The 55,719-nt window shown below is 74.3% G+C and carries 54 protein-coding genes, 1 pseudogene and 1 riboswitch (2 of these 56 running past the window's edge); of the genes and pseudogenes, 20 read left to right on the forward strand and 35 right to left on the reverse strand.

Annotated elements, in window-relative coordinates:
• From ACLQ2U_RS11425 to ACLQ2U_RS11455, 7 genes are all read right to left on the reverse strand, one after another.
• Positions 1-177, reverse strand: partial view of a hypothetical protein gene (locus ACLQ2U_RS11425; protein WP_425750842.1) — the start only. The gene continues 1,938 nt to the left of window position 1, outside the view; only the first 177 of its 2,115 coding nucleotides appear in the window; its start codon is at positions 175-177; its stop codon lies off the left edge, out of view.
• Between the two features lie 23 nt (positions 178-200).
• Entirely contained in the window at positions 201-1,313 is a 1,113-nt protein-coding gene (locus ACLQ2U_RS11430) for a VWA domain-containing protein (protein ID WP_425750563.1), read from the reverse strand.
• Entirely contained in the window at positions 1,310-3,676 is a 2,367-nt protein-coding gene (locus ACLQ2U_RS11435) for a DUF5682 family protein (protein WP_425750564.1), read from the reverse strand. Before ACLQ2U_RS11435 ends, ACLQ2U_RS11430 begins: the two co-directional genes overlap by 4 nt.
• Positions 3,677-3,690: 14 nt before the next feature.
• Complete coding sequence (locus ACLQ2U_RS11440) at positions 3,691-4,794, reverse strand: ATP-binding protein (protein WP_425750565.1); 1,104 nt, start codon at positions 4,792-4,794, stop codon at positions 3,691-3,693.
• A complete protein-coding gene (locus ACLQ2U_RS11445; protein ID WP_425750566.1) occupies positions 4,791-8,477 on the reverse strand; it encodes a WGR and DUF4132 domain-containing protein in 3,687 nt (1,228 codons plus the stop codon). The genes ACLQ2U_RS11440 and ACLQ2U_RS11445 overlap by 4 nt, the downstream gene beginning before the upstream one ends.
• A 67-nt stretch (positions 8,478-8,544) precedes the next feature.
• The gene (locus ACLQ2U_RS11450; RefSeq protein WP_425750567.1) at positions 8,545-8,871 is read right to left on the reverse strand and encodes a hypothetical protein; all 327 of its coding nucleotides are present in this window, start codon (positions 8,869-8,871) and stop codon (positions 8,545-8,547) included.
• A gap of 162 nt (positions 8,872-9,033) precedes the next feature.
• Complete coding sequence (locus ACLQ2U_RS11455; protein ID WP_425750843.1) at positions 9,034-9,264, reverse strand: hypothetical protein; 231 nt, start codon at positions 9,262-9,264, stop codon at positions 9,034-9,036.
• Between the two features lie 164 nt (positions 9,265-9,428).
• Between ACLQ2U_RS11455 and ACLQ2U_RS11460 the strand changes: the two genes are divergently transcribed.
• The 4 genes from ACLQ2U_RS11460 (at position 9,429) to ACLQ2U_RS11475 (ending at position 13,259) form a co-directional block, all read left to right on the forward strand.
• Positions 9,429-10,160, forward strand: a complete 732-nt coding sequence (locus tag ACLQ2U_RS11460) for a histidine phosphatase family protein (RefSeq protein WP_425750568.1) — start codon at positions 9,429-9,431, stop codon at positions 10,158-10,160.
• Positions 10,144-11,013, forward strand: coding sequence for an NAD(P)H-hydrate dehydratase (locus ACLQ2U_RS11465; protein WP_425750569.1), 870 nt, complete (start codon positions 10,144-10,146; stop codon positions 11,011-11,013). Before ACLQ2U_RS11460 ends, ACLQ2U_RS11465 begins: the two co-directional genes overlap by 17 nt.
• A 146-nt stretch (positions 11,014-11,159) precedes the next feature.
• A complete protein-coding gene (locus tag ACLQ2U_RS11470) occupies positions 11,160-12,647 on the forward strand; it encodes a S8 family peptidase (protein ID WP_425750570.1) in 1,488 nt (495 codons plus the stop codon).
• A gap of 111 nt (positions 12,648-12,758) precedes the next feature.
• A complete protein-coding gene (locus ACLQ2U_RS11475; protein WP_425750571.1) occupies positions 12,759-13,259 on the forward strand; it encodes a hemerythrin domain-containing protein in 501 nt (166 codons plus the stop codon).
• A 49-nt stretch (positions 13,260-13,308) separates the two neighbouring features.
• Here the strand turns inward: ACLQ2U_RS11475 and ACLQ2U_RS11480 are convergent, their stop codons facing one another.
• Positions 13,309-14,175 carry a metallophosphoesterase family protein gene (locus ACLQ2U_RS11480; RefSeq protein ID WP_425750572.1) on the reverse strand — a complete coding sequence of 289 codons (867 nt, stop codon included), beginning with the start codon at positions 14,173-14,175 and terminating at the stop codon, positions 13,309-13,311.
• Between the two features lie 101 nt (positions 14,176-14,276).
• A riboswitch (ZMP/ZTP riboswitch) is annotated at positions 14,277-14,366 on the forward strand.
• A gap of 18 nt (positions 14,367-14,384) precedes the next feature.
• Here ACLQ2U_RS11480 and ACLQ2U_RS11485 point away from each other — a divergent pair.
• Complete coding sequence (locus ACLQ2U_RS11485; RefSeq protein WP_425750573.1) at positions 14,385-15,821, forward strand: glycine hydroxymethyltransferase; 1,437 nt, start codon at positions 14,385-14,387, stop codon at positions 15,819-15,821.
• A 104-nt stretch (positions 15,822-15,925) separates the two neighbouring features.
• On the opposite strand, the gene ACLQ2U_RS11490 is transcribed toward ACLQ2U_RS11485, so the two are convergent.
• From ACLQ2U_RS11490 to ACLQ2U_RS11515, 6 genes and pseudogenes are all read right to left on the reverse strand, one after another.
• A complete protein-coding gene (locus ACLQ2U_RS11490; protein WP_425750574.1) occupies positions 15,926-16,210 on the reverse strand; it encodes a hypothetical protein in 285 nt (94 codons plus the stop codon).
• A 22-nt stretch (positions 16,211-16,232) separates the two neighbouring features.
• Positions 16,233-16,484: an FGGY-family carbohydrate kinase gene (locus tag ACLQ2U_RS11495; protein WP_425750575.1), complete on the reverse strand. Its 252-nt coding sequence runs from the start codon at positions 16,482-16,484 to the stop codon at positions 16,233-16,235.
• Positions 16,485-16,672: 188 nt separating this feature from the next.
• Positions 16,673-16,933, reverse strand: coding sequence for a hypothetical protein (locus ACLQ2U_RS11500; RefSeq protein WP_425750576.1), 261 nt, complete (start codon positions 16,931-16,933; stop codon positions 16,673-16,675).
• Between the two features lie 359 nt (positions 16,934-17,292).
• Positions 17,293-18,387, reverse strand: a complete 1,095-nt coding sequence (locus ACLQ2U_RS11505; protein ID WP_425750577.1) for an alpha-hydroxy acid oxidase — start codon at positions 18,385-18,387, stop codon at positions 17,293-17,295.
• Positions 18,380-18,499 (reverse strand): annotated as a pseudogene (locus tag ACLQ2U_RS11510) (alpha/beta hydrolase); the annotation flags it as partial. The gene ACLQ2U_RS11505 and the pseudogene ACLQ2U_RS11510, both read right to left, overlap by 8 nt.
• Before the next feature lie 137 nt (positions 18,500-18,636).
• The gene (locus tag ACLQ2U_RS11515; protein WP_425750578.1) at positions 18,637-19,161 is read right to left on the reverse strand and encodes a hypothetical protein; all 525 of its coding nucleotides are present in this window, start codon (positions 19,159-19,161) and stop codon (positions 18,637-18,639) included.
• 172 nt (positions 19,162-19,333) lie between these two features.
• On the opposite strand from ACLQ2U_RS11515, the gene ACLQ2U_RS11520 reads away from it, so the two are divergent.
• Positions 19,334-20,689, forward strand: a complete 1,356-nt coding sequence (locus ACLQ2U_RS11520) for a BTAD domain-containing putative transcriptional regulator (protein WP_425750579.1) — start codon at positions 19,334-19,336, stop codon at positions 20,687-20,689.
• Between the two features lie 3 nt (positions 20,690-20,692).
• On the opposite strand, the gene ACLQ2U_RS11525 is transcribed toward ACLQ2U_RS11520, so the two are convergent.
• Positions 20,693-21,250: a dihydrofolate reductase family protein gene (locus ACLQ2U_RS11525; protein ID WP_425750580.1), complete on the reverse strand. Its 558-nt coding sequence runs from the start codon at positions 21,248-21,250 to the stop codon at positions 20,693-20,695.
• Between the two features lie 47 nt (positions 21,251-21,297).
• On the opposite strand from ACLQ2U_RS11525, the gene ACLQ2U_RS11530 reads away from it, so the two are divergent.
• Positions 21,298-21,771 carry a nucleotidyltransferase domain-containing protein gene (locus tag ACLQ2U_RS11530; protein ID WP_425750581.1) on the forward strand — a complete coding sequence of 158 codons (474 nt, stop codon included), beginning with the start codon at positions 21,298-21,300 and terminating at the stop codon, positions 21,769-21,771.
• A gap of 21 nt (positions 21,772-21,792) precedes the next feature.
• On the opposite strand, the gene ACLQ2U_RS11535 is transcribed toward ACLQ2U_RS11530, so the two are convergent.
• Together ACLQ2U_RS11535 and ACLQ2U_RS11540 are read right to left on the reverse strand one after the other, a co-directional pair.
• Complete coding sequence (locus tag ACLQ2U_RS11535) at positions 21,793-22,302, reverse strand: dethiobiotin synthetase (RefSeq protein WP_425750582.1); 510 nt, start codon at positions 22,300-22,302, stop codon at positions 21,793-21,795.
• A 66-nt stretch (positions 22,303-22,368) separates the two neighbouring features.
• Complete coding sequence (locus ACLQ2U_RS11540) at positions 22,369-23,367, reverse strand: S1 family peptidase (protein ID WP_425750583.1); 999 nt, start codon at positions 23,365-23,367, stop codon at positions 22,369-22,371.
• A 229-nt stretch (positions 23,368-23,596) separates the two neighbouring features.
• Here ACLQ2U_RS11540 and ACLQ2U_RS11545 point away from each other — a divergent pair, with 229 nt between their 5' ends.
• Complete coding sequence (locus ACLQ2U_RS11545) at positions 23,597-24,556, forward strand: exo-alpha-sialidase (RefSeq protein ID WP_425750584.1); 960 nt, start codon at positions 23,597-23,599, stop codon at positions 24,554-24,556.
• Between the two features lie 245 nt (positions 24,557-24,801).
• Here the strand turns inward: ACLQ2U_RS11545 and ACLQ2U_RS11550 are convergent, their stop codons facing one another.
• Positions 24,802-25,161, reverse strand: a complete 360-nt coding sequence (locus ACLQ2U_RS11550) for a hypothetical protein (protein WP_425750585.1) — start codon at positions 25,159-25,161, stop codon at positions 24,802-24,804.
• A 53-nt stretch (positions 25,162-25,214) separates the two neighbouring features.
• Positions 25,215-25,457 carry a hypothetical protein gene (locus tag ACLQ2U_RS11555; protein ID WP_425750586.1) on the reverse strand — a complete coding sequence of 81 codons (243 nt, stop codon included), beginning with the start codon at positions 25,455-25,457 and terminating at the stop codon, positions 25,215-25,217.
• 340 nt (positions 25,458-25,797) lie between these two features.
• On the opposite strand from ACLQ2U_RS11555, the gene ACLQ2U_RS11560 reads away from it, so the two are divergent.
• A complete protein-coding gene (locus ACLQ2U_RS11560; protein ID WP_425750587.1) occupies positions 25,798-26,658 on the forward strand; it encodes a helix-hairpin-helix domain-containing protein in 861 nt (286 codons plus the stop codon).
• Positions 26,659-26,729: 71 nt separating this feature from the next.
• Here ACLQ2U_RS11560 and ACLQ2U_RS11565 read toward each other — a convergent pair whose 3' ends face one another.
• Together ACLQ2U_RS11565 and ACLQ2U_RS11570 are read right to left on the reverse strand one after the other, a co-directional pair.
• Positions 26,730-27,833, reverse strand: a complete 1,104-nt coding sequence (locus ACLQ2U_RS11565; protein ID WP_425750588.1) for an aminoglycoside phosphotransferase family protein — start codon at positions 27,831-27,833, stop codon at positions 26,730-26,732.
• Between the two features lie 18 nt (positions 27,834-27,851).
• Entirely contained in the window at positions 27,852-28,088 is a 237-nt protein-coding gene (locus tag ACLQ2U_RS11570) for a hypothetical protein (RefSeq protein ID WP_425750589.1), read from the reverse strand.
• 131 nt (positions 28,089-28,219) lie between these two features.
• Here ACLQ2U_RS11570 and ACLQ2U_RS11575 point away from each other — a divergent pair, with 131 nt between their 5' ends.
• Positions 28,220-28,426 carry a hypothetical protein gene (locus ACLQ2U_RS11575; RefSeq protein ID WP_425750590.1) on the forward strand — a complete coding sequence of 69 codons (207 nt, stop codon included), beginning with the start codon at positions 28,220-28,222 and terminating at the stop codon, positions 28,424-28,426.
• A 92-nt stretch (positions 28,427-28,518) separates the two neighbouring features.
• On the opposite strand, the gene ACLQ2U_RS11580 is transcribed toward ACLQ2U_RS11575, so the two are convergent.
• The 5 genes from ACLQ2U_RS11580 to ACLQ2U_RS11600 form a co-directional block, all read right to left on the reverse strand.
• Positions 28,519-30,621: an amino acid transporter gene (locus ACLQ2U_RS11580; RefSeq protein WP_425750591.1), complete on the reverse strand. Its 2,103-nt coding sequence runs from the start codon at positions 30,619-30,621 to the stop codon at positions 28,519-28,521.
• Positions 30,622-30,740: 119 nt separating this feature from the next.
• Positions 30,741-31,136 (reverse strand): hypothetical protein, encoded by a 396-nt coding sequence (locus ACLQ2U_RS11585; protein WP_425750592.1) that lies wholly within the window; start codon positions 31,134-31,136, stop codon positions 30,741-30,743.
• Between the two features lie 38 nt (positions 31,137-31,174).
• Positions 31,175-31,924, reverse strand: coding sequence for a phosphotransferase (locus tag ACLQ2U_RS11590; protein ID WP_425750593.1), 750 nt, complete (start codon positions 31,922-31,924; stop codon positions 31,175-31,177).
• Positions 31,925-31,995: 71 nt separating this feature from the next.
• Complete coding sequence (locus tag ACLQ2U_RS11595; protein ID WP_425750594.1) at positions 31,996-32,766, reverse strand: DUF5995 family protein; 771 nt, start codon at positions 32,764-32,766, stop codon at positions 31,996-31,998.
• Between the two features lie 118 nt (positions 32,767-32,884).
• Positions 32,885-35,806, reverse strand: a complete 2,922-nt coding sequence (locus ACLQ2U_RS11600) for a helix-turn-helix transcriptional regulator (protein WP_425750595.1) — start codon at positions 35,804-35,806, stop codon at positions 32,885-32,887.
• A gap of 189 nt (positions 35,807-35,995) precedes the next feature.
• Here ACLQ2U_RS11600 and ACLQ2U_RS11605 point away from each other — a divergent pair, with 189 nt between their 5' ends.
• Positions 35,996-38,605 (forward strand): AAA family ATPase, encoded by a 2,610-nt coding sequence (locus ACLQ2U_RS11605; protein WP_425750596.1) that lies wholly within the window; start codon positions 35,996-35,998, stop codon positions 38,603-38,605.
• 45 nt (positions 38,606-38,650) lie between these two features.
• On the opposite strand, the gene ACLQ2U_RS11610 is transcribed toward ACLQ2U_RS11605, so the two are convergent.
• The 4 genes from ACLQ2U_RS11610 to ACLQ2U_RS11625 all read right to left on the reverse strand — a co-directional run bounded on the left by ACLQ2U_RS11610 (position 38,651) and on the right by ACLQ2U_RS11625 (position 41,791).
• Positions 38,651-39,238, reverse strand: a complete 588-nt coding sequence (locus ACLQ2U_RS11610; RefSeq protein WP_425750597.1) for a dienelactone hydrolase family protein — start codon at positions 39,236-39,238, stop codon at positions 38,651-38,653.
• 47 nt (positions 39,239-39,285) lie between these two features.
• Positions 39,286-39,666: a hydroxyphenylacetyl-CoA thioesterase PaaI gene (gene paaI / locus ACLQ2U_RS11615; protein WP_425750844.1), complete on the reverse strand. Its 381-nt coding sequence runs from the start codon at positions 39,664-39,666 to the stop codon at positions 39,286-39,288.
• 49 nt (positions 39,667-39,715) lie between these two features.
• Positions 39,716-41,023, reverse strand: a complete 1,308-nt coding sequence (gene paaK, locus ACLQ2U_RS11620; RefSeq protein WP_425750598.1) for a phenylacetate--CoA ligase PaaK — start codon at positions 41,021-41,023, stop codon at positions 39,716-39,718.
• Positions 41,024-41,113: 90 nt separating this feature from the next.
• Positions 41,114-41,791, reverse strand: a complete 678-nt coding sequence (locus tag ACLQ2U_RS11625) for an IclR family transcriptional regulator (RefSeq protein ID WP_425750599.1) — start codon at positions 41,789-41,791, stop codon at positions 41,114-41,116.
• 193 nt (positions 41,792-41,984) lie between these two features.
• On the opposite strand from ACLQ2U_RS11625, the gene ACLQ2U_RS11630 reads away from it, so the two are divergent.
• The 9 genes from ACLQ2U_RS11630 (at position 41,985) to crcB (ending at position 50,700) form a co-directional block, all read left to right on the forward strand.
• On the forward strand, positions 41,985-43,127 hold the full coding sequence (locus tag ACLQ2U_RS11630) for an ABC transporter substrate-binding protein (RefSeq protein ID WP_425750600.1): 1,143 nt from the start codon (positions 41,985-41,987) through the stop codon (positions 43,125-43,127).
• Positions 43,128-43,137: 10 nt separating this feature from the next.
• Positions 43,138-44,007, forward strand: a complete 870-nt coding sequence (locus ACLQ2U_RS11635; RefSeq protein ID WP_425750601.1) for a branched-chain amino acid ABC transporter permease — start codon at positions 43,138-43,140, stop codon at positions 44,005-44,007.
• Positions 44,007-45,965 carry an ABC transporter permease subunit gene (locus ACLQ2U_RS11640; RefSeq protein ID WP_425750602.1) on the forward strand — a complete coding sequence of 653 codons (1,959 nt, stop codon included), beginning with the start codon at positions 44,007-44,009 and terminating at the stop codon, positions 45,963-45,965. The genes ACLQ2U_RS11635 and ACLQ2U_RS11640 overlap by 1 nt, the downstream gene beginning before the upstream one ends.
• Complete coding sequence (locus ACLQ2U_RS11645; protein ID WP_425750603.1) at positions 45,965-46,693, forward strand: ABC transporter ATP-binding protein; 729 nt, start codon at positions 45,965-45,967, stop codon at positions 46,691-46,693. The genes ACLQ2U_RS11640 and ACLQ2U_RS11645 overlap by 1 nt, the downstream gene beginning before the upstream one ends.
• 25 nt (positions 46,694-46,718) lie before the next feature.
• Positions 46,719-47,687 carry an MBL fold metallo-hydrolase gene (locus ACLQ2U_RS11650; RefSeq protein WP_425750604.1) on the forward strand — a complete coding sequence of 323 codons (969 nt, stop codon included), beginning with the start codon at positions 46,719-46,721 and terminating at the stop codon, positions 47,685-47,687.
• The gene (locus ACLQ2U_RS11655; RefSeq protein WP_425750605.1) at positions 47,684-49,366 is read left to right on the forward strand and encodes an FAD-dependent monooxygenase; all 1,683 of its coding nucleotides are present in this window, start codon (positions 47,684-47,686) and stop codon (positions 49,364-49,366) included. The genes ACLQ2U_RS11650 and ACLQ2U_RS11655 overlap by 4 nt, the downstream gene beginning before the upstream one ends.
• 233 nt (positions 49,367-49,599) lie before the next feature.
• Positions 49,600-49,728: a hypothetical protein gene (locus ACLQ2U_RS11660; RefSeq protein WP_425750606.1), complete on the forward strand. Its 129-nt coding sequence runs from the start codon at positions 49,600-49,602 to the stop codon at positions 49,726-49,728.
• A gap of 136 nt (positions 49,729-49,864) precedes the next feature.
• Entirely contained in the window at positions 49,865-50,341 is a 477-nt protein-coding gene (locus ACLQ2U_RS11665) for a FluC/FEX family fluoride channel (RefSeq protein ID WP_425750607.1), read from the forward strand.
• Positions 50,338-50,700 carry a fluoride efflux transporter CrcB gene (crcB, locus tag ACLQ2U_RS11670; RefSeq protein ID WP_425750608.1) on the forward strand — a complete coding sequence of 121 codons (363 nt, stop codon included), beginning with the start codon at positions 50,338-50,340 and terminating at the stop codon, positions 50,698-50,700. The genes ACLQ2U_RS11665 and crcB overlap by 4 nt, the downstream gene beginning before the upstream one ends.
• A gap of 228 nt (positions 50,701-50,928) precedes the next feature.
• Here the strand turns inward: crcB and ACLQ2U_RS11675 are convergent, their stop codons facing one another.
• The 5 genes from ACLQ2U_RS11675 to ACLQ2U_RS11695 form a co-directional block, all read right to left on the reverse strand.
• The gene (locus ACLQ2U_RS11675; RefSeq protein ID WP_425750609.1) at positions 50,929-51,264 is read right to left on the reverse strand and encodes a hypothetical protein; all 336 of its coding nucleotides are present in this window, start codon (positions 51,262-51,264) and stop codon (positions 50,929-50,931) included.
• Between the two features lie 92 nt (positions 51,265-51,356).
• The gene (locus ACLQ2U_RS11680; protein ID WP_425750610.1) at positions 51,357-52,253 is read right to left on the reverse strand and encodes an aldo/keto reductase; all 897 of its coding nucleotides are present in this window, start codon (positions 52,251-52,253) and stop codon (positions 51,357-51,359) included.
• An 80-nt stretch (positions 52,254-52,333) separates the two neighbouring features.
• The gene (locus ACLQ2U_RS11685) at positions 52,334-53,548 is read right to left on the reverse strand and encodes an MFS transporter (RefSeq protein WP_425750611.1); all 1,215 of its coding nucleotides are present in this window, start codon (positions 53,546-53,548) and stop codon (positions 52,334-52,336) included.
• A gap of 96 nt (positions 53,549-53,644) precedes the next feature.
• A complete protein-coding gene (locus ACLQ2U_RS11690) occupies positions 53,645-54,769 on the reverse strand; it encodes an FUSC family protein (RefSeq protein ID WP_425750612.1) in 1,125 nt (374 codons plus the stop codon).
• A gap of 52 nt (positions 54,770-54,821) precedes the next feature.
• Positions 54,822-55,719, reverse strand: the 3' portion of a protein-coding gene (locus ACLQ2U_RS11695) for an RNA-guided endonuclease InsQ/TnpB family protein (protein WP_425750613.1). It continues 335 nt past the right edge of the window; the window shows 898 of its 1,233 coding nt (coding positions 336-1,233); its start codon lies off the right edge, out of view — the gene reads right to left on this strand; the stop codon is at positions 54,822-54,824.

Consider the following 55,719-nt stretch of genomic DNA (forward strand, 5'->3'; position numbering starts at 1 on the left):
CGGCAGGCTGCTGTGGACGCCGTCGGGGTGGTCGGCGTGGACGGTGCCGTCGTCGTCGGTGCGCAGCGCGGGCGCCTCGCCCCCGTCCACCGCCCTGCCGGCCCGCTTCACCAGGCCCCGGTTGGTCAGCGTGGCGAGCACCTCCGGGGTGAGCGCCAGCAGGTCGGCACGGACCACCGTCGCCCCCTCGGCCCGCCCGGTCACCGGCCCACCCGCTCGGCGACGAAGGCGGCCAGCTCGCCCGGGGTCATCGCGCCGACCCCGGCCCCGACGTCGGCCAGCCGCTGTGCCATCGCCCGGTCGTACGCCGGGTTGGCCTCCTCGTCGAGCGCGGCCAGGCCGAGCACGTGGGTGCCCTGCTCGACCAGCTGCTTCACGGTTCGTACCAGCTGCGCCTCGCTGCCGCCCTCGTAGAAGTCGGTGATCAGCGCGACGATGGCCCGGCGCGGGTTCTCGATCAGCTGCGCCCCGTACGTCACCGCGCGGGCGATGTCGGTGCCGCCGCCGAGCTGCACCTTCAGCAGCAGCTCGACCGGGTCGTCCACGTCGGCGGTGAGGTCGACGACCTCGGTGTCGAAGGCGACCAGGTGGGTACGGACGCCGGGCAGCCCCCACAGGCAGGCGGCGGTGACCGCGGCGTGGATCACCGAGCCGACCATCGACCCGGACTGGTCGACCAGCAGGATCACCTGCCACCGGTCCAGGTGCCGGCGGGTGCGGGAGAAGAAGTGCGGGGTACGCACGTGCAGCCGTCGCTCGTCCGGGCGCCAGTGCGCCAGGTTGGCCCGGATGGTACGCCGCACGTCGAAGTTGCGGGCCTGCCGGAACCGGCTGGGCCGGCGGGCCCGGGCGCCGGAGAAGGACTGCCGTACGTCGGTGGCCATCCGCTCCATCAGCTGCCGGACCACGGTCTCGACGATCCGCCGGGCCAGCCGCAGCACCTCCGGGTTCATCAGGTGCTTCGTCCGCAGCACCGCCCGCAGCAGGGTGGCGCTGGGTTCCACCCGGGCCAGCACCTGCGGATCGGTCACCACGTCGTGGATCTCGTAGCGCTCGACGGCGTCGCGTTCCAGCCGTTCCACGGTCTCCCGGGGGAAGAGCCGAGTGATCTCGTTTAGCCAGTCCACCGTGGTCAGCAGCGACGGTCCGCTGCCGCCGCGGCGCACGTCACGCCGGTCGAGCTCCTCGTCGCGCCCGTAGAGCCAGTCGAGCGCGGCGTCCCGGCCCGCCGCGGCCTCGCCGAGCGCGCCGAGGCTGGACCGGGCGGGCTCGCCGAGCACCAGCCGCCACCGTTCCAGGGCGGGGTCGGTCATCGCGGGGCTCCTTTCGGATCGGGCCCGGCGGAGAGCAAGCCCTCCCGGGCGAGCAGGGCGTCGACCCGGGCGTCCAGCGCCCGGGCCCGGGCGACGAGCAGCGGGTCGGCGTCGAGGCGCAGCAGCGTACGGGCCGACGCCGCCGCCCCGCGCAGGTCCAGCACGTGCCGGGCGATGGCCTCCCGCTCGCGGGGCGGGAACCAGCCGAACGCCTGCCGCAGCGCGGGCAGCGCCACCAGGAAGTCGTGCGGGGACATCGCGGCGAGCAGGCCGTCGACCACCGCCAGCAGCGCCCGATCGCCGTCGACGACCTCCTCGCGGGCCAGCGCGAACAGGCCGGCCAGCCAGTCGCCGAGCACCGTCGGGGCGGCGACCGCCCGGACCGCCCGGGCCGGGTCGCCGCCGGCGCCGAGCGACCAGCGCAGGCCGAGGGCGGCGCCGCGCAGGTCCGGCGGGGCGCTCGGGTCGGCCGCGATCCGGGCGGCCACGGCCAGCGCCGGCGCGGCGTCCTTGCCGAGCGTGGGTCCGGCGTACCGCAGCGCGTCGCGGACCGCGACCAGCGCCGCCAGCCGGCCGGGTTCGGCCGGCGCGGTGGCCGCGTGGACGCCCTCGGCCAGCCAGAGCGCCCGGTCGACGGCGGCGGTGATGACCGCGGCGAGCGGCGCCGCGCCGGCGCTGCCGAGCAGCCGGTCGTGCCGCCAGAGGCCGAGCGCCACGGCCAGCGCCCGGCCCAGCTCGCGCAGCTCGGTGACCGCGCCGACCGCGTCGGCGATGGCCGCGAGCGCCCGCGCCGAGTGCGCGCGCAGGCCGCAGAGCGCGGTGTCGAAGAGCAGCGTGGCGAGGGCGTCGACGTCCCCGCCGACCAGGGTGATCCGCTCCTCGACCAGGGCGGTGACCGCGTCGAGCACGGTCGGGCCGTACCCGCCGGCCTCGATCACCTCGGCCAGCCGGTCCGGCGCGGGCCGGGCCGACCAGTGTTCGGTCAGCACCGCGTCCGCGCCGACCCGGGGGCCGCGCTCGCGGACGTGGCCGGGGACGCCGAGCAGCCGGAGCCGGTGCAGCAGCCGGCTGCGGTCCAGGTCGGCCGGGTCGGTGAGGTCCAGGTCGACGTCGTCGGAGAGGTCGACCCCGTGTCGGCGCAGCTCGGCCTCGACGTCGCGCACCAGCGGCGGCAGCGGGGTGTCCGGGTGCAGCCGCCCGCTCCGCTCGCCGCTGAGCGCGGCCACCATCTCCACCACCGCGGGGTGGGTGCCGGCGGCGAGCCGCCCCCGGGCGGTCCACGGCAGCGGCTGGTCGAGGGCGTCGGAGACCAGGGCGGAGACCAGGCCGTCGAGCACGTCGACGCGGGCCGGGTGGGCGTGCCCGCGCAGCCGGGCCAGGCCGCCGGCCATGGTCCGCGCGGCGATCAGGTCGGCGGTGGAGACCGGCTGCCGGCGGGCCCGCAGCCGGGTGGCGACCGTCTCGACCAGGGCGTCGGCGGCCCGCTCCGGGCCGTCCTCCCAGACCCGCTGGTAGTACGCGGGCGAGGGCATGCCGGACTGGTAGCCGTCGAAGGCGTCCAGCCGCTTGAAGGAGTACGGCACCAGGTAGCTGCCCGCCACCGCGCCCGCGCCGGGCGCGGGCACCTCCGGCCAGCCGGCGTCGTCGATGACCGCCCCGGCGTCGTCGGCGTCGGTGGGTGGTCCGGCCCCGTCGGTGGTCGGTGCGGCGTCGACCAGCCGGACCAGCGCCGGCCGGTGGAAGCCGCCGGTGACCACCAGCACCGGGCGACCGCCGGCCCGGGACCGGGCCGCCCGCACCCAACGGGCCATGTACGCCTCCCGCGCCGCGTCGTCCTCCCCCGCCGCGGACTCCCCGCGCAGCAGGTCGAAGTAGGCGGCCAGCCGCTCGGCGAGCCCGTCGTCCGGCCCGATCTCGAACAGGTGGTCCCAGAGGGCGTCCACGTTGTCCACCGCGAGGGTGGCGCAGAGCCGCGCCACCGCGTCGGCGTACCGCTGGTCGGCGTCGGCGTACCGGTTGGCGCGCCGGGCGAGGGCCGGATGCCAGGCGGGCAGGTCGATGAAGCGGACCTCCGCCCCGGCGGCCCGTCCCTCGGTCAGCGCCACCCACTCCGGCGAGTACCCGCAGAACGGGCTCCACGAGGCGTGCCGCCGCCCCGAGTCCCGGTACGCGGTGAACACGGCGATCGGCAGTTCGTGGCCGAGCAGCAGCTCGTCCAGCCGGTCGTTGAGGTCGACCGGCCCCTCCACCAGGACGTACGCCGGGCGCAGCGCCGCGATGGTGGCCGCCACCAGCCGGGCGCAGGCCGGGCTGTGGTGGCGGACGCCGAGAACCGTGACGCCGGCCGGATCACTGGTCGGCATCGGCCGGGCAGCCATCAGCCGGGCAGCAGGTGCCGGGCGTCGTGCAACGCCTGCCACTGCGCACCCCTGCGCCGGGGAACCTGCTGCTCCAGGTAGCGGCGCAGCCGGGCCAGGTCCTCCGGGTCGTCCTTGGCGGCGGTGCCGGCCAGGCAGGCGACCATGTCGGCGGCGTCGCCGGCCTCGCCGCGCAGGAACCAGCCGCGCAGCCCGACCGCGTGGGCGACCGACACGGCCTCGGCGGTGCTCATCACCGCCGAGAGCCGCTCCATCGCGTCGCCCCGCTCGGTGAGCCCGGTGCGCAGCTCGCGGAACGTGGTGACCAGCACCTCCAGCACGTCTCGCCGGGGTGGCACGGTCACCCCGGAGCGCTGGAGCAGCACGCCGGCCTCCGCCTCGACCAGGTCCAGTTCGGTGGCGAGGTCCGGGATCGGGAAGACGGTCTCGAAGTTGAACCGTCGCTTCAGCGCGGCGCTCATCTCGTTGACGCCCCGGTCCCGGGTGTTCGCGGTGGCGATCACGTTGAAGCCCTCCCGGGCGAAGACCATCGCGTCCGGCCCGGGCAGCTCCGGCACCGCGAGCACCCGGTCCGACAGCGGGGAGAGCAGGCAGTCCTGCACTTCGAGGGGGCAGCGGGTGATCTCCTCGAAGCGGACCACCCGGCCCTGGGCCATGCCGCGCAGCAGCGGCGCCGGCACCAGCGCCCGCGGCGACGGGCCGTCCGCCACCAGCAGGGCGTAGTTCCACGAGTAGCGGATCTGGTCCTCGGTGGTGGCCGCGCCGCCCTGGATGGTCAGCGTGGAGTCCCCGCTGACCGCCGCGGCCAGCAGCTCGGACAGCAGCGACTTGGCGGTGCCGGGCTCGCCGACCAGCATCAGCCCGCGGCTGGTGGCGAGGGCGACCAGCGCGCGGTCGATCAGCGACGGGTCGCCGACGAACTTGCGGCTGACGCCGGCCGCCGGGTCGCCCAGAATGAACCGGCGGGCCGCCCGCAGGCTCAGCGCCCAGCCGGGCGGGCGCGGGTCGGCGTCGTCGGCGCGCAGCTTCGCCAGCTCGTCGGCGTACCGCAGCTCGGCCGGGGGCCGCTGGGCCCGCTCGGCCGTCGGGTCGATGGTGGTCACCGGACCACCTCCGCGAGGTCGCGCAGCACCTCGGACGCGGTGACCGCGTCGAGGTCGCCGAAGCGCACCCGGCCGCCACGCGAGTGCCACTCGCCCACGGGACGGTCGTTCACCCAGATCTCCTCGATCTTCTGGTCGGGGAACATGTCGACCACACCGACGGTGATGCCCGGATCGATGTTGACCACGATCGCCCGGTCGCCGGGCAGCTCGCGCTCCAGCCACGGCTGGATGCCGTTGTCCTGCGCGTCGGAGCGGCGCCAGCCGCGCCGCTCCAGGCCGAGCAGCCGGCCGGTCGGGACGGCGAGGCCCGCGTACCGGCTGAGCAGGCGCTCGTCCCGCTCGGCGTCGTCGAGCCGGTGCACCTCCCGGCCGAGCTGGGCGAAGGGCTGGAGGATCTCGTAGTCGGCGAAGATCTCGGCCCAGGCGGGCAGCGCGCCGCCGAGGTGCAGCGGGTGCGCGATGCCGACGACCGCGTCGTCCGGCAGCGCGTACGCCTCGTCCTCGACGTCGGCCACGCTGCGGTCCTCGGCGACCCGGAACGCGGTGCCCACCGCCCCGGTGTCGTCGTAGGTCGCCCAGACCAGCCGCCGGACGACGTGCCAGAGCAGCGGGTGCTCCAGGAAGTGCCGCCGGAAGTCGGCAGCCGACCAGCGGCGCTGGGCGACCATGGCAGCCTCGAACCGGCGGATCTGGTCGGCGGCGAGGGTGCGCACGTCCTTCTTCAGCCCGGTGAAGCGCTGGTACGCCGCCGGCGCGAGCGCCTGGTCGTCCCGGGCGCCCGGCTTGGGCAGCTCCTTGCGCCGCGCCCCGGCACCGTCCACCACGTACGGCTTGAGCTGCTCGTCGAAGCCGACGGTGAACCGCCGCGGGCCGTAGTCGAGGACCAGGCTGCCGTCGGCGTCCAGCCCCAGGTCGGGGACGAGCCGGTCGCCGAGCTGCTCGGCGTCGAGGCCGAGGTCGGTGGCCACCTCGGCGACCTTCTGCGCGGCCCGTTCCCGCAGCCCGCGGAACTTGACCTTCTGCGAGATGGCCCAGAGGTGCATCAGCGCCACGTCCGTGCCGATCGCGGCGAGCACGTCCAGCCCGGTGACCGCCCTCGCGTGCCCACCCTCGCCGGGCCAGGTCCGGATCACCGGGGCGAGCCGGCGGGCGGTCGCGTCGTCGCCGATCCAGCCGAGCGCCGGCAGCACCCAGCCCTCCTTCGCTGGCGCGCCGGCGGCCTGCCAGCGCTCGAAGAGCGCCCAGCCGAACTCGGCCAGCGACGTCGGGTCGCAGGCGTCGCGGACCAGACCGACGCCCGGGTAGACCTCGCCGGGCTTGGAGATGGCCAGCATGGTGCAGAGGTGCCGCAGCGCGTCCGCGGGCAGCGCCGCGGACCGGTCGCGCAGCAGCACCGGCGGCAGCACCACCGGGTCGAGCCACTGCGGCAGGGCCGGGATCCGGGCCGGCAGTTGCTCCAGCGGGTCCACGTCGAGCAGCGTGACGGTGCCGGCCACGGCCGGCTCGCCGTACTCCCGGGCGGCGTCCAGCACCAGGTTCCGGTGCTCGGCCGCGGTCACCCGCAGCGCCCGCTCGGCGGCCCGCCGGCGCAGCCCGGCCGGCCCCAGCGCCGTGGGCAGCAGCGCCCGCGCGGCGGCGGCCGGGTGCCGGCGGAACCAGGCCAGGGCGGCCGGACGGGCCGACTTGAGCCGGTCGAGCCAGTCGGCCATCAGGTCGGCGACCTCACCGCTGGCGTACGGCAGCAGCACGTCGGCGGCGGTCTGCGGGGTGCTCCGGGCGACGTGCAGGGCGGCGGGCAGGGCGTCCAGCTCCAGCCGCCCGACCGCACGCCGCATCCACGCGCCGGTGTCCCAGGTGTCCCTCGGCCGCCACGACCGCGCCAGCGGACGGGCCACTTCCTCGGGGGCACGGGTGAAGAACGCGATGCCGTCGCCGTCGCGGTAGCGCCCGGCGGCGATCTGCGGGGCCAGGTCGCTGAGGTCCTCGCCGCGGCGCCACCACGACATGTAGTACGAGTGGGTGGCCGCCCACTGCTCCCGCTCGCCGGGCGCCCAGACGATCGCGGTCTCGTCGGGCCGGACCAGCCCCGGCACCACGGGCGGCGCCGCGCGGTGCCGCTTGGCCAGCCAGGGCGGGCTGACCAGCACCGGCGGCAGCCGGTCGGGGTCCGCCGGGGTGACGGCGCCCTGCTCGGCGCCGACCCGCTCGACCCGCTCCCGGTCGGCCCCGTCCAGCAGCGGCAGCGCGGCGGCGACCGCGGCCGGGTTGGTGAGCACGTGGCCGCGCAGCAGCGTGGCGGCGTCCCGGGCGGCGCTGGTGCGCCCCTGCGCTGCCCGGGCGAGCAGGCGCACCCCGCGCACCGGGAAACGCCGGAGCATGTCGAGCACACCGGCCTGGACGTACTTCCGGTCGAGGCGGTCCAGCAGCAGCCGCATCGCCTCGTCGGTGGGGAAGGCGGAGATCAGCGACACCAGCCGCTGCTTGCCCGCCGCGTCGACGTACTCCTCGTCGAACCATTCGGCGAGCAGCGGGGCAAGCGCCGGGCCGACGGTGGCCGCGCCGGCGGTGACCGCGGCCGGGTCGTACATGACGGAGTAGACGTTGAGGTGGCCGGCCATCCGGGCGAACCGCTCGGCGGTGTCGGCCGAGAACATCATCAGCTCGGCAAGCAACTGGTCACCGAGCCGGTCCACGGCCGGGACGTCCTCGGCCAGCCAGGCGGTCTCGGTGGGCATGAGGAAGGAGGTGGCCACCCGGACCGGCAGCGCGGCCTCCCGGTAGGTGGCCAGGGCGGTGCGAGCGGCGGCGTACTCCTCCTCGGTCGCGACGGCGAGGTGAGCCCGGACCCGCCGCAGGACGGCCAACCGGGCGTCGCGGTAGTCCCAGTCGGCCCGGTCGCCCTCGGTCCGCGTGAACACGCAGGTGCGACCGCCGCGGCTGTCCCGCGCACTGAGCGCCGCCGACTCGACCAGGCCACAGGCCGCGCCGACCACCCCGTCGGTCGCTACCAGCAGGTCGCCCAGGATCCGAGCCCGGTCGGTGTCCCGCCAGCCGATCTCGTGCGTCACCGCGACCACCAGCGCGCCGGCGCCGAGCGGCGTCCGCTCGCCGGCCCGCCAGGCCCGCAGCGCGTCGACCACCTCGGGGTCGCCGCCGTTGCCGATCAGCCGGTCGATACCGGCGCGCAGCGATTCCAGCAGTTCCTCGCCGGCTGGGCGGGCCTTCTCCCTGGTCGGCAGGGCCGGACCGGTCGCGCCGCCGCGCCGGGGCACGAGCGTGCGCCGCCACCCGACCGGCACGACGAACGTCTCCTCGTCCGGCAGCGGGTGGCCCGGCTCCCCGGCGGCGTCGACCGGGTCCACGTCGGACCCGATGGCCGGCGGGGTCTCCGACGCTCCCGACGCGGCAACCACGGCGGACCCGGCAGGGGCACCGGTGGCGACCGGATCGACGGGCGCGGCGGGGGTCCCGGCGGGGGCCGACTCCACGTACCCCTTGCGGAGCTTCTCCGCGACCAGCTTGTCGACGTGCGCGGTGGCCTCGGCGTCGGAGCCGAACTCCTTGACCTGGGTCCGCCCCTCCGACCCGATCCGTCCATAGCCGACGGTCACCGTCGTGCCGGCCCGGTCCACCTGCCAGAACTTCGCCGCGCTGCCGCTGACGTAGTCGAATCTGCGCACGCCGTCTCCTTGATCACCCGCGTTGTGCGGGGACCATAACCGCACCCACCGACAGCGTGGGGGGCGGTCAGGAGACCAGCAGGAGACCGATCGCGATCAGCGGCACCGAGACGAAGAGGAAGACGCCGATGCCGGTCAGCACCCGCCCGCCACCGCCGCTCTCCTGCTCCGGCGCCTTGCCGAAGATCGCCCGACTCTCCATCGTGCCGATCCGGCTGAGGGTCAGGTCCCCGGTCACCCCGAGCAGCGCACCGAAGATCATCAGAGTGAAGCCGTAGCGCTGGGTGAAGTCGCCGCCGCGGGCGGCGTGCCAGACCGCCGCGGCGACCGCCGCGAGCGCCACCGCGATGACGATCAGCACCAGCGCCTCACGCAGGCCCTTGACCACGGTCATCCGTATCCGCCTCCCCGTCGGAGCCCGCCCCGTGCGGGATCGGAGGCGTCATTCTCCCGGGTCGATGGAATCGGCGCCGCCCCGTTTCCGACCGTGGTGGGGCGGGAAGACGAAACGACCGGATGAACCCCAGGGGTCCACCCGGTCGCCGTTGCGCTCCGGTCAGCCGTTCTCCCGCTGCATCCGCTCCATGAGCATCTGCTTGCCCTGTTCACCTGCCTTGCGGTTGTTGTCCTGGATCTTGCGGAACCAGGTGGCGAGTTCCGTGTCGCCCCGGGCTTCGGCGTCCGCAATGTAGGTCTGGAGTTGCCAGATGTGCTGGAGCGACATCTGCACCGCGTGGATCAGGTCGTAGTTCTTGTCCTTCACCGGGCTGGCCGGCTCCTTCACCATGGTCGCCACGGCGTACCTCCCCTGGTCGGTGTGGTCGGTGCCAGCGGTTACCCGCCCTCGCCGGGTTCACGCACCGTCCCCCACCACCATTCGAGTCCCGGAGGGTGCGGCCGCCGCCGAGCCGGCACGGTTACCCGCTGCGAAGCCCGGGTACGCATGGGCCCATGGCGGAACTGGCAGCCCTCTGGATCGTCCGGCACGGCGAGAGCACGGCGAACGTGGTCGCCTCCGCGGCCGAGGCGTCCGGCGCGGAGCTGATCGACCTGACCCACCGGGACGCCGACGTGCCGCTCTCCGCCACCGGCGAGGAGCAGGCCCGGGCCACCGCCCGCTGGCTGGCCGGGCTGCCGGACGAGCGCCGGCCCGACGTCGCGGTGATGTCGCCCTACCTGCGGGCGGTGCGGACCGCCGAGCTGGCGCTCGCCGGCACCGGCATCCCGGCCAGCCGGGACGAGCGGCTGCGCGACCGGGAGCTGGGCATCCTCGACGGCCTCACCGGTCACGGCGTGCAACGGCGCTTCCCGGAGGAGGCCGCCCGGCGCCGCCGGCTCGGCAAGTTCTACTACCGGCCGCCGGGCGGGGAGTCCTGGACGGACGTGGCGCTGCGCCTGCGGGCGCTCCTCGGCGACCTGCGCCGCGACCACGAGGGCGGGCGCGTGCTGCTCTTCGGCCACGACGCGCTGGTGTTCATGCTCCGCTACCTGGTCGACGGGCTGACCGAGGCGGAGCTGATGGGGTTGACCCGGGAACATGTGATCGCCAACTGCTCGGTGACCGGCTGGTCGGCGGACGCCGACGGCCGGCTCGTTCCGGACACCTTCAACGACGTACGCCACCTGCACCAGCAGGGTGCCCGACCGACCAGGGAGGACGAGGTCCGTGCCGAACCGGTCTGACACCCCGGTCATCACGCCGGCGCTGCTGCGGGACTGGGCGCTGCCCGTGCCGACCGGCGGCAAGGAGCAGCGTGGCACGGTGCTGGTGGTCGGTGGCTCGCGGTTCACCCCGGGCGCGGTGCTGCTGGCCGGGGTGGCCGCGCTGCGCGCCGGCGCCGGCGTGCTGCAACTGGCCGCCGCCGAGTCCACCGCCGCCGCGCTGAGCATCCAGGTGCCGGAGGCCCTGGTGGTGGGCCTGCCCGAGACCCGCGACGGCGCCGTTGCCGGCGACCCCGGGGACCGGCTCGGCGACCTGGTCGGGCGGGCCGACGTGGTCGCGGTCGGCCCGGGCCTGAACGACATCGACCAGACCCGCTCGCTGCTGCACCTGGTGCTGGCGACGGCCGGGCCGGAGGCCGCGCTGGTGTTCGACGCGTACGCGCTGGGCGCGCTCAGCCACGAGCCGGACCTGCTGGTGGGCTCCGGCCGCAAGGTGGTGCTCACCCCGAACCTGACCGAGGCCCGGCACCTGCTGGACCGCGACCCGGGCGACGACCTGGACGCCGAGGCCCGCGAGCTGGCCCAGCGGTACGACGCGGTGGTCTCGCTCTACGGCCACATCGCCACCCCGGACGGCGCAGGCTGGCGGGAGGAGAGCGGCGACGCCGGGCTCGGCACGTCGGGCAGCGGTGACGTGCGCTCGGGGTTGCTGGCCGGGCTGCTCTCCCGGGGCGCGGAGCCGGCGCAGGCGGCCTGCTGGGCCGCGTGGGCGCACGCGGTCAGTGGTCAGCGGCTGGTCCCCCGGTTCGGCCGGATCGGCTTCCTCGCCCGCGAGCTGCTCGACGAGATCCCGCACACCCTCGCCACCGTATGACGGTCACCGACCAACCGAACGGATGTGTGTAACGCCACATCTGCTCCCTACGCTGTTGGTTCGAAAGCGGGCATCCGCCCGCTGCCGCCGGGTCGTTCCCCCATCACGGAGCATCACCCGGCGGGGGACGGCCCCTGGGAGTCTGTGTGAAGAACCTCCGTCGCAAGACACTGGCCGCCGCGTCCGCGGTGACGCTCGGCGTCGGCCTCGCCCTGACCGGCGGGTTGGCACCGGCCGCGGCCGCCGGCCCGGACACCACGTTCCTGGTCCTGGCCCCGCAGGGTGCCTCGACCGGCTCGGCGGCGGCCCGCGTGGCCGCGGCCAACGGCACCGTGGTGGCCACGTACGACAAGATCGGTGTGCTCGTCGTCCGCTCCACCAACCCCGACTTCGCCACCCAGGTGAAGGGCGCGGGGGTCGAGTCGGTCGCCGCCACCACCGGCCTGGGCACCGCCCTCGAGGAGGGCGAGACCCTGGAGGTCTCCGCGGCCGATGCGGCGAATGCCACCGCCAACCCGACCGCGGAGCCCCTGTACGGCCAGCAGTGGGACATGGACATGATCCACCTCCCGCAGGCCCATGCCATCAACGCCGGCAGCGCCGACGTGGTGGTGGGCGTGCTGGACAGCGGCATCTCCAGCACCCACCCCGACCTGGCCACCCAGATCGCCAAGGACAAGAGCACGTCCTGCCTCGGCGGCACGGTGGACACGGCCGAGGCGGCCTGGAACCCGACCACCTCCGACCACGGCACCCACGTGGCCGGCACCATCGCGGCTGCCGTCAACGGCGTCGGCGTGGCCGGTATTGCGCCGGGCGTCAAGGTCGCCGCGGTGAAGGTGGTCAACGACGACGGCTTCATCTTCCCGGAGGCTGCGGTCTGCGGGTTCATGTGGGCCGCCGACCACGGCATGCAGCTGACCAACAACAGCTACTTCATCGACCCGTGGGAGCTGAACTGCCGCAATGACGCACGCCAGCGTCCGGTGTGGCAGGCGGTCCAGCGGGCCATCCGTTACTCGTCGAACAAGGGCGTGCTGAACGTGGCGTCCGCGGGTAACTCGAACTACGACCTCGCGCACAAGATCTCGGACTTCGGCAGCCCGAACAACGGGACGCCGGAGGAGCGCGAGAACCTCACCAACGCCTGCCTCGACCTGCCGGCCGAGGCGCCGGGCGTGGTGACCGTCTCGGCGGTCGGCCCGACCGGGGAAAAGAGCTTCTACTCCTCGTACGGCCAGGGCGTCATCGATGTCACCGCACCCGGTGGTGACAGCCGGTTCCGCACCAGCGGTGTCAGCGGGACCACCACCGACCAGATCCTGTCGACCACCTTCAACACGGCGACTCGGACCAATGGTTGGGGTTACAAGCAGGGCACCTCGATGTCCGGCCCGCACGCCGCCGGCGTCGCGGCGCTGGCGCTGTCGGCGCACCCGGGGATGGCCCCGGGCCAGCTGGCGGCGTTCCTCGAGCGTACGTCGGTGGCGCAGTCCTGCCCGGACGGCGTCTACAACCCGGCGCCGCTGCACCCGACGGCGGGCCCGACGTTCTACAACGCGACCTGCTCCGGCGGGGAGCGCAACTCGTTCTACGGCGCCGGCATGGTCGACGCCTACAACGCGGTGAAGTAGCAGCACTGCACGACCAGTGGGGCCCGGCGGAACATCGCCGGGCCCCACCCGTTTTCGCAGCTCATGGCCGGGGTACCGGAGCACCGTCAGCCGAACCAAGGAGGTCTGCCGGTGTCCACCGACGCCATCGTCCTGCTCAAAGAGGACCACAAGGAGATGCGCCGCCTCTTCCGCGAGTTCCAGAAGGCCGAGGACGGTCCGGCCAGCAAGCGTCAACAGCTGGTGACGCAGATCCTGGAGGCCCTCACGGTGCACACCTACCTGGAGAACGAGGTGATGTACCCCGAGGTCCGCAAGCTCCTGCCGGACTTGGAGGACGACATCCTCGAGTCGTACGAGGAGCACCACGTGGCCGACCTGCTCTGCGCGGAGCTGGCCGCAATGGACGCCTCCGACGAGCGCTTCGTCGCCAAGACCACGGTGCTCATCGAGAACGTCGAGCACCACGTCGAGGAGGAGGAGCAGGAGTGGTTCCCCAAGGTGCGGGAGGCGCTCGGCCGCAACCAGCTCCAGGAGATCGGCGAACGGATGATCGCGATGCGCGCGGACGCGCCGCGCAACCCCAGCGACCCGAAGGCGGTCAAGAGCGCGCGTGACGCCGCCACCGCCTGACCGACGCACGACTCCGGGGCCCGGCCGAATGGCCGGGCCCCGTTGCGTCTCACCAGGCGGTCGGCGGCCGGCCCTGCGGCGCGGGCAGGATCTGACGCACCCGTCCCGGGGGTACGTCCCGGCGCCGCCACTCCCGGGGATAGCCCACCGAGACCTCCTCGAAGCGCACCCCGTCGTACCAGGTGGTGCGCGGGATGTGCAGGTGCCCGTAGACCATCGCGACGGCGGCGTAGCGCCGGTGCCAGTCGGCGGTGGCCTCGGTGCCGCACCACTGGGCGAAGATCGGGTAGCGCAGGACGTCGGTCGGTTCGCGGACCAGCGGCCAGTGGTTGACCAGCACGGTCGGCAGCGCCGGGTCGCGCTCGTCCAACCGTCGGGCGGTCTCGGCGACCCGGGCGGCGCACCAGTCCGGGCGGCTCGGGTACGGGTCGGGGTGCAGCAGGAACTCGTCGGTGCAGACGACCCCGGTCCGGTACGCCTCGGCCAGCGCCGCCTCGCGGGTGTCGAACCCGGCCGGTCGCCAGCTGTGGTCGTAGAGCAGGAACAGCGGCGCGACCAGCGCCGGCCCGCCCGGCCCCCGCCACACCCGGTACGCGTCCTCGGGGGTGACCACCCCGAGTCGCCGGCACACCTCGACCAGGTGCCGGTAACGCTCCACCCCGCGCAGGGTGACCGGGTCGACCGGCGGGGTCCACAGCTCGTGGTTGCCGGGCGCCCAGATCACCGTGTCGTACCGCTCGGCGAGCAGGCCGAGGGCCCACTCGACGTCGGCGACGGTCTCCGCCACGTCGCCGGCCACCAGCAGCCAGTCCCGGGGCGAGGACGGCCGCAACGCCTCGACCAGCGCCCGGTTCGCCGCGTGTCCGACGTGCAGGTCGCTGGTGGCCACCAGGCTGCCGGCGTCCTCCCCTGACATCCGTCGATCGTACGCACGCCGCCCCCGCGCCGTGGGCGCGCGGGAGCGGCGGAGTTCGGCGAGGTGGACCGGGACCCCCGGGGGGCGACCCGGTAGGATCGGCGGCGGGCCGTGACTGGCGCGTGGGGATGGAGCACCCTCGGGAAGCGGTCCCGTCATGAGGATGCACGCCGAGCGCCTGGGCCTTCCACACGTCACCAGGAGGTCGCATGTCGCTGAACGCCGAATCCACCGCCTTCCGCAGCGCGCTCGAGGTGATCCGCGCCGTCGAGCCGCGGGTGGCCGACGCCATCGGCGCGGAGCTGGCCGACCAGCGCGAGTCGCTCAAGCTCATCGCCAGCGAGAACTACGCCTCCCCGGCCACCCTGCTGGCGATGGGGAACTGGTTCAGCGACAAGTACGCCGAGGGCACCGTCGGCCGCCGCTTCTACGCCGGCTGCCAGAACGTGGACACCGTCGAGGCGCTCGCCGCCGAGCACGCCCGCGAGCTGTTCGGCGCCGCGCACGCGTACGTGCAGCCGCACTCCGGCATCGACGCCAACCTGGTGGCGTTCTGGGCGATCCTGGCCGACCGGGTGGAGTCCCCCGCGCTGAAGAAGGCCCAGGTACGACAGGTCAACGACCTCACCGAGGCGGACTGGTTCGCGCTGCGCCGGGAGCTGGGCAACCAGCGGATGCTCGGCATGTCGCTGGACGCCGGCGGCCACCTCACCCACGGCTTCCGGCCGAACATCTCCGGCAAGATGTTCGACCAGCGCAGCTACGGCACCGACCCGGCCACCGGGCTGATCGACTACGACAAGGTGGCCGAGGCGGCCCGCGAGTTCAAGCCGCTGATCCTGGTCGCCGGCTACTCGGCGTACCCGCGGAAGGTCAACTTCCGGATCATGCGGGAGATCGCCGAGTCGGTCGGCGCCACCTTCATGGTGGACATGGCGCACTTCGCCGGACTGGTCGCGGGCAAGGTCTTCACCGGCGACTTCGACCCGGTGCCGCACGCGCACATCGTCACCACCACCACCCACAAGTCGCTGCGCGGCCCGCGCGGCGGCATGGTGCTCTGCGGGCCGGAGCTGGCCGACCAGGTCGACCGGGGTTGCCCGATGGTGCTCGGCGGCCCGCTGCCGCACGTGATGGCCGCCAAGGCGGTCGCCCTGGCCGAGGCCCGCCGCCCCGACTTCGCCGACTACGCCCAGCGCATCGTCGACAACGCGCAGGCGCTCGCCGAGGGCCTGCTGCGCCGGGGCACGAAGCTGGTCACCGGGGGCACCGACAACCACCTGGTGCTCCTCGACATCTCCGGCTACGGCCTGACCGGCCGGCAGGCCGAGCAGGCGCTGCTCGACTCGGGCATCGTGACCAACCGCAACGCGGTCCCGCAGGACCCGAACGGCGCCTGGTACACCTCGGGCATCCGGATCGGCACCCCGGCGCTGACCACCCGTGGCCTGGGCACCGCGGAGATGGACCAGACGGCCGAGCTGATCCACACCGTGCTCAGCCAGACGAGCCCCAGGTCGAACGCCGACGGCACCCCCTCCAAGGCCAAGTACGTCCTCGACGCGGCCCTGGCCGACAAGGTCAGCAAGCAGGCCAGCGACCTGCTGACGGGCTTCCCTCTCTACCCCGCCGTCGACCTGGCCTGACGCACACCCAGGTCCGCACACCCACGTCGATCATGGAGTTGTGGTGCCCGGTCCGGCCGGATTCAGGGGCATCCGTCCCCACCACAACTCCATGATCGCCGAGGTCACCCCAAGGTGAGGGCGCGGTGGCGGAGGGTGCGGAGGCGGTGGAGGACGTCGGTGCCGCCCCGGCCGAAGTGGTCGTGCAGGGCGCGGTCCTCCGCGGAGAGGGCGTCGTAGGTGGCGGCGCGGGTCGGGTCGGGGTGGAAGGTCTCGCGGTGGGCGGCGCCCATCGCCGCGGACGCGGTTTCCACATCCGGATACGCCCCGGCGGCCACGGCGGCGTGGACGGCCGCGCCGTGGGCGGCCGGGTGCGCCGAGTCGACCACGTGCGGCGGCCGGCGCAGCACGTCGGCGTAGCCCGCCCACCGGCTAGTCGGCGGCGAGCGCGTCCAGCAGCGCGTACGCGGTGAGCCCGCGCCACCGCACCTCCTCGGCGTACGCCCCGGGCAGCGCGCGGTCGACGTACCAGGCGACGATGTCCCCCACCCCGCTCCGCCCGGCCTCGTAGCCCCACCTGCCGGCGGTGACCCCGCCGTCGACCACCCCGCACACGCCGGGCACCTCCCGGCGGGCGTCCGCGTTCATGATCAGGCAGGTGGAGGTGCCGAGCACGGCGAGCATCCGCCGGGGCGACCGCGCGGGCCGCGGCGGCGGTGACGTGCGCGTCGATGGCGCGTGCCGAAGTCCACGCCGACGGCGTACCGGCGTCGGTTCCGCTGGCTCACCGCTCCCCCTCCCGTCGCCCCCGGCGGGGACGGCCGGGGCGGGTGCACGCTGGCAACACCGGCGGATGAACCGCCGGTGACGGGTCAGGCGAGCGGGCGCTTGAGGTGGTACCGGTGGACCTCGGTGCTGCCCTGGACGTTGTTCACGTCCTCGCCGGCGGAGACCAGCTCCCAGCCATCCCGGCCGGCCCGGTTGAGGTGCGCGATCGCGGTGTCGCCGTACGCCGTGATGTCGGTGCGCGACCCGTCGGGGGCGTACCAGACGAACGAGACGTGGAAATTCCGTCCCTGTCCCTGGTAGCGGCGGACCAGCAGGGCGTACTCCCAAGCGACCATGCGGTCCATTATGGTGGCCCCGCGCCGGTCATCGGAACCGCGGCTGCTCTCTCCTTCCGGGGCGGTCAGCCACCGGCCGGGGATCCTGCGACGGCGGACCACTCGGCCGCGAGGTCGGCACGGGTGGGCGGGTCCGCGCCCCGCCGGCCGCAGGTCCACGCGGCGACGCGAGCCGCCTCCCGGAGCACGGTCGTCGCGCAGGACCCGGCCGAGATGGGCCGCGTCGCCGCGTCGCTGATCTTCCGGCGGCTCGACGGGGAACAGTGGCGGCCGAGGACGCACCTCGTGGCAAGCAGGCTGATCCCGCGCGGCTCAGGCGAGATCAGCGGCAGCGAGGCGAGGTCCAGGTCCACCGGTTCGTCCACGGCTCAGCCTCCGATCAGGGTACGCAGGTGGCGGGCCGCCGCCGGGTCGGCGCAGCCGGAGAGGGTGAGCGCGTCGCGCAGTTCGGTGGCGAGCAGCGCCAGCGCCGCCTCCGCGCCGGACCGCCCGCCGGCGGCGAGGGCCCAGAGCATCGGCCGGCCGAGCAGCACCCCGGTCGCGCCGAGGGCGAGCGCGCGCAGCACGTCCGTGCCGCTGCGGACGCCGCTGTCCAGCAGCACCTCGGCGCGGTCGCCGACGGCGGCGACCACCTCGGGCAGCACGGTGGCGGTGGCGGGGGCGCCGTCGAGCTGCCGGCCGCCGTGGTTGGAGACCACCACGGCGTCCGCGCCGACCTCCACCGCCCGCACCGCGTCGCGCGGGTCGAGGATGCCCTTGACCAGCAGGGGCAGCGGGGTACGGTCCCGCAGCCAGTCGAGGTCGGCCCAGGTCAGCGCGGGGGCGAAGACCGCACCGGTGTGCGCGGCGATCGCCGACACCCCGGGCGTGCCGATGTGGGCGAGGTCGTCCCGGCCGCCGGGCAGGTTGGCCGCGGTGACGTGCGGCGGCAGCGCGAAGCCGTTGCGCACGTCGCGCCGCCGGCGGCCGAGCACCGGCACGTCGACGGTCACCATCAGCGCGGCGCAGCCGGCGGTCTGGGCCCGGTCCAGCAGGTCGGCGACCAGCCCTCGGTCGCGCAGCCAGTACAGCTGGAACCAGACCGGCCCGTCGCCGGCGGCGGTGACCTCCTCGATCGAAGTGCTGCTCAGCGTGCTGAGCGTGTAGGGCACCCCGGCCGCGCCGGCGGCCGCCGCCAGCGCCGACTCGCCGTCGGGGTGCAGCAGCCGCTGGTACGCCATCGGCGCCACCGCCACCGGCATCGCCTGCTCCCGGCCCAGCAGCGTCGCCGCCGTCCGGGGATCGTCCACCCCGGTGAGCATCCGGGGCAGCACGGCCACCCGGTCCAGGGCGGCCCGGTTGGCGGCGAGGGTGGTCTCGGCGCCGCTGCCGCCGTCGACGTAGTCCCAGACGCCCGGCGGCACGACCGCCCGGGCCAGCTCGGCGAAGTCCCCCAGGCTGACCGGCGGCGCGGCGTCAGGCATCGCGGGGCCCGCCGGGCGTCGGCACCGCGAGCACGAAGCGTTCACGCAGGAACGCCGCCGCCTGGGCTCGCCGGCCGGCATCGAGGACGCCGGGCATCGCGAAGAACCCGTGGGGGTCGAGGGGCATGCCGTCTCCTATCCGCCGGTCGAGACGAAGAGCTTATCGATGCCGCGCAGGAAAAGACTCCCGCTGTCCCGCGTCCCGCGTCGTTCCCGGACGGCCGTGGGGCCGCCCGGGAACGACGTGGCTCAATCGAGATCGGTGCAGACGTTGTGCGTCGTGCCGTGGACCATCGTGACGGTCTTGTGGAACGTCGGGCTGAACTCGACGACGTACTGCCCGTCGATGAGCCAGTACCCGCGCGGCAGGGTGCCGCCGTTCTCCCGGAAGCCGAAGAGCGCCGGGCCGGTGACGTACCACGTCATCGACCCGTCCGGGTGGTACTCGACCATGGCCGTGCCGCTGGCGTCCACCAGGGTGGCGGCCCCGGTCTCGGTGTTGGTCACCCCCACGATCAGGTCCCCCTCGTAGAGCTCGCGGCGGGGAGAGCCGTCGGGGTTGGTGCTTAGCACCAGCTTGCGGACCTCGTCCCGGACGGACTCGCTGTGGATGGCGAAGTCGCACCGCGCCCCGGCGGGCTGGTCGAAGGACCCCTGCGGCGCCGGCACCCAGCCGTGCGTGCCCCCGGTCGTCCCGGCGTACGCCGGGGTCGGCCCGGCTGCGATGGCCGCGACCACTGCCAGCACCGTTGCGACGCTCGTTCTCTTACGCATGTCCATCTCCGTCTGTCGTCGGCGTCAGGGCCGAACCAGGATCACCGTCGGCGCTCACCACGCCCTGACCATGCGACGGCGACGGACCCGCGTCGGCCCCGCGCGCGCCGGCGTAGTCACCACCGGATCACCGGGTGACAACCCGCGAGGGGTGCCAGATGGTCACAGAGATATGGAGTTCGGACTGCTCGGACCATTCGAGGCACGCCACGACGGGAAGCTGGTCGAACTCGGCAGCCGCCGCCAGGAGCGGTGCATCCTCGCCGTCCTGCTGCTCGACATCGGCCGCCTGGTCACCACGGACCGGCTCATCGACCTGCTCTGGAACGGCCGCCCACCGGCCTCGGCCCGGGGCGCGGTGCACACGTACATCGGGCGGCTGCGGACCTCGCTGGCACCGTACCGCGTCCGGATCACCACGCGCGGTGACGGCTACCTGGTGGAGGCCGACGGGCACCGGGTGGACGCGGCGGAGTTCAGCCGGCTGGTGGACCGGGCGGCCGCCACCACCGACCCGGCCGAGCGGGTCCGGCTGCTCGACCGGGCGCTGGAGCTGCGGCGGGGCCCGTTGCTCGCCGACACGGCCGACGGCGAGCTGCGGGAACGGCTGCACGGCCCGTTGGAGGAGCGCCGGCTCACCGGCGTCGAACTGCGCGCCGAGGCGCGGCTCACCCTGGGCCAGCACGCCCGCGTGGTCACCGAGCTGAGCGCGCTGGTCGGCCGGCACCCGACCCGGGAACAGCTGGTCGCCACCCTGATGACCGCGCTGTACCGGGGCGAGCGGCAGGCCGACGCGTTGCGGCTCTACCGGCGCACCCGGCGCAAGCTCGTGGACGACCTGGGGGTCGAGCCGGGTAACCGGCTGCGGGAGGTGCATCGGCGGATCCTCCGCGCCGACCACCGCCTGGAGCGGACCGGCCGGCCGGTGTACGAGGTGCGGGTCCGCGGCGAGTCACTGCCGTGGAGTGTCGGCGGACATCCGGCGCTGGAGTTCTGCAACACCCTCGCCGGGTGGGGGCACGAGCCGCCGATGCCCGGCGCGGAGTGGCTGCGCGGCTACCGCACCCTGGCGGTCTGGACCGGCCACGTCGGACTGGCCGACGACGTCGCGGTGAGCCGCCTGATCCATCTGGCCGAGCGCGACCCCGCCCAGGCCACCGCTGCGCTCGACGAGGCCCGTGCGCTGCGCGCCCGGCTGTACGCCTGCCTGACGGACCCGACGGACCGACGCGCCTTCGACGACGTCGCCCGGTACGCGGAGGACGCCGCGAAGGTGCTGGTCTTCCGCCGGGACGCCGACGGGCGCGGGCGGTGGTGTCCGGACCTCGCGGCCGGGCTGCGGCTGCCCGTGCACGCGGCCGCCTGGAGCGCCGCCGAGCTGCTGGCCGACCCGCGCCGGCTCACCGTCCGGGTGTGCCCCGACGAGCGGTGCGGCTGGCTGTTCCTCGACGAGAGTGGCCTGCGGCGCTGGTGCAGCCTCGCCACCTGCGGCCGTTCGCCCGGCGACGCCCCGTGCCGCAGCGCATGACGGCTACACCTGGTGACGCAGCATCACCACGCCGTTGCCGAACGTCCGCGACTCAACCAGTCGCAGGTCGGTGGGGGTGTCCGACGGTGGGAACAACGGGGTGCCCCGGCCGATCAGCACCGGGTGGACGAAGATCCGGTGCTCGTCGATCAGGCCCAGCCGGTGGAAGGTCGCGCCCAGCTCCGCCCCGCCGACCACCATGTCGCCGCCGGGCCGGGCCTTGAGCGCCGCGACCTCCTCGGGAACCACCTCCCGGGCGATGGTGGCGTTCCAGTCGGCGTGCCGCAGGGTCCGGGAGTAGACGACCTTCGGCATGTCCCGCCAGATGCCGGCGAACTCCTTCGTCGGCGCGCTGCTCGCCGGGTCCCGGTCGGCCGTCGGCCAGAAGTCGGCCATCAGTTCGAAGCTCCGCCGGCCGTCGAGGAACGCGCCCATGGTGGCCAGCTCGGCATTGAAGTACGCGTGCAGCTCGTCGTCGACCCGGTGCCAGTCGAGCTGGTGCTCCGGCCCCTCGAAGTAGCCGTCGAGGGACACCGACATCCACAGGATGATCTTCCGCATTGCCGCCCTCCTCCACCCGCCGACGGCCAGTCTGGCATCCTCGCCGGATGAACGGGGACCAGGTCACCGCGCTGATGGACGAGTTCGCCGTCCACCAGCTGCGGGCGTGGATCGCCGGCGGCTGGGCGGTGGACGCGGTGGTGGGCCGGCAGACCCGCCCGCACGGCGACCTCGACCTCGCCGTCGACGCGGCCCAGCAGGACGAGCTGTTCGCGCTGCTGTCCCGCCTCGGCTTCACCGTGACCGTCGACTGGCTGCCGGTACGCGCCGAGCTGACCGCGCCGGACGGCCGGCGAATCGACGTGCACCCGGTGGCCTTCCGCCCCGACGGCAGCGGGGTGCAGGAGGGCCTGGACGGGACGACGTTCGGGTACGCGGCGGACGGCTTCGCCGAGGGGAGCATCGACGGCCGGCGGGTTCCGTGCCTGTCGGTGGCCCAGCAGTTGCGCTTCCGCGAGGGCTACGAGCCCCGCGCGGTCGACCACCACGACATCGCGCTGCTGCGGCAGGCGGTGTCCTGAGTCAGTCCACCCTGCCAGAGACTACGCCGGCCGGTCGATCCTGGTGGGTCCGCCGGCCGGCGGACCCACCAGGGCCACCCGGACCGCCTCGTCGGGCGTGTCGACGTGGTGCGGCCCTTCGATCGGCGCGCCGGAGGCGTCCACCACCCGCCAGCCGCCGAGCACCGCCACCGGCACCCCGCCCCGACGCAGGGCCAGCGCCACCTCGCTGAGCGTCCCCCAGGAGCCGCCCACGGCGATCACCGCGTCGGCGCTCCACACCAGCACCGCGTTGCGGGCCTGCCCCATGTTCGTAACCACGGTCGCCGAGACGTCCGCGACCGGGCCGGGCGCGGTGCCGTCGTCGGGGCGTACCGCGATCACCAAGCCGGCGCGGGACCGGGCGCCGGCGGCGACCGCGGCCATCACCCCGCCGCCACCGCCGCAGAGCACGGCCGCGCCGCGCTCGGCGAGCAGCTCTCCCACCCGGCGGGCGTACGCCTGCTCGACCTCCGTCGCGGACGCCGGCCCGCAGACCGCCACCTGCACCATCCGCCCATCATGCCCGGACGCGACGGGGCTCCCCGGCGACGCGCGCCGGGGAGCCACCGGGAGGGATCAGAAGACCGACACGCCGTACTTGCTCAGCGCCTCCTTGACCGGCTGGAAGAAGGTCTGGCCGCCGGTCTGGCAGTTGCCGCTGCCGCCGGAGGTCAGGCCGAGCGCGACGCTGCCGGCGTACAGCGGGCCGCCGCTGTCGCCGCCCTCGGCGCAGACGTTCGTGGCGATCATGCCGCGGACGGTGCCCTCGGCATACCGGACGGTGGCGTTGAGGCCGGTCACCGTGCCGCTGCGGGTGCCGGTGGTGCTGCCCCGGCGGGTCACCGCCTGACCCACGTACGCGTCGCCGGCGCTGGTGATGTCCTGCGAGCCGACGGTGCCGCTGACGGTGACCGAGGTGTTGGTGTACCTCACGATGCCGTAGTCGTTGCCGGGGAAGCTGGTGCCGGTCCGGTCGCCGAGCTTGGTGCTCAGCGCCGAGTTGGCGTACCAGGTGGCGGAGAGGTCGGTGCAGTGCCCGGCGGTGAGGAAGTAGTACGTGCTGCCGCTGCGCACGTTGAACCCGAGCGAGCAGCGGTAGCCGCCGCCGTAGATGGCGTCCCCGCCGGAGATCCGCATGCTCAGCGTGCCGGCGATCGGGGTGATCCGGGCGGCGCCCCCGGTCACGGCGACCGCAGCCCGGATCCGGGCCAGCTGGGCCGCGCCGACGCTGCTGTCGACGCCGACCACCACCTGGTTGCTCACCGGGTCGACGTACATCGCGGTGCCGGTGACGCCCAGGTCGACCCGGGCCTGTGTGCGTTCCAGGGCGGCGGCGCTGCGGCCGACCAACCGAGCGATGCCGCCGGCGGCCCGCACCGACGCGGCGGCACGCGCGTCGGTCACCGCGACGACGGTACGCCCCGAGGCCGGGTCGAGCCAGGATCCGGCGGTTCGCTCGACGCCGAGCGAGGCGGTGAGGGAGGCCGCCCGGTCGGCGGACAGGGGTGCGGGGGCGGCGTGCGCCGGTGCCGCGGCGACGGTGGCGGCGAGCAGAGCGGCACTGACGGCGGACATCACGCCACGTCGAGTGAGTCTCACGCGTTCCTCCCGGGGAGGGCGGGACCGGCCCGGTAAGCCGATCGATGAGTGCACATGTTTCCACCGCTGGTCCCGCAGGTAAAGGGGCTGTCCGCTGCCCGCACTCCGGATGTTCGTCGCGCGTTCGCCAAGGGGGTCTCGGCGGGCGGGTTCCGGATCGCATACCGTGGTCGGTCAGCCTGGAACGGACAGATCAGGAGCTGCGATGACGTCGACACCGACGAGCGGGGAAGCGACCCGGGCCCGGGTACGCGAGGTCCGACGGATCTGGGACGGCGCCCCGCACAACGCCTTCACCGACCTGGTGCGCTTCGGCGACACCTGGTTCTGCGCGTTCCGCGAGGGTGACTCACACATTTCCGACGACGGCACGATCCGGCTGCTCGCCTCCCCGGACGGCCGGGAGTGGGCGTCGGTGGCGGTGCTGACCCGGCCGGTCACCGACCTGCGCGACCCGCGGTTCGGGGTCCGCCCCGACGGTCGGCTGCAACTGCTGGCCGCGGCGGCCACCGGGGACGCCCCGAAGGCGCTGCAGACCTTCCGTACGGTCACCTGGCTCTCCGACGACGGGCGCCGCTGGGGCGAGGTGACGCCGGTGGGCGAGCCGGACGTCTGGGTGTGGCAGGCGGCCTGGCAGGCCGACGCGATGTACGGCGTGGGCTACGCCACCCGGGAGCCGCGCTTCGTCCGGCTCTACCGCAGCGGGGACGGCCTCGACCTGCAGCCGTGGGTGGAGACGCTCTTCGCCGACGGCTACCCCAACGAGTCCGGCCTGGTCTTCGCGCCGGACGGCACCGCGTACTGCCTGCTTCGCCGGGACCAGGACACCGCGACCGCGCAGCTCGGCCGGGCCCGGCCGCCGTACCGGGACTGGACCTGGACCGACCTGGGCGTCCGGGTGGGCGGCCCGGCGCTGCGCCAGCTGCCGGACGGCCGGCTGATCGCCGGGGTACGCCTGCACGACGGCGAGGTCCGCACCGCCGTCTGCCTGCTCGACCCGGAGCGGGGCGCGCTGACCGAGCTGGTCGGCCTCCCCTCGGGCGGCGACACCAGCTACCCCGGCCTGGTCTGGCACGACGGACTGCTCCGGGTCAGCTACTACTCGTCACACGAGGGGCGTACCAGCATCTACCTGGCCGAGGTGGAGCTGGACCCGGAGCCCTGACCGCGCGGCCCTGGCCGGGCCGTCGCCGGTCGGCTACCCGACCCGCAGTGGGCGGACCGGATCGCCGCCGAGCTGTCGGCGGTTCCGTCGCACGCGTGGCGCGCCGGGTCCACGACCGCCGGCCGGGCGTGTCGCGTCGGGTCGGGTCGGGTCGGGTCGACGTATGCCTAATGAGCGATATGCCTCAGAGGCATATTCATGCCTGAGAGTCATACCGCTCTCCGCCGCATCCGCGAGCGTGGCGGTTACCTGGCGTGGTCCCGACCGAGCCGGCTCAGGAGGCGGTCGCTGGCGTGGTCGGCGATGTCGCGCATGAAGACCCGGTCGGGGAAGTCGCCATCGAGAAGTCGCAGCTCCAGGAACGCGTGCTCCCATTCGACGTCGAGGAACATGACGCCCTCGATGTCGATGAGCACCGGCTCGTCGTGGTCGTCGACCAGCACGTGGTCGGTGCCGAGCTCGCCGTGGATCAGGGCGTACCCGGCGCGGGGCGCGACGGCCTCGAACAGCTCCCGGAGCAGATCGGCGAGGCGGTGTTCGAGCGCCGCGATCCGGTCCACCCGGCGGACGGACTCGGCGAGGTGACGCAGCGCCCGGTCCAGCACGACCCGCTCTACGGGCGGTGCGTCCGTTCCAGCACCGGCTCGGCGCGTCGGGGTCACGGGCGGACAGGTCTTCGAGCCGCCCGCCCCGGACATCCTCGACCGGGTGTCGCCCGGTCGAGCAGCAGCACCCGGGGCACCCGGACCCCGACCGCGGACAGCTCGGCGTGGGCCGCCTCGAACAGGTCGAGCCCGGACGCGGGCGCGAACGGTCCCTCCTCCCCCACCGCCGACGGCCAGTAGTCCTCCTCGTCGTTCCAGACGTGGACCAGGCAGGTCCCGCCGTCGTCGAGGGTCACCCGGTAGGCACCCTTCTTGCTCCCACCGGCGAGTCGACCACGAGGTTCGGGTCCGGAAATGCGACGGCACCTCGTCGCGGCCCGGCCGGGTCAGTCCATGTCGGCCTGCTGCCAGAGCCCCACCGCGACCGCGGCGGTCATCGACATCCATCGGTACCACCGACACCGCGGCCCGAAACCCGTCCGCAACTGCTTCCATACCGTCGGTCATCTCGCCGGCGCCGGCCGTCCCACCTGCGACGTGAGGGGCGATCCTCCCTGTCGTCCCGCATACCCGTGTGCGAAGCTGCGGCGAGTTTTCTTCGTGACTTTTCCGACGTACACAAGAAGGAGGTTCGCCGTGCCGTCGAGTTTCGGGCAATGGCTGATCGTGATCCTGGCCCTGCTGGTGGGCCTCGCCGGAGGCTGGGCGCTGCGCGGCCGGCAGGCCGGGATGAGCACGCCGCAGGGTCCCTCCATCATGGGAGACGACCCGGTCGTCGGGCTCTCCGACGACGAGAAGGCGACGGCTGCTCCGGCCACCGTCGACACCCCGCGGCCGGAGGCCACCGTCGACGCCACCCCCGCGCCCGCCGCGGTGGTCGACGAGGCCACCCCGCGGGACCTGGACGCGCCGCCGGCCGCCGCGTCCCTGGCCGCCCACCACACTCCCCTGCCCACCGGCGACGACGCGGTGACGGCCACTGACCTGGCGGCCACCGACCGGGCGGACGAGGACGCCGTCGACACCGTGCCGGACACCCGCGCGGACGACCAGACTCACGCCGCCGACAACGAGGTCCTGCCGGCGACGGCGATCCCGGCCCCCCGGGCCGCGGTCGACGACACGGCACCCCCCGCGGAGGTGGCCCTACCGACCGACTCGGCGTCCGAGGTGGACGTCTCGACCGACGCGGCGCAGCCGGCGCCGGTCGCCGCCGCCGTGACCGGCGGCGGGGAGGACGCCCCCGCGGACGACTTCCGCCGGATCCAGGGCGTCGGGCCGAAGATGGCCGCCGCGCTCCAGGACGCCGGGATCCGCACCTACCACCAGCTCGCCGAGCTGGACGAGGCGGCGCTGCGCGACACCATCCGGGCCGCCGGCCTGCGGGCCGCGCCGAGCGTGGCCACCTGGCCGCAGCAGGCGAAGGTGCTCGCCGGCGCGTCGGCCGAGGCCGGCCGGGTGCTGCCGGCCCCGACGGGCAGCGGCGACGAGGCCTGACCGAGCCACCGTCCGGGCCGGTGACCGTGCATCCACGGTCACCGGCCCGACGTCGTCCCGCGGGTCGGGCGTCAGGACGCGGCGCGGTACTCGTCGACGACCTGGGCGAGGACGTGCCGCGCCTCCGCCGCCCGCGCCGGGTCCGGGTCGTCGAAGGTGATCAGCGCCTTCCACAGCGCCCAGCCCCGACCCCGGTCCCACGTCGCCGGGTCCAGGGCGAGCGCGGCGCGGAACACCTCGCGGCTCTCGCCGCGCAGCAACGTCCAGGCGACGGTCAGGTCGCAGGCCGGATCCCCCACCCCGCACGTGCCGAAGTCGATCACCGCGGCCAGCCGGCCATCGCGGACCAGCAGGTTGCCGAAGGCGACGTCGCCGTGGAACCAGACCGGTGGACCGTGCCAGGTGGAGCACAGCGCGGTCGCCCAGACCCGGCGTCCGAGGTCCCCCGGGATCCGGTCGCCCAGGGCGTCGAGCGCGGCCCTGGTCTCCGCGTCGTACGTCCGCAGTGGCCCGCCCCGCCAGCAGCTGTGCGGCCCCGCGGCCGGGCCGCCGGTGGCGTCGATCCGGCGCAGCGCCACCAGGAAGCCGGCGAGGGTGGCGGCGAAGTCGGTCAGGTTGGCGATCCGCTCGGCCCGGGCCTGCCGGCCCTCGATCCACCGGTGGACCGACCACGGGAACGGGTAGCCCTCGGCGGGCACGCCCGCCGCGAGCGGGGTCGGCACCGGCAGCGGCAGTCGCGGCGCGAGGTACGGCAGCCAGCGCTGCTCCTTGGCCACCTGCGGGACGTAGCCGGGGGCGCTGGGCAGCCGTACCGTCATGTCGTCGCCGAGGTGGAAGGTGCGATTGTCCCAGCCGCCGGCGTCAACCGGGCGTACCGGCAGGTCGGCCCAGCGCGGGAACTGATCGGCGATCAGCCGCCGCACCAGCGCCTCGTCGATGTGCGGCCGGGCCTCCGGGTCGACCGGCGCGGCCTGATCGGGGTGTCCGTCCATCCGCACCAGACTCACCAGGTCGGCGGAGTACGGCAACCGGATAACGGCCGGGCGGCGACCACCGAGACGGACAGAGAGCACTGAAACCGACATGTCGTACCGCCGGCGCATCGGCACCATGTTCAGCGCCCACCATTCCGAGGCGGAGAACCTGGCGGCGTTCGCCGTCGCCTTCGTCAGCACGCTGCTGCTCTGGCGGATCTACGTCCACTGCTCCGGGGAACTGCTGCCGCAGGCGATCCGGAGCTCCCGGGCGCCCAGCAGGTTCCTGTTCACCGCGCCGTACACGCATCTGCTGATGGTGGCCGGGTGTCGCTCTCCCGCCCCGGCGGCCTGCTCGCCCTGCTCACCATCGCCCCGGCGGTGTTGTTCCTGCCCCCGCTCTTCGCCGCCGCCGGGGCCATGCTGGTGCTGGCCGGGGTGGCCACGGCCGACCACCTGCGCAGCCGGGCAGACCGCCCGAGGAACCGTCTCCGCCGCACTGACCGTTCCGGGACATCGTTTACCCGATCGCCGGGTCTGGGTACAAGGGCTTCACCTCGAACCACCACGACCCTGGAGGCACCCCCATGCGCGGCACGTCGATATTCGGAGTACTTGTCGTCATCTGGCTGCTCATCGGCGCCATCGCCGCCGGTCAGCGCGGCTACTACAGCAACGACGACACCAACTGCGCCGAGGCCGGCACCATCCTGGTGACCATCGTGGCCGGGCCGCTCAACTACATCGGGGCCAACCCGAAGGTGGACTGCGAGCTGCCGGAGCCGTCGAAGTAGGTCCCCCGCCCGGCCCGCGCCTTCACCCCCGGGGCGCGGGCCGTTCCATGTCCGCTCCCGATCACGAGCCCGGTCGCGGCCGGGCGGCGGCCTCAGCCGCCGACGTGGATGCCGGGGCGGTGGGACGGGTCCGGCTCGCTCTTGCGGATGATCTCCCGGACCACCGGCGGGGTGTCACCCCGGCCGAGGATCAGGTAGCGCAGCAGGTGGGCGAGCGGGTTGCCCTCGGACCACTCGAAGTGGGCGTGCGGGCGCACGCCCGTGGCGTCGCGCAGCGCCAGCAGGATCGCCGCGATCGCGTTCGGCACGGCGGGGCTGCTGGCCCGCAGCACCCGGTACCCGTCGACCTCGACGCCGTGCACCCGCAGCACCTGGCTGAACTCGGAGGGGTCGACCACCTCGATCTCCAGGAAGAGCACGTCCGCCGCGCTGGGCACCGGGTTCATCACGCGCTGCGTCCGCTCCTTGACCCGGTACTCCTTCACCGCGCCGCTGTTCCGCTTGTTGGCGATGAGGTCCAGCCGGCCGTCGTGCGCCAGGTTGTCGGCGATGAACCGGCGGGCCGGCTCGTCGAACTCGATCCGCTCGGCCCGCAGCTCGGTGGTGCGAGTGACCCGGGAGATCAACGAGACCGCGATGATGCCGGCGATGAACATGCCGGAGATGGTGATCCCGTCCGGCTTCTCGATGATGTTCGCGACCAGCGCGTAGAGCAGGACCGCGGTGAGCACCCCGAAGCCGACCGCGGCGATCCGCTGGCGGGCGCGGGCCGCCGCGATGGTCACCGCCACCGCGCCGGAGACCATCATGGCCAGGATGCCGGTGGCGTACGCGCCGGCCTGGGCGTTGACGTCGGCCCGGAAGGCCACGGTGATCGCAATGCTGATCAGCGTGTAGACGATCACCACCGGGCGCACCGCCCGACCCCACTCCGGCGCCATCCCGTACGACGGCAGGTAGCGGGGCACGATGTTGATCAGACCGGCCATCGCCGAGGCGCCGGCGAACCAGAGGATCAGCACGCTGCTGATGTCGTACACGGTCCCGAACGCCTCGCCGAGGTGCTCGTGGGCGAGCCAGGCCAGCGCCCGGCCGTTCGCCGCGCCGCCCGGCTGGAACTCCTTCGCCGGGATCAGCACGGTGGTGACGAAGGTGGTGGCGAGCAGGTAGACCGACATGATCAGCGCGGCGGTGGTGAGCAGGTTGCGGGTGTTACGGATCCGCGCGGCCAGGCGTTGCTCCCGGGTTTCGCCCTCCCCGCGCACCAGCGGCATCATGCTGACCCCGGTCTCGAAGCCGGAGAGGCCGAGCACCAGCAGCGGGAAGGCCAGCACGGCCGGGCCGATCAGGTCGCCGGTGCCGCGGGCGGCCAGCGCGGCGGTCCAGTCCCCCACCACCGACGGGTCCGCGGCCACCTCGGCCAGCCCGGCCACCACAATCACCGCGTTCAACGCCAGGAAGACCCCGACCAGCGGGATGGCCACGCCGACCGCCTCGCTGAATCCCATCAGGAACACCCCACCGAGGATCAGCAGCAGCACCACGGTCACCACCACGGCGGCGCCCGTGCCGTGCGGAAAGGACGCCGGCAGGATGGGGTTCTCCAGCAGGTGCACCGTCGCGTCGGCGGCGGAGAGGGTGATCGTGATGATCCACGAGGTGGCCACGAAGCCGAGGAGCACCAGCACGAAGACCTTGCCCCGCCAGAACGGCAGCAGCCGCTCCAGCATCGCCACCGAGCCCTGGCCGTGTGGGCTCTCCCGGGCCACCCGCCGGTACATCGGCAGCATGCCGAACAGGGTCAGCGCCACGATCAGCAGCGTGGCCAGCGGGGAGAGCGCCCCGGCGGCGAGCGCCGCGATCCCGGGCAGGTACGACAGGGTGGAGAAGTAGTCGACACCGGTCAGGCACATCACCTGCCACCAGGGATGGCGCTTCTGATGGGCCTCCTCCGCCTCCGGGCCGACCGGCTGCACCCGGTGCTCGAAGAGCCAGCGTTGCAGCGGGCTGCCGGGGGGCTCGGGACGGGCGTGGCTCTCCACGCACTCCGGCACCGTCACCGGTCCCCGCCGGGTCCGCTCGCCCTGCGCCGGGTCGCGGGCCTCCCGCAGCGCGCGTTCCGGACCGGCCGGCCCCGTCGCGCCCCGACGTCCCCTGCCACGCCGTGGGTGTGCCCCGCTCCGCCCGTCCGTCATGCCCGTACCGCCCTCCGGCCCTGATCCGACCGTAGGCGGTACCCAGGGCGCCGCTCGGCGGAACCGGGGAAGCCGGAAGATCGTCGCGAGCGCGCCGCAGCGTGGGGACCGCGCGGGCGTCAGCCGGGCGGCGGGACGGACAGGGCCCGCACCAGGGCATCCGGGTCGGTGACGGTCACCGTCGCCGCCGGATGCCGCGGCCGGGACCCGGGCCACAGCCCGGGCACGGCGGTGCCGAACCGGATGCAGACCCCCGTCGCGGTGCTGCTGCCGAAGGTGACCCCGCCGTCGGCCAGCGACAGGTGCGGCCCGACCGCCCGCCACCAACGGTACGGGCCGCCGGTCTGGGCCCCGGTCACGTTGGCCCGGTCGGTGCGCAGCCGCCAGGGCCCGAACCGGATCTCCAGCGCCTCGTCGTCGACCACCACCCAGGACGTCTCCGGCCGGACGCCGAGCAGCGCCAGCGGGACCCGGAAGGCGGGGTCGAAGCGGAACGCGGACCGGTGCGCGGGCATGGCCGGGGCGTACCCGGTGCGGGGCCGCCGACACCCGGTCACTCCAGCGCGCGGGTCCAGGCGGCCACGTGCGCGTCGAGGTGCGCGGCGACGGAGCGCCAGTAGGGGCCGTCGGCGGCGTGGATCCGGGCCCAGGGCTGCACGCCGTCGCGGGCGCCGTCGCGCAGCAGCGCGTACATCGCCCGGGCCCGGGGACCGAGCAGCGCGGCGAGCGCCGGACGGGCAGCCTCGGGGAGGTCGTACCCGTCCACCAGGGCGCGCAGCCGACGCGCCGACTCGGCGACCGGGCGGTCCGGCCGGATCCCCGCCATGCTCTGCGCCGCGTACGCCAGCTCCCAGAGCCGGGTCCCGGGGCCGGCGCCGTCCCAGTCGATCAGCACCCAGCCGCGCGCGGCCCGGACCAGGTTCCACGGCGCCGCGTCGTGGTGGCAGACCAGCTCCTCGCCGTCGGGGGCGATGGTCACCCGCCACACCGCCGGCTCCGGCGGCGCGAAGCCCTTGACCGCCCGGTGCAGGTCGGCCAGCGTCCGGCCGATCGAGGTCAGCTCCGCGAGGGAGTACGTCCCGGACGGCGGGCCGCACTCCCCCGGCACGTACTCCAGCACCTGGCGGCCCTGGGCGTCCCGGCCCAGCGGCCTGGGCGCGCCGGTGAAGCCGACCTCGTGCAGGTGTGCCAGGAGCGCGTCCACGCTGTCCGTCCACGGACCGACCGGCCGCCGGACGGTGTCACCGACCCGGACCACCCCGGCGGTGACGTTGCCGGTCAGGGGTTGCTCGTCGATCGGCATCCCGCCATCCTGCCCGAACGGACGCGTCCCCGCGCCCCGGTTTCCCGGAGCGCGGGGACCCCCCGTCCCGGCTACTGCAGAAACGCCCCCAGCGGCGAGAGCAGTAGCCGGCCGAGCGCCGCGGCGTTGTCGTCCAGCCGCGTACGCTCGCAGTCGCGGGCGTGCGGGTCGTGCCGGCAGCGCCAGATCTTCTGCGCGTTGCGCCAGGCCACGTCCCGGGTGTACTCGACCAGTTCGCCCTGGTACCAGTCGTCGATGTCGCCGTTGAGCATGTCGATGAGCAGCTGCCACCGTTCCAGGTAGCCTCGGCGCAGCCCGGGGATCTTGTCGGCGAAGATGTCGTTGATCTTGAGGTAGTCGCGGTGCTGCTCGGTGCCGTCGACCGGCTCGGACTCCAGGTGGTCGAAGGTCGTCACCAGGGCGAACGGCAGGTCGAAGTTGATGTGCGCGTTGACCCCCGCCGCTGCCGAGGGCAGCGGCCGGGCGTCCGGCCCTTGCATCCGCTGGAACAGGCAGGACCACGCCTTCGGGGTGGTCGGGCTGGACTCGGTCCACAACCGCATCGCGTCGAAGTAGCGGGCGGCGAACTCCACGTCGAGCCGGGACAGGAACACCGGGTCGGCGAAGTAGTCGTCGTAGAGCCCCTCCAGCACCCGGGTGGTGATGGTCAGGTAGAGCTTGTTGAAGTCGGCCAGCGGACAGCTCTGCTCCAGCGGAGGCAACCGGACCAGCAGGTCCTGCAGCTTGGTGAGGTGGTCCACCACCGCCGGCACGTCGCCGGGATGGTCGGCGAGCAGCCCGACGATGTCGGCGTGGACCGGGCCCCAGACCGGTTCCGTCATGTCTCCTCCACTGTGGTCGGGGCATCCCCGTGCCGTCGGCGTCGCTGGACAGCCTTCCAGCGGCGCCAGCCGGCCGGATCAGTAGAACGACGTATTCGCGCCGACGGCGTACGTGGCCCTACTCGCCGCGGTTGCGCAGGTGGATCGCGCTGGCCTGGACCCGGGTACGCACCTGGAGCTTGTCGAAGATGTGCGAGACGTGCACCCCGATGGTCCGCTCGCTGATGAACAGCCGCTGGCCGATCTCCTTGTTGGTCAGCCCCTCGGCGACCGCGGCGAGCACCTCGCGTTCCCGGGCGGTCAGCACCGCCAGCTCGTCGCTGGCCGGCCCGACCCGCTCCGGCCGGCTCACCGGCGGGACCCGCTCCGCCAGCTCCACCCGGGCGCGTCCGGCCAGCGTGGTGATCTCGCTGGTCAGCGGCACCGCGCCGAGCGCCTGGGCCGTCTCGTGGGCCTGGCGCAGCAGCCTGGCGGCGGTGCCGCTGCGGCTGCGCCGGGCCAGCAGCGCCTCGGCCTGCCGCAACCGGGAGTACGCCGCCGGATAGGGGTGGTTGCGTTTGTCCCACTCGTCCGCCGAGCGGGCCCACAGCTCCGGGTCGCCACGACCGTCGAGCCGGCTCAGCTCGGCGGTGCAGAGCGCCAGGAAGCCGTCGGCGTTGAGCCGTACCGGCCGGGCCGCGGTCATGCTCTTGCAGGCCACCCGGTCGACCGCGTCGCGCAGCCGCCGGACCGCGGTCTCGTCCACCGGCACGGTACGGCTGGCGTGCGCCTCCGCCTCGGCGCGCAGCCCGTGCCAGGCCAGGGTGGCCAGCAGCACCACGTCGTCGGAGCGGCTCTCGGTCAGGCCGCGCTGCACCGCCTGCCGGGCGACGTCGTGCCGCCCCTGCCACATGGCCAGCCCGGCGCGCAGGATCAGCATCGGCAGCACGTGCCGGGGCGCGCCACCGCCGGCCAGCATGGTGGCCACCGCCTCCAGGTCGCGGTCGGAGGCCTCGACGTCGCCGTACCCGACCGAGAGCCGGCAGCGGGCCAGCAGCAGCTCCACGGCGTCGGCGCCGGACGGGCAGTGCCGCAACGCGGCCGCGACGACCTTCTCCGCCTCGGCCCACTGCCCCACCCGGAACAGCCCGTTGGTCGCGATGGCCAGCAGCCGGGTCTCGTAGGTGCGCCCGAGCCCCAGCTCGGCCACCCGCTCGGCGCCCCGGCGGGCCACCACCACCCCCTCCTCCAGGATGTTCAGCGGCCCGGTCAGCAGCTCCGCCAGGTGCAGGTATGCGCACGCGACGTCCTCGGGCCGACCGGCCCGCTCGGCGACCTCCAGCGCCCGGCGCACCACCGCGAGGCCGGCGTCCGGGTCCTCCAGGAACGCCTCGCTGAAACCCAGCGCCGAACTGGCCAGCACCACCTCGGTGGTGCTGCCGTCGACCGCCGCGGCGAGGTCCAGCGCCTCCCGGGCCCGGTCGCCGGCGTCGGCGTACCGGCCCAGGTGCAGCAGGAGTTCGGCCAGGTGGGCGGCGGCGGTGGCCCGCTCCCCGGGGGTGCACGCGGCGGATTCCAGGACGCACCGGTACTCGGCCTCGGCCGGCGCGGAACGGCCGGCGGCGGCGAGGTAGCGGGCCCGGCGGATGCGCAGCGCGCAGGACGGGTCGGTGCCCTGGTCGGCGGCCAACTCCTCGAGCAGGGACAGCGCCCGGGCATGCTCGCCGCACTGGTGGGCGGTCTCGGCGGCATGCTCCAGCAGCTCCGCCCGGTCGACCCGTACCGGTGTGGCGTCCGCCGGAGCGACGGCCGGGGTGGCCGCCAGCTGCACCGCCGCCGACCAGTGTCGGTGCGCCTCGGCGAAACCGTGCAGCCGCTCCGCCTCCCGGGCGGCGGCCATCGCCGCCGGCAGCGCCCGGCCGGGATCGCCGGCCAGCCGCCAGTGGTGCGCCAGCCGCGCCTGGTGCAGCTCCGCCGGCGCTCGGGTGAGTGCCTCGGCGTAGCGGCGGTGCAGCGCACGGCGTTCGGCCGGGAGCAACTCGTCCTCGAGCACCTCGGCGACCAGCCGGTGCCGCAGCCGGTAGCCGTCGTCGGCGCCGACCAGCAGTCGGTGAGCCACGCCGGCCCGGACCGCGTCGATCAGCTCGGCCTCGGGCAGGCCGAGCACCTCGCCGAGCAGCCAGTGCCCGACCGGCTCGACCCCGACGGCGACGGCGTGCACCACCGCGTGCGCGTGCTGCGGCAGGGCGTCGACCCGGGCGAGGAAGATCTCGCGCAGCGTGTCGGAGACGCCGTCGCGGCCGTCGCGCAGGTCACGAGCCAGCTCCTCGACCACGAACGGGTTGCCGCCGCTACGCTGCCAGACCTGGTCGGCGGCCTCGGGGCTCAGCGGGGCGCCGACGATCGCGGCGGCCAGCCGGTCGGTGTCGACCCGGTCGAGCGGAGCCAGGTCGAGCACCCGCACCGAGCGCAGCCGGCGCAGCTCGGTGAGCACCCGGCGCAGCGGGTGGGCGCCCTGCAGCGACTCGGCCCGGACCGCCGCGAGCACGGACAGTTGGAGGTCGCCCAGTCCGGCGAGGAGGTAGAGCAGCAGCTGCCGGGTGCTCCGGTCCATCCACTGCAGGTCGTCGAGGACGAGCACCAACGGGCGGCCCTCGGCGATCAGGCTCAGCCCGCGGGAGACCCGTTCGAGCAGCGCGCCGGCGCCGTCCGGCGCCCCGGTCTCCTCGGCGAACATCCCCAGCAGACCGCGGACGGCCGAGGACGTTCGGGAACGGTTCGAGGTGAGCTCGGTGTCGAAGCGCCGCAGCGCCTGCAGCACCGGGTGCAGCGGCGAGGCGTCGCCGATGTCCAGGCAGGTACCGGTGAGCACCACGGCTCCGGCGTCCCGCAGCCGCGCCCCCACCTCGCCGAGCAGGCGGCTCTTGCCCACCCCGCTCTCCCCGCTGACGAAGACCGCGGCGGTCTGCCCCGGCCCGAGGTCGTCGAGCAGCGCGGCATGCAGCATCGTCAGCTGGTCGGCACGGCCGACGAGCGGTGCGGTGTCCACATCGCTGGCCATGCCCGCAGCCTAATCACAGGCCCCCGCACCCTTCTACGGGCTTGATCCCCCTGTGGTACTCCTCGCGTCAACATTGCGACTAAAGGTTGCGGCCGGCCGACATACGTCGTTCTGCAGATCCCCCGACGGCCCGGTGGTGACAGTCTCCGGAGATCGTCAGGCACCACTGCTGGGGGAAGGGTGGGTGCGATGTCACTGTCCATCGTCGGCACCGGTCACGAGGACGTCACCGGGGCGTCCTGGCCGGTGCCGGAGGAACGACGCACGCTCACCGTGCTCTTCGCCGACATCGTCGGCTCGACCGCGCTGACCGAACGGCTCGACCCGGAGGACGTCCGGGCCCTGCAGCACGCGTACTTCGACACCGTCGCCGGGGTGCTGCGCCGGTGGCAGGGCGTGGTGGAGAAGTACGTCGGTGACGCGGTGATGGCGCTGTTCGGCGCCCGTTCCTCAGACGGGCTGGACGCGTACCGGGCGGTGCGGGCCGGCCTGGAGATCCAGGCCGCGCTGGACCGGCGGGCGATGCCGGGGGGCGTCGCGCTGCGGGTCCGGGTCGGCGTCGCGACCGGCGAGGCGATCGTCGACCTGGCCGGCGCCCGCGACGGGGGTCACGGCGCGGCCAGCGGCGCGGTCACCACCACCGCCGCCCGTCTGCAGGAGTACGCCCCGGCCGGCGGCGTGGTCGTCTGCGGGGCCACCCACCGGGCCGTCGCCGGGCTGGTCGACCAGCACGAGCTCTCCGCCGCCGTGCTGGCCGGCAAGGCGTCGCCGGTCGACGTGTGGCGGGTGACCGGACCCGGCCGGCCGCGGCCGGTCCGGCACACCGGGCCGCTGATCGGCCGGCGACGGGAGCTCGCCACCGCGGCGGACCAGATCGCCCGGGCCGTCCGCGAGCACCGTCCACGGTGGGTGTCCCTGGTCGGCCCGGACGGCATCGGCCGCAGCCGGCTGCTGCACGAGCTGCGCCGCTCCCTGCGGCAGGTGGACGGGGTGCCGGTGCGCTGGTGCGTCGCACACTGCCCGCCGTACCCGGACGGGGTCCGCGCCCCGGTCGCCGACCTGGTCCGCGACCTGGCCGGGGTGCGGGAGACCGCGGCGGCGGCGGTCGTCCGCCGCCGGCTGGCCGCGCTGGCCGACGGTACGGTCCCCGCCGACCGGGCGGGGTCCACCGTCGACGCGCTGGAGGCGCTGCTGAACGCCCCTGACCGGTCCCTGGCGGCGGCCCGCGGGGCGGCGGCGCTCCGGCAGGTGCTGCTGGCGCTGGCGGCCCGGCAGCCGCTGGTGGTGGCCGTCGACGACGTGGACCGGGCCACGCCGGAACTGCGCCGCTTCCTGCACGCCCTGTTCACCGCCGCCACCGCCCGGGCGCTGCCGCTGGCGGTGCTCGCCACCCACCGGCTGAACCCGGTCGACCCGCTGCCCGGGCCCGGCGACCGGTGCCGCAGGGTGGCGCTGCCGCCGCTGGGCACAGTGGACGCCGGCCGGTTGCTGCGCGGCCTGCTCACCCGCGCCGGCCGGCCGGCGGCGCTGGCCGGCCGGCTGCTCCCCCTGGTCGCCGGCATACCGGGGTCCGCGGCCGCCTACGTCGCCGCCGTGGACGCGACCACGCCGGAGCCGGCGCTGCCGGAGGTGCTGCGCCGGGGCGCGGCCGCCCGGCTGGACCGGCTCGACGGCCGGCAGCGCGCGGTGCTGATGGCCGGCGCCACGCTCGGCGTCGGCTGCACCGGCCCGGCCGTCGACCGGCTGCTCGGCTGGGAGCCCGGCCGGGCGGCGGGGGTGCTGCGCCGGCTCGCCGGGGAGGGGCTGGTCCGGCGCGGCCGGCACGGCGGGTACGCGATCGTCGACCCGGCCCTGCGCCGGGTCGCCTACGAGCGGCTGCCCCGGGCGGTGCGCGCCGAGTTCGCCCGGCGCGCCGAGCGGTCGCGGCGCTCGGCGGGCACGACCTCCGCCGACCAACCGGCGTCGGGCACGACGGTGCCGCCACCCGGCGCGACAGTGCCGCCGCCCGGCGCGGCGGAGAGCGCGGGCCAGGTCGGCGCGGCGGCGCGGGTCGGCGGGCGGCACGCCACGGCGCTGCCGGATCCCGGACGGGGACACCAGCCACACCGCCCGCCGGTGCCGGCCGACCGGCCTGCCGCACCGGGGCATCTCGCGGTGCCGGCGGCGCGGGCCGCCCGCACCGGAACGGCCCGGCCGGGTACGACGGTCCGGAACGCCGAAGGCGACCGCGTCCGTCCGCACCTGGCGGTCCGGAGCGCCGCAGGCGAGCGGGTCGGGCCGGGCACGGCGGCCCGCACCGTCGCCGGAACGGACCAGGTCCGTCCCGGTGTGGCGGCCCGCACCGCCGCAACGGACCTGGTCCGTCCGGATGTGGCGGCCCGCACCGCCGGAACGGACCTGGTCCGTCCGGATGTGGCGGCCCGCGCCGCCGGAACCGGCGTGGGCTGTCCGCGCCTGTCGGCCTGCGGCACCGCGAGCGAACCAGGCCCACCGGGCCTGCCGGTCCCCGGCACCGCGGGCGGGCCGGTCGGTCCGAGCCGGCGTTCGGCGGCCACCCCGGCACCGCACCGTCCGGGGGCGGGCGCCACCGTGCCGGCGGACACCGCGGCCGGCCGCCGGCAATCGGCAGTCGGGCGGACCGCTCCGGGCACGGGAACCGTCATCGGGCTGTTGGCCACGCGGTCCACTGTGGTCGGATCCGCCGGGCGCGCTACCGGGGTGAGCGGGTCCGGGCGGGCGGGGCGCGGCTTACCGGACCGTCCGGTGTCCGGTGGCCCGCGGCTGCCGCGCGCCGCCTGACCGGGCCCGCCAGGCGCGGCGGCCGGCGGCGCGGGGAAGCGGGCTTCAGCCGACGGTGCGGCGGTCGGGCAGCGCGGCGAGGAACGCCAGCATCCGATCCCAGGTCAGGTCGGCGGCCGCCGCGTCGTGGTCCGGCACGTCCGGGTCGGTGAAGAGGTGCCCGGCGCCCAGGTAGCGGAAGACCTCCAGCCGGGCCCCCACCCCGGTCATCGCCCGCTGCCAGTCGTCGACCTCGTCCTGCGGCTCGTACTCGTCCGGGTCGGCCAGGTGCAGCTGCACCGGCAGCCCGGGACGGACGTCGGCCGGGTCAGCGCCGGTGCCGTGCAGCAGCAGCAGGGCCGCCGCGTCGGGCCGCTCGGCCAGCACCGCGCCGGCGACCCCGGCGCCCATCGACCAGCCGGCGAGCACCGTGTCGGGCGGCAGCGGGGCGACCGCGGCCTGGGCACGGCGCAGCACCTCGTCCTGCCCGACCTTCCCCAGTAGGGCGAAGCCCTCCTCGACGGTGTTCGTCGGCGGCTCGCCGTACAGGTCGGGGGTGGTCACCTGGTGCCCGGCCGCGCGGAGCCGGTCGGCGGCGGCCAGCACGGCGGGCCGGAGCCCGTAGACGGAATGGAAGAGCACGATGCGTCCCATCCGGCCATCGTGCCGCAGACCCCCGACAGGGCGGCGCAGCCGCGCGGTCAGCCCTCGTCGGCTCTGGTCAGGGTGCGGCTGCGGCCCCGGAACTCGGCGACCACCTCGTCGCCGCGGGAGACGGTGACGTCGTAGATGCCACTGCGGCCGTACCGGGTGCGCTCGGCGGCCCGGGCGGTCAGCAGGTCGCCCTCGCGGACCGGACGGAGGAAGCTGATCTCTCCGCCAGCGGCGACGGTCACCGGGCCGTGGCTGTTGCAGGCCAGCGCGAACGCCGTGTCGGCCAGCAGGAAGACGAAGCCGCCGTGGCCGATCGCGTGGCCGTTGAGCATCGCCGCGGTCACCCGCATCCGGGCCACCGCGGCGCCGTCGCCGGCCGAAACCAGCTCGATGCCGAGGCTCCGGGAGGCCACGTCCGCGTCGAACATGTCGTGCGCGGCCGTCCGTCCCGACGTCACGGTACCGTTGCGGTCCACCTCAACCCGCCCGTCGCTGGTCGACGATGCGCCGCATCTTGCCCATCGAGCGCTCCACCCCGTCCGGCTCGATCACCTCGACCCCGACGCTCACCCCGATGGTGTTCTTGACCAGTTCGACCAGGGCCGCGCCGGCCCGGGTGGCCGCCTCCGGCGCGACACCGGCCCGACGCTCCACCTTGACCATCAGGGTGTCCATCCGGCCCTGCCGGTCCAGCACGCACTGGAAGTGCGGAGAGAGCTGCGGGGTACGCAGGATGAGCTCCTCGATCTGGGTGGGGAAGACGTTCACCCCGCGGACGATCATCATGTCGTCGGCCCGCCCGGTGATCTTCTCGATCCGGCGCATCGGCCGGGCGGTGCCGGGCAGCAGGCGGGTGAGGTCGCGGGTGCGGTAGCGGACCACCGGCATCGCCTCCTTGGTCAACGAGGTGAGCACCAGCTCGCCCCGCTCACCGTCGGGCAGCACCTCCCCGGTCACCGGGTCGATGATCTCCGGGTAGAAGTGGTCCTCCCACAGGTGCAGCCCGTCCTTGGTCTCGACGCACTCGTTGGCCACGCCCGGGCCCATCACCTCGGAGAGGCCGTAGATGTCCACCGCGTGCATGTCGAGGCGGTGCTCCATCTCGCGGCGCATGTCCTCGGTCCACGGCTCCGCGCCGAAAATGCCGACCCGCAGCGAGGTGGCCTGCGGGTCGATCCCCTGCCGCTCCATCTCGTCGACGATGGCCAGCATGTAGCTGGGGGTGACCATGATGACCTCGGGCTCGAAGTCGCGGATCAGCATCACCTGCCGCTCGGTCATGCCACCGGAGACCGGGATGACCGTGCAGCCGAGCTCCTCGGCGCCGTAGTGGGCGCCCAGTCCGCCGGTGAACAGGCCGTAGCCGTACGCCACGTGCACGCGGTCGCCCGGGCGGCCGCCGGAGGCGCGGATCGACCGGGCCATCAGCCGGGCCCAGGTCTTCAGGTCGTCGCGGGTGTAGCCGACCACGGTGGGCCGGCCGGTGGTGCCCGAGGAGGCGTGCAGTCGGGCGATCCGCTCGCGGGGCACGGCGAACATGCCGAACGGGTAGTTCTCCCGCAGCTCGGCCTTGCCGGTGAACGGGAAGCGGGCCAGGTCGTCGAGGTCCCGGCAGTCGTCCGGGTGGACCCCGGCCGCGTCGAACGTCCGCCGGTAGTGCGGCACGTTGTCGTACGCGTGCCGCAACGACCAGCGCAGCCGGTCCCGTTGCAGCGCCCGCAGCTCGTCCACGGACGCGCGCTCGATCGGCTCCAACTCCTCCGGCCGTGGACTGCGGTCCTGCACAGCGCCCTCCTCAGATGTGTGAAACGGCGGCGTTCGGCCGTCGACGGCGAAATCGTAGTGACGTACCGTACGCCTGGGAGCCTTGATCCACTAGAGGCGTCCGGAGAGCCGGTCGGCGACGGTGGCCGCAGCGGCGATGACCCGCTGGCCCAGGTCGGCGGGGTCGCTCTCCGCACCCACATAGACCACCGCCATCGCGGCCATGACCTCGCCCCGGTTGTCGACCACCGGCGCGGCGACCGACCGCATCCCGGACAGCACCTCGCCATACGACGACGCCCATCCGCGGCCTCGCGCCGCGGTGACGTGCTCTGGTTCGCCCGGCTTGGGCGGCCGTCCGGCGAGCACGGCATGGCCGGGAGCCCCCAGATGGATCGCATGCCGCACGCCCGGTCGGTACGTGACGTGCACGTGGGAGCGCCGGGGCTCGACGCTGACCAGGGTGACCACCTCGTCACCCTCGGGCACGACCAGGAAGGCCGTCATGCCGACCTCGTCGGCCAGGGCGGACAGCGCGGGCAGCGCGGCGGACTGCAGGGCGGGGCGGACCGAGCGGGCCAGCGCCGACAGGCCGAGGCCCAGTTCGTACCGGCCGTCCTGCCGGCGGGTGACCAGCCGATGGTCTTCGAGGGTGCGGACCATGCGGTAGACGATGGAGCGATGTACGTCGATTGACTGGGTGAGCTCGGCGATCGACCGCGGGCCGTCGGCGGCGGCGAGCACCTCCAGGATGCGCAGGCCGCGGTCCAGCGTCTGGGAATGCGTCACCGGTGAGCAGGGCCCTTCTTCGGTCGGGCTCTTGTGTGCCCGGTCACACCATACTAGCGTCTCGATTCAATATCAGAGCAGGCCGTTCGATTATAGAACAGCCTGCGGGAGGTGGAGCCGGTGACCCGATCGGCGCCGAGACCAGAGGGAGCGTGTGATGGCCAGGACCCGCAGGGCCGGTGTCATAACAGCGGTGTTGGCGACTCTGCTGCTCGCGGGCGCCGGGTGCGCCGAGAAGGACGCCACGGGAGGCGGTGGCGACAGCAGCGGCCCGATCAGGATCGGCGCGGTGCTCGACATCACCGGCGCCGGCGCGAGCCTCGGCGTGCCCGAGCGCAAGACGCTGGAGCTGCTGACCAAGCAGGTCAACGAGGCCGGCGGGATCAGCGGCCGCAAGGTCGAGCTGATCGTCGAGGACAACCAGTCCACCGAGGACGGCGCCGCCAAGGCCATGAACGAGATGGTCAGCAAGAAGGTCGACATCGTCCTTGGCGCGAGCCGCACCGGACCGAGCCTGGCCATGCGGCCGGTGGCCGAGTCCAGCAAGACCCCGATGATCTCGCTCGCGGCCAACGTCAAGGTCGTCAAGGACGCGAAGTGGGTCTTCAAGACGGCCCAGAACGACGCTGTCGTGCTGCAGAACATCGTCGACCTCGCCAGGTCCAAGGGTTGGAAGACGATCGGCCTGCTGCGGGACGCGTCCGGGTACGGCGAGGGGGTGGTCGAGACCCTCACCGAACTCGGCAAGGCCGACGGGATCTCGGTGGTCAAGGTCGAGAAGTTCGCCCCCGACGCCAGCGACTTCACCGCCCAGATGATCAACATTCGCAACGCCAAGGCGGACATGAACCTCATCTGGGGCATCCCGCCGGCGGCCGGCCTCGCCCAGAAGGCCTACCGGCAGCTCAACATCACCGCTCCCGTCGTGCAGAGCCACGGCATCGGCAACCAGGTCTTCCTTGACACCGCCGGTGGCAGCGCAGACGGTCTGATGGCTCCCCTGGGCCGGCTCCTCGTCGCCGACCAGCTGCCTGACAGTGACCCGCAGAAGACCGTCCTGACCCGGTTCCTCGCGGACTACCAGAAGGCCTACAACGAGAAGCCGTCCACCTTCGCCGGCCACGCCTACGACGCCTTCCAGCTCGCCGCGGACGCCTTCAAGGCGGTCGGCACCGACAAGCAGAAGGTCCGCGACCACCTGGAGAAGGTCGACGGCTTCGCGGGCGTCAGCGGCGTCTACAAGATGACGCCGGAGGACCACTCGGGCTTGACCAAGCAGGCCCTGGTGCTGGTCACCGTCTCTGGCGGCAAGTGGCAGATCCTGCAGGACAAGTAGCCCTCCGACGATGAGCGACCTCCTCCAACTCCTCCTGGCCGGCGCCTCCACCGGCGCCATCTACGCCCTGATCGCCATGGGCTTCGTCGCGGTCTACACGGTCAGCGAGGTCATCAACCTGGCCCAGGGCGAACTCGTGGCTCTGGCGGGGCTGGTCGCGATCAGCGCGACGAGCAGCGGACTCCCGCTGCTCGTCGCCATCGGGCTGGCCGTCGTCACCGTCGTGATCGTGGCCGCGCTGATGCAGCGGCTGACGATCGCCCCGGTCAAGCGGATGACCACCCTGCTGTCGATCATCCTGACCCTGGGCGTCTCCACCGCGCTGAAGGCCACCATGCTGCTGATCTGGGGGCCCGAGGCGCGTGGTCTCACTCCCTTTCCCGGCAGCGACTTCACCGTCTTCGGCGTGGCGGTGCGGGCCCAGTACCTCTGGATCCTCGGCGTCACCGCGGTCGCCGCCGTCGGGGTGAGCTGGTTCTACGAGCGCACCCTCGCCGGCAAGGCGTTGCGGGCCTGCGCCGAGCAGGCCACCGCCGCCCGGCTGGTCGGCATCTCGATCTCCCGGGCCTCGCTGGTCTCCTTCGGCATCGCCGGGCTGCTGGCGTCGGTGGCCGGCGTGCTGGCCAGCCCGGTCTACTTCAGCGCCTGGGACTCCGGGCTCACCCTCGGGCTCAAGGGCTTCGTCGCCGCCACGCTCGGCGGCCTGACCTCGATCCGGGGCGCCATCGGCGGCGCCCTGCTGCTCGGGATCCTGGAGTCGCTCGTCGCTGGTTACGTCGACTCCGGTCTGCGCGACGCGGTCGCCTTCATCGTCCTGATCGTCGTCCTGGTGGTGCGCCCAGGCGGCATTCTCCGGCAGCGCGCCGTGGCCAGGGTGTGATGACGGTCAAGACAACGGCGTCGAACGGCACGGAGACGACAGCGCGAGGGTCCGCCGCCCGCACCGGACGGGGCCGGTGGGCCCGCTTCTCCCGCGGTGACCTCGCGGCCTTCGCCCTGCTGGCGTTGTTCCTCGCGGCCTTCCCACTGCTCGCCTCGGAGTCGATGGTGAACGTGGGGGTCTACGCGCTGATCTACGGACTCGCCGCGATCGGCCTGACCCTGCTCATGGGGCTGGCCGGGCAGGTGAGCCTCGGGCAGGCGGCGTTCTTCGCCATCGGCGCGTACGGACAGGCGGTACTGATCACCAAGTACCAGGTGCCGATGGTGCCCGCCGCGATCATCGCGGTCAGCCTCGCCATGGTCGCGGCACTGCTGGTGGGGCTGCCGCTGCTGCGACTGCGCGGCCACTACCTGGCGCTGGCCACCCTGGGCCTGGGGATCATCGTCACGGTCGCCGCCACGGAGTCGGAGTTCCTCGGCGCCACCTCCGGAATCTACGGCGTCGACAAGCCGACCTTCGGTGGACGCCGCTACGACAGCCCCGCGGAGTACTTCTGGCTGCTCGCCCCGGTGGTGTTCCTGGCGCTGCTGCTGGCCCGCAACATCGTCACCGGCCGGATCGGCCGCGCTCTCGGCGCGGTCAACGACTCCGAGATCGCCGCCGAGTGCCTGGGCGTCGACACGTTCCGCCTCCGCTTGCAGGTCTTCGTGCTCTCCGCCGGCTTCGCCGGCCTGGCTGGCGTCGCGTACGTGCACTGGATCGGGGTGGTCAACCCGAACGCCGCGAACTTCCCGCTCTCGGTGGAGTTCCTGCTGATGTCCGTGCTCGGCGGCCTGGGCAGCGTGTGGGGTGCGGTCATCGGCGCGTTCTCCGTCGAACTGCTCGACGAGGGGCTGCGCAGCCTCATCCCCACCCTCGTCCCCGGCGCGGTGGGCGAGGTACAGCTGATCGGCTTCGGTGTGGTGCTGACCGCGGTCATCCTGTTCGTACCCGGCGGCATCCACGAGGTGTGGCGGCGGCTGCTCGCCCGCCTCCGACGCCCGGCACCGGCCACTGGCGAACCGGCCGCGGCCGAGGCCGAGCCCGACGGCTCGCCCCTGCTCGCCAGGGAGGGCCGGCCCGTCGCTGGTGAACCGCTGCTGGAGGTCCGCGACCTGACCCGGCGCTTCGGCGGCGTGACCGCCGTGAGCGGTGTGTCGTTCGACGTGCGGGCTGGTGAGATCTTCGGGCTGATCGGCCCGAACGGGGCCGGGAAGACCACCTGCTTCAACATGATCAGCGGCGTCCTTGCGCCGTCTGCCGGCTCGGTACGACTGGGGAACACCCGCATCGACGGCCGGAAACCGCACGTCTTCGCCGAGGCCAGGGCGACGCGGACGTTCCAAAACCTGCAGATCTTCCGCTCCACGACAGTTCGCGGGAACGTCGCGGTGGGACGCCACCTGCGCAGCGGGGCGGGGATGCTGCGCGCCGCGCTCTCCTTCCCGGCCCGGGGTGAGGAACGACAGATCCATCGGTCCGTGAACGAGCTGCTGGCCCTCACCGGCCTGGCGGCCGACGCCGACCGGCTCGCCGCGGACCTGCCGTTCGGCCGGCAGCGGCAGCTGGAGATCGCGCGAGCCCTCGCTCTCGAACCCGATCTGCTGCTGCTGGACGAGCCGATGGCCGGGCTCTCCGGCGCGGAGCGGCGCGAGCTGGTACGGCTGCTGCGCCGGCTGCGGGCCGGCGGGATGGCGATCGTGCTCGTCGAGCATGACGTGGAAGCCGTCCTGGCCCTCGCCGACCGGGTGGCGGTGCTCGACGACGGGCACCTGATCGCGCTCGGGACACCGGACGAGGTCCGCCAGGACCCCGCGGTCCTGGCCGCCTACCTCGGGGTCGACGACGACGAGGACCTGACCCTGCCTGCGGCACAGACTGCGGACGGCAATCTGGCGAATGAGGACGATGCGTGATGTTGGACGTCTCCGGGCTGAGTGCGGGATACGACAAACTCCAGGTCCTGCACGAGGTCGACCTCACCGTCCCCGACGGCCAACTGCTCGCCGTCATCGGGGCCAACGGCGCGGGCAAGAGCACCCTGCTGCGGGCGCTGTCCGGGCTGCTGCGACCCACCGCTGGTCGGGTCATGCTGGCCGGGCGCGACCTGACCGGGCTGGCCGCCGAGGCGATCGCCGCGGCCGGGCTGGCCCACGTGCCGGAGAACCGCCTGGTCTTCCCGTCGCTGACCGTGTCGGACAATCTCGCCCTCGGCGGCTGGACCCGGCGCCGCAGCGGGACGGCGGCCGCCCGACGGGCACACGTGCTGGAGCTCTTCCCGCGACTGGCCACCCGGCTCGACCAGCCGGCCGGCACGCTCAGCGGCGGCGAGCAGCAGATGGTGGCGATCGGGCGGGGCCTGATGGCCGAACCGAAGGTGCTCGTCCTCGACGAGCCGAGCCTGGGTCTGGCGCCCCGCCTGGTGGCGGAGATCTTCGCCGCCCTCGCCCAACTGAAGACCGAACACGACCTCGCCATCGTGCTGGTGGAGCAGAACGTCCGGGCCGCGTTCCGGGTCGCCGACGAGGTCGTCGTGATGGACCGGGGACGGGTGGTGGCGACCGGCTCCCCGGACGCGCTCGTCGGCGACGACCGCGTCCGCAGTGCGTACCTCGGTGGGAACTACTCCACAGCGACGTCCTGACGTCGACCGACAGAAAGGAGAGGCCGTGACATCCGTGGCCAAGCCGTTTGCCTCGTCGGCGGACGTGCAGGAGAAGGCCGAGACCCTCGAGGTGCTCGCCGACGGCGTGTACGCCCTCACCGCCGAGGGTGACCCGAACGTGGGTGCGATCGAGGGCGAGGACTTCCTCATCGCGTTCGAGGCCCGCGCGACGCCCGTGATGGCCCGACGGTGGCTGGACAAGCTCCGCGAGCACACCGACAAGCCCGTCAGGTACCTGGTGCTTTCGCACTACCACGCGGTCCGGGTGCTCGGCGCGTCCGCGTTCGACGCCGACGTCATCGTCGCCCACGACCAGACCCGGCGGCTCATCGCCGAACGCGGCACGCAGGACTGGGAGTCGGAGCGGGGCCGGATGCCGCGGCTGTTCACCGGGGAGGAGAGCATCCCCGGGCTGACCTGGCCGGATCTCACCTTCTCCGACCGGCTCACCATCGACCTGGGTGGTGACCGTGGTGAGGTGGTGCTGCAGTACTGCGGTCGGGGACACACCGCCGGCGACATCGTGCTGTGGCTGCCCCGGCAGCGGGTGCTGTTCGCCGGCGACCTCGTCGAAGCGAAGGCCGCCCTCTACACCGGCGACGCGTTCCACACTGACTGGTCCACCGGCACTCTGGACCGGGTCCGCGAGTTCGGGGCGGAGGCGCTGGTCGGCGGGCGGGGCGCGGTGGCCCAGGGGCGGGCGGCCGTCGACGCCGCCATCGACCAGACCCGCGACTTCCTGCTGGTGATGCGGGAAAAGGTCGGCGAGGTGCACGCCGCCGGCGGCTCGCTGAGGGACGCCTTCCAGGCCACCCACACCGCCCTGGCCCCCCGGTACGGCAAGTGGCCGATCTTCGAGCACTGCCTGCCGTTCAACGTCCAGCGGTTGTGGGACGAACTCGACGGTGTCGACTGGCCGCACATCTGGACGGCCGAACGGGACCGCGACGTGTGGAACGAGTTACAGGGATGAGCCCGGACGGGGAACCCGACGCCGATCGGGTCGTCGTCATCGGGGCGGGACCGGTCGGCCAGACCGCCGCACTGCTGCTGGCCCGGTGGGGCGTACCCGTCACCGTGCTCGACGCGCGGCCCGGGCGGGACCCGGTCGGGTCGAAGGCGATCTGCCAGCAACGCGACGTGCTCGACGTGTGGGAAGCGGTGGGTGCCGGCCGGCTGATCGCCGACGAGGGCGTGACCTGGGAACGCGCCCGCACCTACTACCAGGACACGGAACTGTTCTGCCTGACGTTCGCCGACCGCGGCCGGTCGCCGTTCCCACCGTTCGTCAACGTCTCGCAGACCTACACCGAGCAGGTCCTCGACGAGCGGATCGCCGCGGCGCCCACGATCGACGTGCGCTGGGGGCACGAGGTCACCGCAATCAACCAGGACGCCGACGGCGTGACCGTGACCTGCCGTACCGACGGCGGTGAGCGGCAGCTGCGGGCGTCGTACCTGCTCGCCTGCGCCGGCGCCCGTGGTGACGCGGTCCGCCGTATGTTGGGCGTGACGTTCCGCGGCCGGTCCTTCGACGACCAGTTCCTGATCTGCGACATCCGCGCCGATCTCGGCGAGTGGGCCGACGAGCGGAGGTTCTACTTCGACCCGGCGTGGAACCCGGGTCGCCAGGTGCTCATCCACCCCTGCCCGGACTCGTCGTACCGGATCGACTGGCAGGTGCCGGCGGACTTCGACCTGGACCGGGAACGCCGCAGCGGCGCGCTCGACCGGCGGATCCGCCGGGTCGTCGGCGACCGGCCGTACGAGGTGGTGTGGTCGTCGGTCTACCGGTTCCACGCCCGGCTGGTCGACCGGATGCGTCTCGGGCGAGTGTTGCTGGCCGGCGACTGCGCACATCTGGTGGCACCGTTCGGCGCGCGAGGGCTCAACTCCGGCGTTCAGGACGCCGAGAACGCGGCCTGGAAGATCGCCTTCGTCCTGCGCGGCTGGGCCCCACGGGCGCTGCTGGAGTCGTACGGGACGGAGCGGATCGCGGCCGCGATGGAGAACCTCACGGTCACCAGCGCCACGATGGACTTCCTGGTTCCACAGGACGAGGCGGCACGGCGGCGACGGCAGGACGTCCTGCACGCGGCGCTCACCGATCCGACGGTCCGCGGCGAGGTCGACTCCGGCCGGCTGGCGGAGCCGTACTGGTACGTCGACTCCGCCCTGACCACCCCACACCCGGACCGGGCCTTTTCCGGCCGGCCACCCCGCGGCGAGGCACCCCCGGTAGTACCCGGGGTGCTGGTGCCGGACGCGCCGATCGCCATCGCCGGCGAATCCGGCGTGAGCCGGCTGCGCGAAATAGTCCGGGACGGCGTTCTCGTCCTCACCACCGGCGCGACCGCCATGCTGGACGCCGTGGTGGACCTGGCCCGGCCGGCACCGGTGCGGGTACTGGCGATACCGGACATCGACCCGACCGGCCTGCTCGCCGGGGCACTCGAGGCGCGCGCCGGGGAGGCGATGGTGATCAGGCCCGACGGCCACCTCGCCGCCGTCGTCGGGAACGACGACGTGGCGGCGGTGTCCGCCGCGGTACGTCGCACGCTCGGACTCACCCTCGCGCCGCAGGCAGTCGTGCCTCCCCGTGCGGGCGAGGAGTCGCTCGCCGGTCAGCGGCGCCCCACCACCCCCCTGTGACTCAGCGGCGAGTGTGCCCTGCTCGGCGGGCTGGCCGGCCGCCCGCTCCCGATCGGCTGGGCGCGGTGGCGGGCGGCCCCCGGCCCGATCCGTCAGACCGTCAGTAGGGTCCTGCCGACGACGGCGCGGTCCTCGATCGCCCGGTGGGCGTCGGCTGCCCGCTCCAGCGGGAACGTCTTGCCCGATCAGCGGCGCGATCCGGCCGGTCGCCGCGGCGTCGAGCGCGGCGACAAGTGCCGCCGGACGTCCTCTGGTCCGGGGCCAACCGGCGGGTGACGGCGGCCACGGTCGGCCGCCGGCTGGCCCGGCGGGAGCGGCCGGCGATCAGGCCGGAACGGGAACGGGCCGACGCGGTCGCCTGAGCCCGGGGATCGGCGGCCGGGAGGCCCGGAGCGGGGCCCGCGCCATGCTCCCCGACGCGGCGGGCCCGCCGTCCCGGCCCGGCAGCACCGCGCCGTCGGTCCCTGCCGGTGGCCCGCGTCCTGGTAGGAAGGACAGGTGACCGGACCCGCTCCGCGCCGCGTCGACCCCGACGTCGACCTGCGGGTACCCGCCGACCGGGCCGAACTCGGCGCGCACCCGGCGGCGGTGCTCGGCGCCATCGCGGCGGGCGGGGTGCTCGGCGCGCTGGCCCGGGCCGGCGTCCAGGCCGCCCTGCCGCACGCCCCGACCGGCTTCCCGTGGGCGACCTTCGGCATCAACGTGACCGGCTGCCTGTTGCTCGGCACGCTGATGGCCACCATCGCCCGGCGCCCGGCCGGCCCGCTGGTCCGGCCGTTCCTCGGCGTCGGGGTGCTGGGCGGGTTCACCACCTTCTCCGCGTATGTGGTGGACGTGCGGCTGGCCGTGGCGGCGGGGGCGGCGGGGACCGCGCTGGCATACCTGGCGGCCACCCTGGTGGTTGGGCTGGCGGCGGTCGCGGTCGGCGACGCCGTGGCCGGCCGGCTGCTGGGCCGCGCCGGAGGCGGCCGGTGACCGTACTGCTGATCGCGCTCGGCGCGGCGCTCGGCGCGCCGCTGCGCTACCTGACGGACCGGGCCGTGCAGGCCCGGCACGACTCGGTCCTGCCCTGGGGCACGCTGACCGTCAACGTCGCCGGCTCGCTGCTGCTCGGGGCGCTGGTCGCGGTCCCGGCCGGGACGGCCGTCACCGCCCTGGTCGGCACCGGCTTCTGCGGCGCGCTGACCACCTGGTCGACCTTCGGGTACGAGACGCTGCGGCTGGCCCGCGCCGGCGCCCGGCTGTCCGCGCTGGTCAACGTGCTGGTCAGCGTGGTCGCCGGGCTGGGCGCCGCGGCGCTCGGCTACGCGGTGGCCCGGGCGTTCACCGGCTGACCGCCCGACCGGCCGGGCCGCTTCTACCCGCGGCCGGCGCACCTGCGCCGGGCCCGGGGACGGCCCCGACCTGGCGCTGGTACGCCGGCTGCTCGACGACGGCTACCGCTGGTACGTCTCCAGCCATGCCGCACCGATGACCCTCGACGAGGCCCGCGCCGCCGCCCAGGGCTGAGCCGCAAGAGTGGGCCGCGCCGCCGGTCGGCCGTGCGAGCGGCGGCGGCCCGGTCAGCGGGCCCGGCGCTCCGGGTGGGCCCGGTTCCAGGCCCGCATCCGCTCCGGGTAGCCGGTCTTCGCCGCCTCGTAGAGCGGCACCCCGTGCCGGTTCGCCAGCTTCGCCGCCGCCTGCGGCGAACCGGTCCGGCGGCGGATCCACTCGCCGTCGTGGGCGATCGCCGCGACGGTGGTGTCGGTGGCGGTGGTCTCCGGTTCGAGGTAGAACTCCACGCCTATGTGGCTGGTCACGAACTCCTCCAGCGCGGCCAGGTCTTCCCGGGTGGCCTTCCGGTCGAGCTTCGTCGTGATCCCCTGGGCGGCCCGGGACCGCCGGCTGAACCAGCCCATCTGCCCGCTCCTCTCCTCGGCGTGCCCTCCCAGTTCAGCACCATTTCCTGGCAGTCCGCTACGAGCCGGGTGAACGCCGGCTGGGCGGGTGGTCAGCCGAGCGCGGCCAGCTCCTCGGCGGTCAGCCGCAGCGCGCCGGCCGCCACGTTCTCCGCGACGTGGTCCGGGTTGCCGGTGCCGGGGATGGCCAGCACGTGCGGCCCCCGGTGCAGGGTCCAGGCGAGGCGTACCTGCTGCGGGGTGGCGCCGTGGGCGGCCGCGACGGCGCGGACCGCTTCGGCGTGCTCGGCGCAGGCGCCGGCCTCCCGGTTCGCGCCCGCCAGGGCGAAGAAGGGTACGAACGCCACGCCCCGCTCGCCGCACTCGCGCAGCAGGGCGTCCTGGTCGCCCCGGTTGTCGATGGCGTAGTTGTTCTGCACGCAGACCACCGGGGCGATGGCCCGCGCCTCGTCGAGGTGGTCGAGGCGGACGTTGGACAGGCCCAGCTGCCGGATCAGCCCGGCCTCGCGCAGCTCGGCGAGGGCGCCGAAGGACTCCGCGACCGAGTCCCGGCCCGGCCGCTTCACGATCCGCAGGTTGACCAGGTCGAGGTGGTCGCGGCCGAGCCGGCGCAGGTTCTCCTCGACCTGGGCGCGCAGCTGGGCCGGGCCGGCCGCCTCGACCAGCCCGGTCGCCGGGTCGTACGCGAAGCCGACCTTGGTGGCGATCACCAGGTCGTCCGGGTACGGGGCGAGCGCGGCGCGGATCAGCTCCGTGGCGTACCGGGCCGGGCCGGTGCCGACGTTCAGCGTGCCGCCCGGCGAGACGTAGAAGGCGGCGGTGTCGATGTGGTCGACGCCCAATTCGACGGCCCGGCGCAGCACGCGGATCGCCCGGTCGGCGTCGGGGTGGGCGGTGATCCGCATGGAGCCGAAGCCCATTCGGCGCACGGTGCGGTCGCCCAGGGTCCAGCTGCCCGCGGCGGCCGCGGTGATCTCTTCGGTAGGCATCCGGCGACCCTAGCCAGCGGCGGTGCGGTGCGCAGTCGGCCGCGCACCCGATACCGGAAACGGCCGTTCACCGATATGTTCTATGCAGTGGAGCGGTCCGCCGGCGGGCGGATCACCGACACCAGCGCCAGGGTCGGGAGCAGCAGCACCGGCACCACGAGCAGCGCGTGCAGCGTGCCCACCCGGTCGCCGAGCAGGCCGAGCAGCGGCGGTCCGGCCAGGAACGACGTGTAGCCGATCATCGCGACCACGCTGACCCGGGCCGGCGCCCGCGCCTCGTCATCGGCGGCGGCGCTCAATCCGACCGGGAAGCCGAGGGAGGCGCCGAGCCCCCAGAGCACCACTCCGACGATGGCCACCGGCCCGGAGCCGGCGAGCACCGCCAGGCTGGCGCCGACCACGGCGAGCAGCATCGTGGCGAGCAGCACCGGGACCCGTCCCCACCGGTCGATGGCCGCGGTGCCGGCGGTCCGCCCGACGGTCATGCTGGCGACGAAGACGGCGAAGACGGCGGCGCCGGCCGCCTCGCTGACGCCGTACCCGTCGACGAAGGCGACGGCGAGCCAGTCGTTGGCGCTGCCCTCGGTGAAGCCCATCACCAGCACCAGCAACCCGATGAGCAGGGTCCGCGGCTCCCGCCAGGCGGCGAGCAGGCCGCCGCGACGGCCGGCGGGAGTGTCCCCGGTCGGCGCCGCTGCGGGCAGGAACGCCCGAGCGCCCAGCACGGTGCCGCCGAGCACCACCGCGGCCAGTACCGCCAGGTGGGCGGTCACCGGCAGGCCGAGCCGGGCGGCGCCCGCGCCGATCCCGGCGCCGGCCACCGAACCCAGGCTCCAGGCGGCGTGGAAACGGGGCATGATGGTGCGCCCGAGCCGCTTCTCGACAGCCGCGCCCTCGACGTTCATCGCCACGTCGCAGGTGCCGGAGCCGTAACCGAGGGCGAAGAGCCCCACCGCCACGCCGGGCAGCGAACCGGCGAGCCCGCCGGCCAACCCGACCCCGGCCAACCCGACCGCCACGAGCACGGTGGACAGCACCACCGTGCGGGCCGCGCCGAGGCGCTGGGTGACCAGCCCGGCGGTGGTCAACGCCAGCACCGCGCCACCGGACATGGCGAGCAGCAGCAGGCCGAGGCGGCCGGCGCTGAGCCCGAGCGCCTCCCGGACCGCGGGGACCCGGGAGAACCAAGTGGCCACGGCGAGGCCGTTGAGGGCGAAGACCACCGCGACGCCGGTGCGGGCGGCGAGCACCGTCCGGGGTACGGCGGTGCTCTCCTGGGTGACGGCTGCGCTCACGTGGTGCGGTCCTTCCGGGGGTACGACGTCCTCGCCGTCGATCACACACCCGATCCGTCACGACCACAAGCCAGATGCGCTCCTTACCACTGCTGGTCAGAGCGCGGGCAGGCCGAGCGCCTCGTCCACCCGGGCCAGCACGGCCGCGTCGTCGTCGGCGCGTACGCCGCGCAGCAGGTCGATGGCGGTGGCCCGGATCTGCCCGACGATCATCACCAGCGGCAGGCTCTGCGCCGGGGCGAAGAGCCGGCCGGCGATGCGGACCGACTCCAGCGCGGCGGTGTCGGCGCGCTCGGCGTGCCGGTCGGCGACCTCCTCCGCGCCGTCCAGGTCGGCGGCGAGGGCCTCGCCGGCGGCCCGGACCGCCTCGGCGAGGAAGCGCAACGCCGCGCCGAGGTCCGGCGGGACCGGGGTGGGCAGCCGGCTGAAGGTGACCCCGGCCCGGGCCAGCACCCGGACGTTGCGGACCGCGTAGTCGAGCTGGCCGATCGAGGCGTCGACCGTGCGCAGCCGGCCGATGTGCCGGCGCCGCCGGACGTTGAGCCGGACCGCCTCCCCGGCGGCGAGGACCGCGGTGCGCAGCCGCTCCACCCCGGCGTCGAGCTGCCGGGCCCGCTCCAGCGCGTCCACGGCGGCCGGCTCGTCGTGTTCGTCGAGCGCGGTGGCGACCGTCTCCAGCGCCTCGGCCAGCCCGTCATAGGTGCGCCGGAACTCGGCGACCAGCGGGGCGAGCGGCCGCCGGGCGTCGAGCAGCTGGCTGGCCACCACCGCCACCCCGCCGCCGATCAGCGCGTCGACGAACCGGAACGGCACCAGCGACTCGGTCGGCGGCGCCACCACCACCAGGTAGAGGGCGGAGACCGCGGCCTGGACCACGGAGACGGTGCTCGCGCCGATCGCCACCGCGAGGGCGGTGGTCAGCAGGATGACGGTGAAGACCGTCCAGGTGGTCCGCAGCCCGAGGGCCTGGATCACCAGGTCGGCGACGAGGACACCGGCGGCCACCCCGAGGACCACCTCGACCGCCCGGCGGACCCGCTGCCCCCGGGCCTGGCCGAGGACGATCAGCGCGGCGGCCGGGGCGAAGAACGGCTGCGGGTGCCCGACCAGCCGGGCGGCCAGGATCCAGGCGACGGTCGCCGCCAGGGTCGTCTCCACCACCGGCAGCCAGCCCTGCCGCAGCCGGCCGGTGGACTCCCGGAACCAGCTCCACCGGACCATGCCGCCTCCTCCACCCGCGCGGACCGGCCCCCACCTTGACGTTCTCTCCGACCTAACGGGGGGAGATTCCCTCCACGCTGCGCGTGGCACACGCGGCGTCCGGGTGGATTCCTGCTTCTCGGCGCGGCGCCGGCACGCGGGCCGGTCTTACCTGCGCTCCACAGGCGTTTGAGTTGTCCCAGCGTCCCTGGGCCAACACGTTTCTGGCTGCGTTGACGTCTCGGTCGTGGACCGCGCCGCACCCGCAGGTCCACGACCGGACGGACAGCGGTTTCGGGCCGTCGAGCCGGCCGCACGCCGAGCACGTCTGCGACGTGGGAACAAACCGATCGATCCTCGCGAAGGCACGCCCGTACCGGGCGGCCTTGTACTCCAACATCGCCGTGAACGACGCCCACCCGGCATCGTGCACGGATCTCGCCAACCGGGTGCGGCCGAGACCAGCGACGCACAGGTCCTCCACGTACACCGCTTGGTTGTCGCGGATGATCCGTGTGGAGAGCTTGTGCTGCCAGTCCCGCCGGCTGTCGGCCACCCGAGCGTGGGCGCGGGCGACCTTGACCACGGCCTTCTTACGATTCGCGCTGCCCCGCTGCTTGCGGGACAGGTCCTGCTGCAACCAGCGCAGCTTACGCGCCGCCCGGCGCAAGAACCTCGGCGCGGCCACCTTTGTGCCGTCGGACAGCACCGCGAAGTGCGTAAGCCCAAGGTCGATACCCACCTCGGACTCCACCGGCGGCAGCGGTTCGTCGGTGCTCTGCACGACGAACGACGCGAAGTACCGCCCCGCAGCATCCTTGATTACAGTCACGCTGGATGGTGCTGCCGGCAAGGGACGTGACCAGCGCACCGGCACGTCCCCGATCTTCGGCAGCTTGAGCCGTCCGTTGTCCAGCACCTTGAACCGGGCGTTCGCGGCGAACCGGATGGCCTGCCGGTTGTCTTTGCGG

The sequence above is a fragment of the Micromonospora sp. DT47 genome (assembly GCF_049844475.1).
Lineage (GTDB): Bacteria > Actinomycetota > Actinomycetes > Mycobacteriales > Micromonosporaceae > Micromonospora.

Coding starts and splice junctions, on each gene's coding strand:
- ACLQ2U_RS11430 (WP_425750563.1), bottom strand. CDS start 1,313: ATGACCGACCCCGCCCTGGAACGGTGGCGGCTGGTGCTCGGCGAGCCC.
- ACLQ2U_RS11435 (WP_425750564.1), bottom strand. CDS start 3,676: ATGCCGACCAGTGATCCGGCCGGCGTCACGGTTCTCGGCGTCCGCCAC.
- ACLQ2U_RS11450 (WP_425750567.1), bottom strand. CDS start 8,871: ATGACCGTGGTCAAGGGCCTGCGTGAGGCGCTGGTGCTGATCGTCATC.
- ACLQ2U_RS11455 (WP_425750843.1), bottom strand. CDS start 9,264: ATGGTGAAGGAGCCGGCCAGCCCGGTGAAGGACAAGAACTACGACCTG.
- ACLQ2U_RS11460 (WP_425750568.1), top strand. CDS start 9,429: ATGGCGGAACTGGCAGCCCTCTGGATCGTCCGGCACGGCGAGAGCACG.
- ACLQ2U_RS11480 (WP_425750572.1), bottom strand. CDS start 14,175: ATGTCAGGGGAGGACGCCGGCAGCCTGGTGGCCACCAGCGACCTGCAC.
- ACLQ2U_RS11485 (WP_425750573.1), top strand. CDS start 14,385: ATGTCGCTGAACGCCGAATCCACCGCCTTCCGCAGCGCGCTCGAGGTG.
- ACLQ2U_RS11495 (WP_425750575.1), bottom strand. CDS start 16,484: ATGCTCGCCGTGCTCGGCACCTCCACCTGCCTGATCATGAACGCGGAC.
- ACLQ2U_RS11500 (WP_425750576.1), bottom strand. CDS start 16,933: ATGGACCGCATGGTCGCTTGGGAGTACGCCCTGCTGGTCCGCCGCTAC.
- ACLQ2U_RS11505 (WP_425750577.1), bottom strand. CDS start 18,387: ATGCCTGACGCCGCGCCGCCGGTCAGCCTGGGGGACTTCGCCGAGCTG.
- ACLQ2U_RS11515 (WP_425750578.1), bottom strand. CDS start 19,161: ATGCGTAAGAGAACGAGCGTCGCAACGGTGCTGGCAGTGGTCGCGGCC.
- ACLQ2U_RS11520 (WP_425750579.1), top strand. CDS start 19,334: ATGGAGTTCGGACTGCTCGGACCATTCGAGGCACGCCACGACGGGAAG.
- ACLQ2U_RS11525 (WP_425750580.1), bottom strand. CDS start 21,250: ATGCGGAAGATCATCCTGTGGATGTCGGTGTCCCTCGACGGCTACTTC.
- ACLQ2U_RS11530 (WP_425750581.1), top strand. CDS start 21,298: ATGAACGGGGACCAGGTCACCGCGCTGATGGACGAGTTCGCCGTCCAC.
- ACLQ2U_RS11535 (WP_425750582.1), bottom strand. CDS start 22,302: ATGGTGCAGGTGGCGGTCTGCGGGCCGGCGTCCGCGACGGAGGTCGAG.
- ACLQ2U_RS11540 (WP_425750583.1), bottom strand. CDS start 23,367: ATGTCCGCCGTCAGTGCCGCTCTGCTCGCCGCCACCGTCGCCGCGGCA.
- ACLQ2U_RS11545 (WP_425750584.1), top strand. CDS start 23,597: ATGACGTCGACACCGACGAGCGGGGAAGCGACCCGGGCCCGGGTACGC.
- ACLQ2U_RS11575 (WP_425750590.1), top strand. CDS start 28,220: ATGCGCGGCACGTCGATATTCGGAGTACTTGTCGTCATCTGGCTGCTC.
- ACLQ2U_RS11580 (WP_425750591.1), bottom strand. CDS start 30,621: ATGACGGACGGGCGGAGCGGGGCACACCCACGGCGTGGCAGGGGACGT.
- ACLQ2U_RS11585 (WP_425750592.1), bottom strand. CDS start 31,136: ATGCCCGCGCACCGGTCCGCGTTCCGCTTCGACCCCGCCTTCCGGGTC.
- ACLQ2U_RS11590 (WP_425750593.1), bottom strand. CDS start 31,924: ATGCCGATCGACGAGCAACCCCTGACCGGCAACGTCACCGCCGGGGTG.
- ACLQ2U_RS11595 (WP_425750594.1), bottom strand. CDS start 32,766: ATGACGGAACCGGTCTGGGGCCCGGTCCACGCCGACATCGTCGGGCTG.
- ACLQ2U_RS11600 (WP_425750595.1), bottom strand. CDS start 35,806: ATGGCCAGCGATGTGGACACCGCACCGCTCGTCGGCCGTGCCGACCAG.
- ACLQ2U_RS11605 (WP_425750596.1), top strand. CDS start 35,996: ATGTCACTGTCCATCGTCGGCACCGGTCACGAGGACGTCACCGGGGCG.
- ACLQ2U_RS11610 (WP_425750597.1), bottom strand. CDS start 39,238: ATGGGACGCATCGTGCTCTTCCATTCCGTCTACGGGCTCCGGCCCGCC.
- paaI (WP_425750844.1), bottom strand. CDS start 39,666: ATGTTCGACGCGGACGTGGCCTCCCGGAGCCTCGGCATCGAGCTGGTT.
- ACLQ2U_RS11635 (WP_425750601.1), top strand. CDS start 43,138: ATGAGCGACCTCCTCCAACTCCTCCTGGCCGGCGCCTCCACCGGCGCC.
- ACLQ2U_RS11640 (WP_425750602.1), top strand. CDS start 44,007: ATGACGGTCAAGACAACGGCGTCGAACGGCACGGAGACGACAGCGCGA.
- ACLQ2U_RS11645 (WP_425750603.1), top strand. CDS start 45,965: ATGTTGGACGTCTCCGGGCTGAGTGCGGGATACGACAAACTCCAGGTC.
- ACLQ2U_RS11655 (WP_425750605.1), top strand. CDS start 47,684: ATGAGCCCGGACGGGGAACCCGACGCCGATCGGGTCGTCGTCATCGGG.
- ACLQ2U_RS11675 (WP_425750609.1), bottom strand. CDS start 51,264: ATGGGCTGGTTCAGCCGGCGGTCCCGGGCCGCCCAGGGGATCACGACG.
- ACLQ2U_RS11680 (WP_425750610.1), bottom strand. CDS start 52,253: ATGCCTACCGAAGAGATCACCGCGGCCGCCGCGGGCAGCTGGACCCTG.
- ACLQ2U_RS11690 (WP_425750612.1), bottom strand. CDS start 54,769: ATGGTCCGGTGGAGCTGGTTCCGGGAGTCCACCGGCCGGCTGCGGCAG.